Genomic DNA, 53,852 nt, shown 5'->3' with positions numbered 1-53,852 from the left:
GACGACGCCGTTTTCCAGCACGCAGCCCTGTTCGTCGCCGACGCGGTTCAGCGGCGCCAGCACCTCGGAGGACAGCTTGCCCGCGGCATCGAGGATCGCCTCGGTGAATTCGGGATCCAGATCGGAATGGCCGGGCAGGTCGGATTGCGACAGCTTCAGCAGGTCATGCAGCACGAATTGCAAGTCGCGGACGGGCGGTTCATAGATCGGCATGGCGTTACCCCGTGGGATGTTCATCTGTGTCGGCGACCAGCCGGCGTTCGGCATCCGCGATCTGCCTGCGCAGATCGTCGATGGCGATGCTCAGCTCGGCGTATTGACGCTCCATGTCCGCCAGGCGGTCGCGTCCCACCTCGATCGTCGCGGCGATCTGGGTGCGGTTCACGCCACCGGGTTCATAAAGCTCGAGAAGCTGCCGTATCTGTTCGAGGCTGAAGCCGAACCGCTTCCCGCGCAGGATCAGCGTCAGGCGCGCCCTGTCGCGGCGGTCATAGAGACGGTGCTGCCCCCGCCGCTGCGGGAAGATCAGCTCGCGCGCCTCGTAGAAGCGAAGCGTGCGGGGCGTCACCTCGAAGGCGTCGCACATCTCTCGGATGGTCATCAGCGTGTCGGACATCTGGCGGCTTCTCCTCCTTCACCGGCTTGTCGTCCTTGGGCTGAACATATGAGCAGGTTGACGCGAACGTAAGCGAGACGCCGCGTCACGATCCGCCTGCCGCCGCGTCAGCCCATGCGGCTCAGTTCCTCGGCGGTGGCGCGACGCAGCTCCTCCAACTCGTCGCGGGCGCCCTGAAGGTCCCTGATCTGTTCGTCGAGCACCCCCAGCTGCCGTTCGGCCATCTCGACCCAGGTCTGGTACTGCTCGCGCGATCCCTGCTTGTCATAGATCAGCAGCCATTGGCGGATATCCTCCAGGCTGAAGCCGAAGCGGCGGCCGCGCAGGATCAGCGTCATCCGCGCCACCTCGCGCGGGCCATAGTAGCGGGCACGCCCTTCCTTGCGGGGCTGCAGCAGCTCGATATATTCGTAATACCGCAGCGTGCGCGGCGTGACGTCGAATCGTGCGCACATTTCCTTGAAACTGAGTTCGTCCCCGGTCATCCGCGCCTCCTGTGGAATTTCCCTTGGCGTCAACTTAGGCAATCGGCGAACGCATCTCAACCGAATCGACGGGGTTGAGCCTTGTGCACGGGCAGGGATATTCATTCCAAAACGACAGGAGCACCCATGTCCGAGGACCGTCCGGCCCCCGATGCCGCCCAGAGGGCCGAGCTTGCCCAGGCCTTCATCGAGCAATTGCCACATGCAAAGGCGCTGCAGATGCGCGTGGACGAGATCGGCGCGGGCCGTGCCGTCATCTCGATGCCCTGGGCCGAGCATCTGGTCGGCGATCCGCACACGGGCGTGATCCACGGCGGCGTCATCTCGGCGCTGATGGATACCTGTTCGGGTGCGGCGGTCATGTGCCATCCCAGCCAGCCGCGATCCACCGCGACGCTGGACCTGCGCATCGACTACATGCGGTCGGCCACCCCGCGCCAGCGCATCACCGCGCGTGCCGAATGCTATCACATGACCCGCAGCGTGGCCTTCCTGCGCGCCGTCGCGCTGGACGAGGACGGCGGAAACCCCGTGGCGACCGCGACCGGCGCCTTCACGATCGAGAGGTAAGCCATGGGCGATCGCAACGAACCGCTTCACCAGATCAAGTCCCGCCGCGATTCGGCGCTGAAGGCGCTTGTCGCGGGCGTGCCCTACATGCAGTGGCTGGGCGTGCAGTTCGACCGCCGCGGCGACGAGCTGACGGCCATCCTGCCCTTCGACGAGAAGCTGATCGGCAATCCGCGCCTGCCTGCGATCCATGGCGGCGTGACGGCGGCCTTCCTTGAAATGACCGCCATCATGGAACTGGCCTGGACCGCCATGTGGGAGGACATGGAGGCAGGCCGCATCGCCCCCACCGCCGAGGTGCCGGGCAGCGTGCCGCGCCTGCCCAAGACCATCGACTTCACTGTCGACTACCTCCGGTCGGGGCTGCCGCGCGACGCCTATGCGCGGGCGCGGATCATCCGGTCGGGCCGCCGCTATGCCAGCGTCCATGTCGAGACCTGGCAGGACAACCGCTCGCGGCTGATGGCGCAGGCGACGGGGCATTTCCTGATGCCCCAGCAATGAGCGGGGCCGAGCTGACCCGAAACCGGGTCCTGCACATCGCCGTGCCCATCGTGCTGTCGAACCTGACGGTGCCGATCCTGGGGCTGGTCGATACGGGCGTGGTCGGTCAGCTGGGCGCGCCCGAACCCATCGGGGCGGTGGGGATCGGCGCGGTGATCCTGGCCTCGATCTACTGGATCTTCGGGTTCCTGCGGATGGGCACGTCGGGGCTGGTGGCGCAGGCGCATGGCGCGGGCGATACCCCCGAGGTCGGCGCGCATCTGCTGCGCGCGCTGGTCATCGCCTTCGCGGCGGGTCTGGCCTTTGTCGCGTTGCAGGCACCGATCTTCTGGGCGGCGTTCCGGCTGGCGCCCGCCAGCCCCGAGGTCGAGAGCCTAGCGCGCGACTATCTTGCCATCCGCATCTGGGGCGCACCCGCGACGATCGGGCTCTATGCGCTGACCGGCTGGCTGATCGCGGTCGAACGCACCCGCGCGGTGCTGGGGCTGCAACTGCTGCAGAACGGGCTGAACGTGGCGCTGGACCTGTGGTTCGTGCTGGGGCTGGGCCTGGGGGTGGCGGGCGTGGCCTGGGCGACGCTGGTGGCGGAATTCGCGGGGCTGGGCGTCGGGCTGTGGCTGGCGCGTCCGGTCATCGCGCGGGCCATCGCCGCCGCACGCAGCGGGGCCGCGCTGCTGGCGCGGGCCAAGCTGGAACGCTTCGCGCGCGTCAATGGCGACATCATGATCCGCTCGGTGCTGCTGCAGGGCTGCATGACCAGCTTCCTGTTCCTGGGGGCGGGGCAGGGCGACGTGACGCTGGCCGCGAACCAGGTCCTGCTGCAATTCGTGACGCTGACGGCCTTCGCGCTGGACGGCTTCGCCTTCGCCGCCGAAAGCCTGGTCGGGCAGGCCGTGGGCGCGGGGCGTCCCGACAGGGTGCGCCGGGCATCGGTGCTGACATCGAAATGGGGAATGGGCGGCGCGGTCGTGCTGGGCCTGTTCTTCATGGCGGCGGGCGGGCCGATCATCGACCTGCTGACCACGGCACCGGGCGTCCGGGCCGAGGCGCGCCACTACCTGCCCTGGATCGGCATCGCGCCGCTGCTGGGGGCGGGGGCGTGGATGCTGGACGGCATCTTCATCGGCGCGACCCTGACACGAGAGATGCGCGTGGCGATGATCCAGTCGGTCGCGGTCTTCGTGCTGCTGCTGCTGCTGCTGCCGCCGGTGATGGGCAATCACGGGCTGTGGGCGGCGCTCATGGCGCTGAACGCCGCGCGGGCGGTCACGATGATCCGCCTCTATCCAAGGGCCGAGGCGGCAGCCGCCCCGGCCTGAACGCTCAGGCCTCGTCGGCGACCTGCCGGCGGGCCTCCGCGGTCAGCTCGGTCATCTTGGCGCGGATCGTGTCGGCATCGGCCTTGCCGTCCAGGTCGGCCGCGACCTTGCGGTAGACGTCCTCCTCGCCCGGTTCCTCGAAGTCCGATGTCACCACGCTCATGGCATAGGCGCGGGCATCGTCGCCGGTCTTGCCCAGCAGTTCCGCCGCCCATTCGCCCAGCAGGCGGTTGCGGCGGGCCTCGGCCTTGAAGCGCAGCTCGGCGTCATGGGCGAACTTGGATTCATAAGCGCGTTCGCGATCGTCGAATGTGGTCATCGGACCCTCCTGCTGTCTTATCACACAGATATGGGCATGCGGACCCCGTGCAGGCAAGCCTCGTATTGCGTGTGGGGGGTGTTTCGCGATAAGGCGCGGCATCGGGGACATGCGAAAGGACGGTCGGGCCATGGCACCGCGGCGCAAGAAGATATACGAAGGCAAAGCGAAGATCCTGTACGAAGGCACTGAGCCGGGCACGCTGGTCCAGTACTTCAAGGACGATGCGACCGCCTTCAACGCGCAGAAGAAGGCCACCATCGAAGGCAAGGGCGTGCTGAACAACCGCCTGTCCGAGTTCTTCATGCAGGGCCTGACGAATATCGGCGTGCCGAACCACTTCATCCGCCGCATCAACATGCGCGAGCAGCTGATCCGCCAGGTCGAGATCGTGCCGCTGGAAGTGATCGTGCGCAATTTCGCGGCAGGCTCGCTGGCCAAGCGGCTGGGCCTGGAAGAGGGCACGATGCTGCCCCGTCCCATCGTGGAATACAGCTTCAAGAACGACGAGCTGGGCGATCCGATGGTGTCCGAGGAATATATCATCGCCTTCGGCTGGGCCACGCAGCAGGATCTGGACGACATCGTCAGCCTGGCGCTGCGCGTGAACGACTTCCTGTCGGGCGTGTTCTACGGCGCGGGCATCAAGCTGATCGACTTCAAGATCGAGATCGGGCGCGTCTGGGACAACGACTTCATGCGCCTGATCGTCGCCGACGAGATCAGCCCCGACAGCTGCCGGCTGTGGGACGTCAAGACTGGCCAGAAGCTGGACAAGGACGTGTTCCGCCGCGACCTGGGCGATCTGACGGACGCCTATACCGAGGTCGCCCGCCGGCTGGGCCTGATGCCCGCCAACACGACCAGCCTGAAACCGACCGCGATCAACTGAGAGGCCGCCATGAAAGCTCTTGTCACCATCATGCTGAAGGACGGCGTTCTGGACCCGCAGGGCGAGGCGATCCGCCACGCCCTGGGCGGCCTGGGCCACAAGGGGGTCGGCGGCGTCCGCCAGGGCAAGCTGATCGAGCTTGACCTGGAAGCGACCGATCCCGAGGCTGCGAAGGCCGAGGTCGCGCGCATGTGCGAAGGTCTGCTGGCCAATACCGTGATCGAGAAGTACAGCATCGAGATCGCGCAGTAAGACCGGCTGACGCTGCGGCAATCTGCCAATATCGGCAGGTTGCCCGACATGCCCGGTTGCAAAACCGGCGCAATTCCCGCCCTATTCGCGGATGAACGACAGGAACGACATGACAGCAGACGCCGCCGCCCCGGTCATCGAGATCCGGGGGCTTCGCAAATCCTATGGCGACCTTCAGGTTCTGAAGGGCGTCTCGATGCGCGCACCGCGCGGCCATGTCATCAGCCTGATCGGATCGTCCGGGTCCGGCAAGTCCACGCTTCTGCGCTGCTGCAACCTGCTGGAGCAGAGCGAGGAGGGCGAGATCCTGTTCGAGGGGCAGCCCGTCCGCTGGAAGGGGCAGGGCCACGGTCGCCATCCGGCCGACCGCACTCAGGTGCGCAGCCTGCGCACCAACCTGTCGATGGTCTTCCAGCAGTTCAACCTTTGGTCCCACATGACGATCCTGCAGAACGTCATGGAGGCCCCCGTCACCGTCCTGGGCGAGGATCGCGCCGAGGTCGAGACCCGCGCCCGCGCCCTGCTGGCCAAGGTCGGCATCGGCGACAAGTGCGACGCCTGGCCCGCCCAGCTGTCGGGCGGCCAGCAGCAGCGCGCCGCCATCGCGCGTGCGCTGTGCATGCAGCCCAAGGCGCTGCTGTTCGATGAACCGACCAGCGCGCTGGACCCCGAATTGCAGCAGGAGGTCGTCAAGGTCATCAAGGATCTTGCGGCCGAGCATCGCACCATGATCCTTGTGACGCATGACATGCGCCTTGCGGCGGATGTCAGCGACCATGTCGTGTTCCTGCACCAGGGCGTCATCTGCGAGGAAGGCCCGCCCGAACAGCTGTTCGGGGCCCCCAAGACCGACCGCCTGCGGCAGTTCCTGTCCGCGACGATGGCCGGCTGAACGAATAAAACCAACGGGAGAAAGACGAATGAAGAAGATCGTACTGACCGCCGCGATCCTTGCGATGGGTGCTGGCGCGGCCTCGGCCGAGACGCTGCGCATGGGCACCGAGGGCGCCTATCCTCCGTACAACTTCATCAACGATTCCGGCGAGGTCGACGGCTTCGAGCGCGAGCTGGGCGATATCGTCTGCGAGCGCGCCGAGCTGGACTGCACCTGGGTCACCAACGACTGGGATTCGATCATCCCGAACCTGGTGTCGGGCAACTACGACACCATCATGGCCGGCATGAGCATCACCGAAGAGCGCGAGGAGGTGATCTCGTTCACGCAGAACTACATCCCGCCGATCGCCTCGGCCTATGTGGCGCTGTCGGACGACATCGACCCCGCGACCGCCATCGTCGCCGCGCAGGCGGGCACCATCCAGGCGGGCCACGTGTCCGAAAGCGGCGCGACGCTGCTTGAATACGCCACGCTCGACGACACGCTGGCCGCCGTCCGCAACGGCGAGGCCGACGCGGTGCTGGCCGACAAGGACGTCCTGACCCCGCATGTCGAGGAATCCTCGGGCGCGCTGGTCTTCGTGGGCGAGGACGTGGCGCTGGGCAACGGCATCGGCATCGGCCTGCGCCAGTCCGACGCCGAGCTGCGCGAGAAGCTGGACGCCGTCATCACCGAGCTGAAGGAAGATGGCACCATCAACGAACTGATCAAGAAGTGGCTTGGCGAAGACGCCACCGTCTACGAATGATCCAAGCGATGGCCGCCCCTTCGCGGGCGGCCTGAAGGAAGACCCAGGATGCTTGCCCGATGCGCCGATCCCGCCCTGCTCGAGGGGCTGCCTTGGCTGATGTGTTACCTCACATCGGGCAAGCACATGATGTTCTATGCCAGCTTCGGCACCGTGCTGCTGCTGCTGGCGATCACCGCGCCGCTGGCGCTGGCCTTCGGCTTCGGGGGCGCGCTGGCCTCGCGGTCGCGGATCGCGCCGCTGCGCTGGTTCGGCTGGCTCTATACCTCGATGGTGCGGGGTGTGCCCGACATCCTGTTCTTCCTGTTCGTGCCCATCGCGGTCGATCAGGGGCTGGAATGGCTGCGCCACAAGGCGCTGTGCGACAGCGACGCGCCGATCCGGCAGGGCAACGATTTCGTCGTCTGCGCCGCGGCCAAGCTGCCGCTCTCGACCGATCCGCAATGGGTCCACGAGGTCTATGGCTTCGCGCTGGCGGTGATGGCCTTCGCGGTGGTGTTCGGTGCCTTCGCGGCGAACGTGCTGGCGGGCGCGATGCGTGCCGTCCCCCGCGCGCAGCTTGAAACCGCCGAGGCCTACGGCCTGACGCAGCGCCAGGTCAGCCGCCGCATCCTGATTCCGCAGATGTGGACCTATGCCATTCCCGGCCTGTCGAACCTGTGGATGATCCTGATCAAGGCCACGCCGCTGCTGTTCCTGCTGGGGGTCGAGGACATCGTCTACTGGGCGCGCGAACTGGGCGGGGCCAAGACCAGCGCCTTCACCTATCCGCATCCCGACTGGCGGCTGTACTATTTCTTCGCGATCCTGGTCTTCTATCTTCTGATGACCTGGGGGTCCGAGCGTATCATCGGGCGGCTGACGCGCCGCCTGTCGGCGGGTCAGGCGACGCTTGCGGGCGAAGCCCTGCGCAAGGGGGCCGCATGACCTGCGCCGAAACCTTCTCGAACTATGCCCTGCGATCCATCGGCATGGGCGAACGCCTGCTGCCGCGATCGGATTTCGACCTGTGCCAGCAGGTCGTGCTGATCGGCTCGGGCCTGATCTGGAACCTGTATTTCGCGGTGCTGGCGCTGTTCGTCGGCTTCTTCATCGCGACGGGGCTGGCGGTCGCGCGGGCCGGTCGCAACACCCTGCTGCGCAAGCTGGCCGACGGGTTCATCTTCGTGTTCCGCGGCAGCCCGCTGTTCATCCAGTTCTTTCTGGCTTACGAGGCGCTGGTCATGCTGCCCCGCGCGGGGATCGAGATCTTCGGGTTCACCGTCGCGACCAGCTGGCTGACCAAGGCCTGGGCAGGGGCGCTGATCGTGCTGATCCTGAACACCTCGGCCTATTCCGCACAGATCTTCCACGGCGCGCTGATGTCGGTCCCCAAGGGCGATATCGAGGCCGCCGACGCCTATGGCCTTGCGGGCTGGTCGCGGTTCCGCCGCATCACCTGGCCCACCATGCTGCGCCTGGCCTGGCCCGCCTACACCAACGAGGCGATCTTCCTGTTCCACGCCACGACGCTGGTCTACTTCTCGGGCTTCCCGGCATTCCAGCAGCGGGGCGACGCGCTGTACTATGCGAACTATTTCGCGGACCGCACCTTCAACCCCTTCGTGGCCTATCCGGTGGCGGCCGGGTATTTCATCGTCGCCACCTTGCTGCTGATCTGGCTTTTCGGCAGTGTGAACAAGCGCCTGAACCGACATCTTCCGGGGCAGGGCGGGCGCGTCAGGTACAGGCCCCAGCTGGTGAGATGATCCATGGAATGGTTGCGTGAACACCCCGAAGTCAAGACGATCCGCGTCGCGGCTGCAGATCTGAACGGGGTGGCGCGCGGCAAGCGCCTCGCCGCGCGTTATGCCGGCAAGCTGATGGAGGAGGGGACCAAGTTTCCCTTCTCGGTGCTGAACCTGGACATCTGGGGCGAGGATGTCGAGGACAGCCCGCTGGTCTTCGAATCCGGCGATCCCGACGGGCTGCTGATGCCGACGGAACGCGGCTTCCTGCCGATGCCCTGGCTGGACGCGCCGACCGCGCTGCTGCCCTTGTGGATGTTCCATCCCGATGGGCGCGCCTACGAGGGCGATCCCCGCCAGGCGCTGGCCCGCGTGGTCGAACGCTACGAGGCTGCGGGCCTTGTGCCCGTCGTCGCGACCGAGCTTGAATTCTTCCTGATCGACGACAGCGGCCGCCAGCTGCGCGTGCCCCCCAGCCCCCGTTCCGGCAAGCGCCGCACGGGGGGCGAGGTCCTGAGCCTGCGCGCGCTGGATGCCTTCGATCAGTTCTTCACGCAGCTTTACGAAGCCTGCGAATCGATGGACATCCCCGCCGATACCGCCATCTCCGAGGCCGGGCTGGGCCAGTTCGAGATCAACCTGATGCACCAGGCCGATCCGCTGAAGGCCGCCGACGACACCTGGCTGTTCAAGATGCTGGTCAAGGGGATCGCCCGCAGCTACGGCTTTGCCGCCAGCTTCATGGCCAAGCCCTACGAGGCGTTCACCGGCAACGGGATGCACATGCATTTCTCGGTCCTGGACAAGGACGGTCGCAACATCTTCGACGACGGGACCGAGCGCGGCACCGACCAGCTGCGCCACGCCGTCGCGGGCTGCCTGCGCGCCATGCCCGGATCGACGCTGCTGTTCGCCCCGCACGAGAACAGCTACGACCGCCTGGTGCCGAACGCCCATGCGCCCACCGGCATCGGCTGGGCCTACGAGAACCGGACCGCGGCGATCCGCATCCCGTCCTCGGGGCCGAAGGCCCGCCGGATCGAGCATCGCGTGGCCGGGGGCGACGTGAACCCCTATCTGACCATCGCGGCGATCCTGGGGGCCGCTCTGAACGGCTTGGAAGACCGGCTCGAGGCGCCCGCGCCCTTCACCGGCAACGCCTATGACAAGAACCTCGAGCAGCTTCCCACCGATTGGGGTTCCGCGATCGAGGCCTTTGCCGAATGCCCCGAGATGCGGCGCATCTTCCCGCAGCACCTGATCGACAACTATCTCATGACCAAGCGGCAGGAACTGTTCTACATGTCCGAGCTGTCGGACGAGGAGACGGTCGAGCTGTATCTGGACACGGTCTGATCCAGCAGCGCGGCGGTGTCGCGGATGATCCCTTCCGCCACTGCCAGCCGGCTGGGCCGCTGACGCCCCGCCAGCCCGATCAGCCATAGCGGCTGGTGCACGGGGACCGGCAGGGGGCAGATCGCCAGCCGGTCGCGGCTGGAACTGCCGTCGATGCCGCTGCGGGGCAGGATGGTCCAGCCGATCCCCTGCGCCACCGGCAGGGGGATCTGGCCGATCTGGTTCACATGCATCCGCTGGCGCAGCCTGTCGCCGCCCGGATGATCGACGAAGTTCGGCCCCAGCAGCAGGTCCGCCAGCATCGCGGCATCCGGATGCCCGACGAGCCCGCGTTCCTGCAGATCGTCGATGCCCCCCGGGATCGACGCGTCGCGCGGCAGGATCAGGCACAGCTCCTCCTGGCCGATGGGCTGCGCCTCGATCCGGGAATGGGCCGGATCGGCATGCAGCACCCCCAGGTCGAAGCGTCCGGATAGCACGCCCTCGACGATGCTGCGCTGCGGGGCGGCCTCGAGCGTGACGGACAGGTCGGGGCGGGGGGCCGCATGGGCGATCAGGCGCGGTCCCAGCATCAGCGCGAAGCTGCCCGAGCAGGCGATCGCCATGCCGCCCCGGTCGGGGTCGTCGCCGCGCAGCCTGTCGCGCAGGGCGCGTTCCTCGTCGTGGCGGGCCTCGGCAAGGTCGCGCAGGGCGCGGCCCGCCTCGGTCGGAACGAACCCCTTGCCCTGCCGCAGGACCAGCTCGGCCCCGACCTGACCTTCCAGCTTGCGCAGATGCTGCGAGACGCCGGGCTGCGTCATGTTCAGCGCCCGCGCGGCGCGGGTCGCGCTGCCGGTGCGGCACAGGATGCGAAAGGTCTCGAGCCAGGTCGCGTTCAGCATGGCAAACGTATCGTTATGAATAATGCGACGAATGCTAATTTGATGTTCGCGCAGTTCAAGTCCATTTCCATCCCAGAACGCATCAGGCGCCGTGTCGCATCGCGATCCGGACCAATCACACGAAAGGAGCGATCATGTATCCTCGCAGCTTCAGCCATATCGGCCTCTCGGTTCCCGACCTCGACAAGGCCGTCGAATTCTATCGCGACGTGCTGGGTCTCTATGTCATCATGGGCCCGACCGAGGTGGTCGAGGATGACAGCGACATCGGCATCATGTGCACCGACGTGCTGGGCGCGGGCTGGAACCGCCTGCGCATCGCGCATCTGGCGACCTCGGACCGGATCGGCCTGGAACTGTTCGAGTTCGACGGCAACCGCCCCCCCGAGGAGAACCTGGACTTCCGCCGCCACGGCACGTTCCACTTCGCCATCCAGGACCCCGACGTCGAGGGACTGACCGCGAAGATCGTCGCGGCGGGCGGCCGTCAGCGCATGCCCATCCGCGAATACTTCCCCGGCGAGAAGCCCTATCGCATGGTCTATGTCGAGGATCCGTTCGGCATCGTCTTCGAGCTCTACAGCCACAGCTACGAGCTGACCTACTCGGCCGGCGCCTACGACTGACGGCTGCGTCTTGCAAGGACGCGGGCAGGGCCGATAGAAGGCGGCAGAACCGATGCAGGGGGATGCCGCATGAGCCGCAGGATGGAACAGTTTCACGATGTCCAGGGCATCGCCTTCGGGATCGTGATGACAAGCCTCGGCGTGCTGTTCCTCGAATCCTGCGGACTGGTCACGGGCCAGCTTGCGGGGCTGTCGGTGCTGGCGTCATTCGCCACGCCGCTGTCCTTCGGGCTGGCCTTCTTCGCGCTGAACCTGCCCTTCTACGTGCTGGCCTGGCGCAAGCGCGGCCCGGCCTTCACGATCCGCACGCTGATCGCGGTCGCGGGCATATCCACGCTGTCGCCGCTGCTGGGGCGGCTGATCACCTTCCAGACGCTGCCGGTGCCGTTGGGCGCGATCCTTGCGGGCTGCTGCATCGCCATCGGCCTGATCGCGCTGTTCCGCCACAAGGCCAGCGCAGGCGGGATCGGCATCCTGGCGCTGTGGCTGCAGGAGACGCGCGGCATCAAGGCGGGCTGGGTGCAGATGGGCTTCGATGCCGTGATCTTCGGGATGGCGGCCTTCGTGCTGCCGCTGGACCAGTTCCTGTGGTCGCTGGTCGGCGCGGTGATCCTGAACCTTCTGATCGCCTGGAACTTCCGCCTGCCGACGCCTGCGCAGCCCTAGGCGATCACCGCGCCCAGCAGCGCGCTGGCGGCGACGACCGTCCAGGGCGGCATCCGCCACGAGACCAGCGCGACGAAGCCCGCAAGGGCCAGCGCGAAATCGCCCATCCCGCCGATGGCCCCCGTAAAGACCGGATCATAGAGCGCGGCCCCCAGGATGCCGACGACCGCGGCATTCGCGCCCTGCATCGCCGATTGCGCGCGGGGTGCCCGACGCAGCCGGTCCCAATGCGGCAGCGCGGCCACCAGGATCAGGAAGCCCGGCAGGAAGATCGCGCCTAGCGCGATGGCCGCGCCGGGGATCCCGTCGATCGCCGCGCCCAGATAGGCCGCGAAGGTGAACAGCGGCCCCGGCACCGCCTGCGCCGCGCCATAGCCCGCAAGGAAGCTGTCCCGCCCCAGCCAGCCATTGCCGACGGTCGCCTGTTCCAGCAGTGGCAGCACGACATGCCCGCCGCCGAAGACCAGCGCGCCTGCGCGGAAGAAGCCCGTGAACAGCCCCGATCCGATCAGCAGCGGCAGCGCAAGCAGCAGTGCGAAGCCGATGGCCGCCGCCCTTGCCTGGCCACGCGTGACCGGCATGGCGGGCGAATGTCCCCCCGGGCTCGGTTCGCCGCGGTTCAGCGCAAGCCCGGCAAGCGCGCCCATGAGGATCGCCGCGATCATGCCCACCGCCGTCGGCAGCAGCGCCAGCATCGCGACGGCCCCCACCGCGATTGCCGCCCGTTCGCGATCCGGGCACAGACTGCGCGACATGCCCAGCACCGCCTGCGCGACGATGGCGACGGCGACGATCTTCAGCCCCGTCAGTGCGCCACCCCCCGCGCCCCAGCCCATGGCGAAGATCGCAAGGATCAGGGCCGAGGGCAGGGTGAAGGCCAGGAACGCCGCCGCCGCGCCCCTCCACCCCGCGCGCATCAGACCAAGCGCGAAGCCGACCTGGCTCGAGGCCGGACCCGGCAGGAACTGGCACAGGGCGACCAGGTCGGCATAGGCGCGGTCGTCCAGCCATTGCCTGCGGGTCACCAGCTCGTCCCGGAAATTGCCCAGATGCGCGATGGGCCCCCCGAACGAGGTCAGACCCAGCCGCAGGAACACGCGAAAGACTTCCGATGGGGTGCCGGGTCGGGACATGGGCTTCCTTTCGTGCCGAACGGGGCGACCATGCGTCGGGGACGAGCCTTGCGCAACGGGCGTTTGCGACGTGGCAGAACGGTGACAGGCTCAGCCCAGGTCCGCCGCCTGAAGGATGCGGGGGATGTTCTTCTTCAGCTTGAAATAGCCCGCCGTCGCATGGGGCCAGACAAGGTCGTCCCAGTCGCGCCGCATCTGCCGCAGCACGATGCCCGCACGGTCCAGCGTCGGGGCAGCGTCGTCCAGCCAGTCGCGCATGGGGCCTGCGGGCACGTAAGGCGTCACGATCTGGCGCACGCCGATATCCGCCGCCCAATCGACCAGCACCTGCGGATCGCCCGCGTGCAGTGCCGTCACTTGGCCGCCGTGGCGACGGGCGGCATCGGCAAGGGCGGCCTCCTCGAACGCGCGGACCATCGGCGCGACGGGTTCGCTGGACCGCAGATGGCTGCCGGCAAGCGTCGCCGCGCCGCTGATGGGGCAGGGCCATGCGTGATCCTCGGGGCGGCAATCCTCGGCCGTGATCAGCAGGCCCGCGGGCATTTCGGGCAGGGGCGGCGCGGGGCGGGGCAGGGGGATGCGCGGCGGGGGCGCACCCTCGGACAGGGGCGGAGCCTCGGACGCAAGGCCCGTCGGGCGGAAGCGGCCATCGGTGAAGCGCGCGATGTTGTCGGGATCCGCGCGATAGGACTTGCCCTGGCTGTGCAGGCCCGCGACCCATCGCCAGGACAGCGTGTTCGATGCCGCGTCCCCGTCCAGCAGGTGGCGCAGGAAGAAATCCGCGCCCAGCCGCCAGTCCAGCCGCAGCGTGAAGATCCAGATCGAGGCGAACCACATCCGCGCATGGTTGTGCAGATATCCCGTCGCGACCAGTTCGCGTACCCATGCGTCGAAGCAGTCGATGCCGGTCCGCCCCCGCATCGCATCCAGCGTCCGGTCGTCGGGCAGGGTGGTCGGACGGGCATCGGTCCAGACCTGCGGGCGCTGTTCCAGCCAGCCCTTGAAGTAGCTGCGCCAGAAGACCTCGTCGACGAACTTGGCGGCCTGTTGCCCGTGGGCGTCCAGCGCGGCGGCGATGCATTCGCGTTCCGTGACCAGCCGGTGCCGCAGCGCTGGCGACAGGCGCGACACGTGCCGATGCGATCCCGGCCCCAGGTCCATGCCGCGATTCCGGGCATATTCGGCGCCCGCATGCGGGATGAAGGCATCCAGCATGTCGCGCGCGCGCCGTCGCGTATCGGGCCAGTCGGTCATGGTGACATTCTCCATCGCGCGATGCTGAAACCGGCTTTGGGTGATCGCAAGCGCGCAGAATGTCGCGGACGATAAACCTTTTCGTAAAAAGCGATTCTTTCGAATTCTATCCAGCACGGGACGCGGCGCCCATGCTTGGCCTATGCAGTTCCTACAACCTATGCGAAAGAAGTGCAGGATGAGGATTGTATCTGGCGGCAGCCCCATGCCCGATTGGTTTCCGGCGCTTTGCCTTGGTTTCGTGCTTCTGGCCGTTCTGGTGACGGTGCAGGTGACACGACCTGGGGTTGATGGCCAGTTCCTGATCGTCACCGATCCCCGCGCGGGCGATCTGGGGCTGATGGATATCGCCTGGCGTGCGGGCGGCGGGCTGCTGCGCAGCGGGACCATTCCGGGCACGGGAATCGCGCTGTCGGACGATCCGGGCTTTGCCGCGCGCCTGCGGGCCGAAGGTGCATGGCTGGTGCTGCCCAATGCCGCGGATCTGGGCTGCGCATCGGGCGGGAACACGGCATGAGATCCGAGCTCGACAAGCTGCGCACGCGCTTCGGGGCGATGCTGGTCCTGCTGTTCTGGGCGCATGTCCCGGTGATGGCGCTGGCTGCCACGATGACGGACCGGATGCCGGTCTGGATGGCGGGTGGCGTGTCCGTGGCGCTTGCCCTGACCTATCATCAGGTCTGGCGGGCCTGGGGCATCGCCCCCCGCACGCGATACCTTGCCGCCGTTGCGTTGGTCGCGCAGCCCGCGATGCTGCTGCTGATCCTTCGCGGGCATCCCTGGCAGATGGACATGCACATGTATTTCTTCGCGCTGCTGGCGTTGAACCTGGGATGGTTCGACCGCGGCGCGCTGCTTGCGGCGGCCATCGCGACGACGCTGCACCATCTTGTCCTGTCCTATGTCCTGCCAAGCGCCGTCTTCTCGAACGGAGGAGAGTTCGGCCGCGTCATGCTGCATGGGGGCATCGTGGCCTTCCAGACCGTGGTTCTGCTGTGGGTGCGGGACCGGACGGTCGATTCCTTCGTCGACCTGTCTCGGGTGCGTGATGAACTGGCCGCCAAGGGTCGCGCCCTGCAGGAACGCACCACCGAGGCCGAGGCCGCGACCCGCACGAAGAGCATGTTCCTTGCAAATATGAGCCACGAGATCCGCACCCCCATCAACGCCGTGCTGGGCTTCTGCCACCTGTTGCAGCGCAGCCCCCTGGATGATCGGCAGCGCGACCAGCTGGGCAAGATCGCATCCGCGGGCACGGCCCTGCTGCGGCTGGTGAACGACCTGCTGGACTTCTCGAAGAACGAGGCCGGCAAGCTGCTGCTCGAACGTCACGAATTCGACCTGCGAGCCGCCATTTCCGGCCAGGCCCAGCTGATGGCCGAGGATATGCGCAATCGCGGGCTGGACCTGAGCATCGCCATCGACGACGACGTTCCCGCCCTGATGCTGGGCGACGAGCTGCGCCTGAACCAGGTGATGCTGAACCTGCTGAGCAACGCGATCAAGTTCAGCGAGGACGGGACGATCACCATCCATGCAAGGCTGGCAGAGCGCGACGGCGCCCTGCTGCGGCTGGAGGTTTCGGTCCGCGATTGCGGCATCGGCATGACCGAGGATCAGATCGGGCGCCTGTTCGCGCCCTTCACCCAGGCCGACGCGACCACCACGCGCCGCTTCGGCGGCACGGGGCTGGGGCTGACCATCTGCCGCCAGATCGTGACGCAGATGCAGGGCTGGATCCGCGCCGACAGCAGGCCCGGACAGGGCAGCACCTTCACCTTCTCGGTCATGCTCGAGGCTGCGCCGCCGCGTGTCGCGCAGCCCCGCCCCGAAGGCGGGCTGGAGGGTCGCCGCGTGCTGCTGGTCGAGGACAATCCCATCAACCGCGAGATCGCGCTGGCCCTTCTGACCGAGGCCGGGCTGGAGGTGGACTGCGCCGAGGACGGGCAGGAGGCCATCGAGAAGGTCTGGGCCCAAAGCTATGCCGCGGTGTTGATGGACCTGCAGATGCCGCGCCTGGACGGGCTGACGGCCACGCGGCGCATCCGGCTGCGGCACGACCGCACGGAACTGCCGATCATCGCCATGACCTCGCATACCTTCGACGAGGAGGGGCAGCGCTGTCTCGAGGCGGGGATGAACGATCACGTCTCGAAGCCCGTGGATCCGGATCGCCTGATCCGCGTGCTGATGCGCCATGTCGGGGGCGATGCGCCTGCCGCCGTGGCCGTTGCGCAGGCACCTGCGGGATTGCCCCCCGCGCTGCCGCCCTTCGACCTGGATGACGCATTGCGACGGCTGGGCGGCAGGCAGGCGCTGCTGCGCAAGCTGATCGGCGATTTCGCCCGCGACCATGCCGATACCGCCCGGCGGCTGATCCTGGAGCTGGAGGCCGACCGCGAATCGGCCCACCGGCTGGCCCACAGCCTGAAGGGGGTTTCGGCCTCGCTGGGCCTGCCGGACCTGGCAATCGCCGCCGGCCGGATCGAGACCGCCATCGCCAGGGGCGAGCCGGTCGATCCGCTGATGCCCGAACTGGTCACCAATCTGGAAGCGGCCCTGGCCGCCGCCAACTCGCTCGCCCCCGTCGCGGCAGAAGCCGCCAGCGCGGGCGATCCCGCCCAGGCCGAGGCGCTGAGGCAGAAGCTGAGCGATCTCATCCGCCGCCGTAGCCTTACCGCGCGGCATTGCTTCGACGAACTGGCCGACGCGCTCCAGGTGGCCGGACCGGTCCGCGCGTCGCATCCCCTCTCCCTCGCCCTCCAACGTCTCGATTATGCCGCTGCCGCCGCACTGGTCGGGCCCTTCCCCTCGGAACCCGGAAACTGACATGACCGATCGCCCCGTGATCCTGATCATCGACGATGATCCCGCCAATATCGAGATATGCTGCGCCGCGCTGGACGACGAATACGAGGTCTGCTTTGCGCTGTCGGCATCGCAGGCCGTCGATCTTGCCCACGAGGTTCGCCCGGACCTGATCCTTCTTGACGTGGTCATGCCCGAGATGGACGGATACGAGCTGTGCCGCCGCATGAAGGCGGATGCCGTTCTGGCCGACATTCCGGTGATCTTCGCGACGGGCCTCGGCGATGACGAGGCCGAGCTGCGCGGCCTTGCGGCGGGGGCCATCGATTTCGTGATGAAGCCTATCCGCCCTGCATCCCTGCGCCAGCGGGTCGCGAACCATGTCCGCATGAAGCGGATGCGCGACAGTCTGGCCGATCAGGCGCTGACCGATGCGCTGACGGGCCTGGGGAACCGCCGGATGCTGGAACGGCGCCTGCAATCCGAATTGCGGCGGCTTGCCCGGGAAGAGGGCACGCTGGCGGTGATCCTGATCGACATCGACCACTTCAAGCGCTTCAACGACACGCATGGCCATCCCGAAGGCGATCGCTGCCTGCGCGAGGTCGGCCAGGCCATCGGGTCCTGCATGAAGCGCGGCGCGGATTTCGCCGCCCGCCACGGAGGAGAAGAGTTCGCCTGCATCCTGCCCGATGCCGACCAGGCCGGCGCGACGCATATGGCCGAACAGATCCGCAAGCGGGTCGAGGGGTTGGGCATCGCGCATGGCGCATCCGACGTGGCAGGCCATGTGACGATCAGCGTGGGCGTCGCCTGGGGCATCTCCGAGCCGGGGCTGGACGCGGAATACTGGCTGACCGCGGCGGACCGGATGCTCTATCGCAGCAAGAGTGCGGGGCGGAACCGCGTCACGTTCGAGGAGGTGCTGTCATCCGCGCGCGCGGCGACCGGATCGCAGGCCGACCAGCGCCGTGCGGCGCATTGATGCGATGATGGAATTTGGCGACCCCGGTAGGACTTGAACCCACAACCCCAGACTTAGAAGGTCCGTGCTCTATCCAGTTGAGCTACGGGGCCACGCGCTTCTCTTAGCCGCATGGCGCGGCGCAATCAAAGCGATTTTGCCTCAGATCGCGATGGTCATGAAGACCGAGTTCGGATCGGGGGCATAGCTGCCGAAGGGCGGGCATTCGGCGAAGCCCGCCTTGGCATAGAGACCGCGCGCCGCCGCGAAGCTGGCCTGCGCTCCGGTTTCCAGCGACAGCCGTGTCAGGCCGCGGGCCCGCGCCTCGTCCACCAGATGCGCCAGCATCAGCCGCGACAGGCCCGCGCCGCGATGCTCGGACAGGACGTGCATGGATTTCAGTTCGCCCTCGGACCCGCCGATCTGCTTCAGCGCGCCCATCGCGCAGGCTGCCCCGTCGATGCGCAGCACGAAGAAGCCGATGCTGTCCGACACCAGCGTCGTGCGCGGCATCATGTGGATCGATTCGGGCGGCGTATCGGCATGCATGGCCTGCGTGTGGCGTTCGAACAGCAGGTCCAGATCGGGGCTGCGCGGATCCTCGGGTGCGATGGCGATGTTCATTCGGCTTCCTTTGACCCTTGCGGCTGACCCTCTCGGATGGCTACCTTTCCGATGTCAGCAACATCAAGGTTTTTCATGCGTATCGGCATACTTCAATGCGGCCAGTCGCCTGCCCAGTTGAAGGACGGCTTGGGCGATTATCCCGACATGTTCCTGCGCCTTCTTGACGGGCGCGGCTTCGAGTTCCGCATCTGGCATGTCGAGGCGATGGAGTTTCCCGCCGACATCCACGACGCGGACGGCTGGCTGCTGACCGGATCGCGCCACGGCGCCTACGAGGATCACGCCTTCATCCCCCCGCTCGAGGATTTCATTCGCCGCGCCTATGACGGTGCGGTGCCGATGGTGGGGATCTGCTTCGGCCACCAGATCATCGCGCAGGCCCTTGGCGGCAAGGTCGAGAAATTCGCGGGCGGCTGGGCCGTCGGCGCGCAGGATTACGATTTCGACGGCCGGAACGTCCGGCTGAACGCGTGGCACCAGGATCAGGTCGTGACCCGGCCCGAAGGTGCCGTGCCCGCAGGTCGCAACGCCTTCTGCGAGAATGCGGCCCTGATCTATGACGACCGTGCCTTTACCGTGCAGGCGCATCCCGAATTCGAGGATGCCTTCGTCCAGGGGTTGATGGATACGCGCGCCAAGGGCGTCGTGCCGCAGGACCTGCTTGACCGCGCCGCGGCCCGCATGGGCGAGGCGAAGGATACCGGCCTTCTGGCCGACCGGATCGAGGCGTTCTTCAAGGCCCCGAGGGCCGCACAGACGGGAAGGGGTGCCGCATGACCCATTGGACCGACAAGGTGCCCCAGGCGGCGCGGGACTACATGGCCGGCCGTCGCCTGGACGAGGTCGAGTGCATCGTGGCCGACATCGCGGGCGTCGCGCGCGGCAAGGCGATGCCCGCGTCGAAATTCGCCCGGCAAGAGAAGTTCTATCTTCCGAACTCGATCTTCCTGCAATCGATCACGGGCGAATGGGCGGACAATCCCGCGGGGGCCTTCACGGAACCCGACATGGTGATGACCCCCGATTTCAGCACCGCGACCGCCGCGCCCTGGACGGCGGACTGGACGCTGCAGGTGATCCACGACGCCGTGGACCAGCAGGGCAACCCGGTCCCGACCGCGCCGCGCAACGTGCTGAAACGCGTGGTCCAGCTCTATCGCGACAAGGGGTGGAACCCGGTCGTCGCCCCCGAGATGGAGTTCTTCCTGGTCGCGCGCAACATCGACCCGAACCAGCCGATCATCCCGCCCATGGGTAGGACCGGCAGGCGGGCTGCGGCGAAGCAGGCCTATTCCATGTCGGCGGTGGACGAATACGGCAAGGTCATCGACGACATCTACGACTTCGCCGAGGCGCAGGGCTTCGAGATCGACGGCATCCTGCAGGAAGGCGGCGCGGGCCAGGTCGAGATCAACCTCAACCACGGCGATCCGGTGGCGCTGGCCGACGAGATCTTCTACTTCAAGCGCCTCATCCGCGAGGCGGCGCTGCGTCACGACTGCTTCGCGACCTTCATGGCCAAGCCCATCGAGGGAGAGCCGGGCAGCGCCATGCACATTCACCATTCCGTCACCGACATGGCGACGGGGCGCAACATCTTCTCGGACGATCGGGGGCAGGAAACCGCGGCCTTCCTGCATTTCATCGGCGGCATGCAGCGGCACCTGCCGGCGGCGGTCGCGCTGCTGGCGCCCTATGTGAACAGCTATCGCCGCTATGTCCCGGACTTCGCGGCGCCGATCAACCTGGAATGGGGTCGCGACAATCGCACGACGGGGCTTCGGGTGCCGATCTCGGGGCCGGATGCGCGGCGGATCGAGAACCGGCTGGCCGGGATGGACTGCAACCCCTATCTGGGGATCGCGGCCAGCCTTGCCTGCGGTTACCTGGGCCTGATCGAGGCCGAGAACCCGCGCGCCGAATGCCTGGGCGACGCCTACATGTCGCGGGACGAGCTGCCCTACAACCTGGGCGACGCGCTGGACATCATGGCCGACAGCGCCCCCATGCGCAGCGTCCTGGGCGAGGATTTCTGCGCCGTCTACGAGGCCGTGAAGCGGAACGAATACAAGGAGTTCCTGCAGGTCATCAGCCCGTGGGAACGCGAACACCTGCTGCTGAACGTATGAACCTGCTGCATCTGAACGACGCGCCGGGGGCCTATCCGCCCAGCCTCTATGCGGCGCAGGCGGGGCCGCAGCCCGACCTGCCGCCGCTGCAGGGGGATCAGCGCACGGATGTCGCGGTGATCGGGGCGGGGTATACCGGCCTGTCGGCGGCGCTGCACCTGGCGCGGCAGGGCCTGTCGGTCACCGTGCTCGAGGCGCAGCGCGTGGGCTTCGGCGCATCGGGGCGCAATGGCGGCCAGATCGGGTCGGGCCAGCGCCAAGAGGTCGACTGGCTCGAGGCGCAGCTGGGCCGCGACATGGCGCGCAGGCTGTGGGACCTGGCCGAGGAGGCGAAGTCCCTGACCCGCGCGCTGGCCGCCGAGTCTGGCGTCCCCGTGCGCTTCGGCATCGCCCATGCCTGCCGGACGGACCCCGAGATCGCCCATGCCCGCCACATGGCCGATCACCTTGCGCGCAACTACGGTTACGACAAGGTGCGCCCGCTGGACCGCGAGGGGTTGGCGCAGGCCATCGGCAGCAGCGCCTATGCCGGGGGCGATGTGGACATGGGCGCGGGGCATGTGCAGCCGCTGGAACTGGGCTTGGGCATGTCGCGGCTGGCGCGTGACGCGGGCGCGGTGATCCATGAACGCTCCGAGGTGACGGGCATCGACCATGCGCCCCATGCCGGGCAGGACAGCACGGTCCGCACCGCGCAGGGCAGCCTGCGCGCGCGGCACGTGATCCTTGCGGCCAACGGGTATCTGGGCGGGCTGGACGGGCATGTCGCGGCGCGGGTCATGCCGATCAACAACTATATCGTGGCGACCCGCCCGCTTGGCGACGATTTCCCCGAGATCCTGCCCGACCGTTTCGCGGTGGCCGACACCAAGTTCGTCGTGAACTACTGGCGGCTGGACCATGAACGCCGCCTCGTCTTCGGCGGGGGAGAGACGGTGACCTACCGTTTCCCCAAGGACATCTTCGCGACCGTGCGTCCGCATCTGCTGTCGGTCTATCCGCAGCTGGAGGGGGTCGAGCTGACCCATGCTTGGGGCGGCACGCTGGCGATCACCATGAACCGGATGCCCTGCTTCGCGCGACCGGCGGCGAACTGCCTGTCGGCCAGCGGGTTCTCGGGGCACGGGGTGGCGATGGCGACGCTGGCGGGGCGGCTGATGGCCGAGGCTGTCGCGGGGCAGGCGGGGCGCTTCGACGCGATGGCGGCGGTGCCCACGCGCGCCTTTCCCGGCGGTGCGCTGCTGCGGGGGCCGCTGCTGGTGGCGGGCATGGCCTGGTACGGGCTGCGCGACCGGCTGGGGTTCTAGCTGCGCGGCAGGCCCATGCGGTCCAGCACGCGCTGGCGGATCTGGCCGCTTTCGCGGTCGGGGATGCCCAGCAGCCCCGCGACCAGCCGGATCAGCGATTCCTCGTCGGCGGCGCGGTCCTCGTCGGCATAGGCCACCTCCCACATCGCCTCGATCACGCCCGCGCGGTCGTCCAGCGCGATCATGTCCTTGATCTGGCGGGTAAAGCGGACGGTGTCGCTGGCCTCGGCCTCCATCGCCTCGGCCTCATGCCGCAGATGCGCGGCCTCGTCGTGGGACAGGCCGCGGCGGCGGGCCAGCACGCGGTCGATGCGCTGGCGCTCGGTCTCGTCATAGCTGTCGTCGGACCGGGCGACCCGGACCAGCAGCGCGGCGATCGCCAGCTCGGCCTCGGACGAGGCCAGCGGCTGGGGATGCGGCTCTTCGCCCAGAAGGCGGTTGAGGATATCCTTGAACATGGGCGCAGGATGCCCCGCCCGCGCGATGCGGGCAAGGCGGTTGCGCGTCACATCGACGGGATCGCGATCCGGCCCGAGGCGACCGGTGCGCTGCGTCCCGACACGCGCACGCGGGTCAGCGCGCCATCCGCCACGTCAATGCGCAAGCCCAGATCGGACGGGCGGCCCATCTCGACACCCTGGCGCAGGGCGAAGGCGTTCTCGCCCTCGTGCAGGGCGCCTGCGGCCAGCAGGGGCGCAGCCAGTGTGACGGTCGCGGAACCGGTGGCGGGATCCTCGGGGATGCCCATCTCCGGGGCGAACATGCGGGCGCGGAAACCGCCGCCATCGGGCGCGAATGCATAGAGCTTGCCCAGACCCGCCGTAAGCGCCGCGAACGCGTCGCCCGAAGGCCGCGCGCGTTCCAGGGCCGCGATGTCGCGCAGCGGCACGAAGACGAAGCCCGGCCCGGCCTCGGCCCGGCAGGGGGCGTGGCCGCCGAATCCGATATCGGATGCGCCAAGCCCGAGCGCTGCCGCGGCATCGCCCGTCGTCACATCGCCCGCAACCATGCGCGGCAAGACGGGGGCGGTCAGTTCGGCGGTGCCGTCAACGATCCGCACCTCGACGAGGCCCGCCTGGCATTCCAGCGCGATCAGCCCGTCGCGCCCGCCCGACAGGTGCAGCGCGCAGCCGATCACGGGGTGTCCCGCAAAGGGGATCTCGGCGCGCGGCAGGAAGATGCGCACGGCGGCGTCGTGATCGGGGTTCGCCGGGGCCATGACGAAGATCGTCTCGGACAGGTTGAACTCGGCCGCGATGGTCTGCATCTGCGCGTCCGTCAGCCCGTCGGCATCCAGCACGATGGCCAGCGGGTTTCCGGCAAAGGCGCGGTCGGTGAAGACGTCGCGGACGTGATAGCTCAGCATGCGGACCGCCTTCAGTATCTTTGCGGGACGTACAGGTCGCGGGGCAGGACCTCGCGTTCGTAATCGGGGTTGAAGACCCGCTCGGGCAGGCGGACCTCCTCGTGGGGGACGTCCTCGTAGGGGATCATGCTGAGAAGGTGGCTCATGCAGTTCAGGCGCGCGCGTTTCTTGTCGTTGCCGGGAACGATGTACCAGGGCGCTTCGGGGATGTTCGTGCGCTCGAACATGTCCTCCTTGGCCTTGGTATATGCCTCCCACCGGATGCGCGACTGCAAGTCCATGGGCGACAGCTTCCACTGCTTCAGCGGGTCGTGGATGCGGATGAGGAAGCGCATCTGCTGTTCCTCGTCCGTGATCGAGAACCAGTACTTGATGACCCGGATGCCCGAACGGACCAGCATGCGTTCGAATTCCGGAACGTCCTGGAAGAACTGTTCGACCTGGTCCTCGTCGGCAAAGCCCATGACGCGTTCGACGCCGGCGCGGTTGTACCAGCTGCGGTCGAACAGCACGATCTCTCCTCCGGCGGGCAGGTGGGGGACGAAGCGCTGGAAGTACCACTGCGTCTTCTCGCGGTCGGACGGCGCGGGCAGGGCCACGACGCGGGCCACGCGCGGGTTCAGGCGCTGCGTGATGCGCTTGATCGCGCCGCCCTTGCCCGCGCTGTCGCGCCCCTCGAAGATGACGACGACGCGTTCCTTGTGATAGCTGACCCAATCCTGCAGCCGGATCAGTTCGGATTGCAGGCGCAGCAGCTCCTTGAAATACAGCTTGCGGTCCATCTGGTCGGGATGGTGGCTGCGATAGATGCGGCGGATCTCCTCCGAAAGGATCGCGTCCTCCAGCTCGATTTCCATGTCCTCGTCCAGCGTTTCCTGAAGTTCGGCTTCCAGCCAGTCGCGGGCGGTCTCGTCCATGGGTCTTCTCCGAAGGTGTTTCCTCGCGCGGTCTAGGCGCTTTCGATGACAGTTCCGCGTCAGCGCCCGAAGCGGCGCGCACATTCGGGCGTCACGGCCAGCACCATCCCCCCGCCGCGCGGGCTGTCGACCGTGCCGCACCATTCCCCCGCGACCGAGAAGATGCTGCGCGTCCCCCGCGCCGGGCGATAGGCCAGCCTGCGCCCGCGCGTGTCGAAGATGTTCAGCACGCCGCCCGCGTTCTGCGCGTAATATCCCAGCACGCTGCCGTCCTGGGTGAAGATCAGGCGCTTCTCGTTTTCGGGGTTCGCGGGGCGGTTCTGCCACGCCGATGCCGAATTCGCCGTGTTCCCGGCCGAGTTCCAGGGCGCGTTCGGCGAATTGGCCGGGTTCGAGGGGCGGTTCGCCGGGTGCCCCGGGCCCAGATCGAAGGGCAGTTGCGTGCGGTCCAGCACGATCAGCGGCGCATCGGCCAGCGCGGGCGCGGCCATCAGGCAGGTCAGGGCAAGGATCAGGCGCATGGGCGCTCCTTCGTGGCACGGCCCATCATGGGGCGGGGGGCGCTGCGGCTGCAAGGGCCGCGCCGACACGGTCCCATTCCGCGCGATTGCCCGGAATGCCCAGCCGCAGCCAGCGATCGGAATAGGGAAAGCGCCGCGACCAGATCCGGTGCCGCGCCAGATGCGCCTGCGCGGCGCCCGCATCGGGCGTGTCGAACAGCCGGAACAGATGCGTGCCCCCCGCGACCTCCCAGCCCGCGCGCAGGGCCAGCATGTCAAGCCGCATGGCCCCTTCGGCGTGATAGGTGATGGTATCCTCGGCCCAGTGGCGGTCGGCCATGGCCTCGGACGCGATCTCCAGCGCGGGTCCGCTGACCGACCACGGCCCCGAGAAGTCGCGCAGCCGCGCCAGCATCCGGGGCTGCGCGACCGCGAAGCCCAGCCGCAGGCCCGCAAGGCCCCAGAACTTGCCGAAGCTGCGCAGCACGACCGCGTTCGCCGGAAGATCCGGCGCGATCGACAGGTCGGGGCGCGGGTCGGCAAAGCTTTCGTCCACGACCAGCAGCCCCACGCGCGCGGCCAGCTGCCGCAGATCGGCGGGGGCGAATTCGCGCCCGTCGGGGTTGTTGGGGTTCACGACCACGGCCAGGTCGGCCCCCGCCATGGCCGACAGGTCCGGGGCGTCCGCGACCTGCCAGCCCGCGGCCCGCAGGCTGGCCGCATGTTCGTTGTAGCTGGGCGTCAGCACTGCCGCGCGACCGGGGGGCAGAATGCGCGGCAGGGCCTGGATCGGGGCGGTCGCGCCCGCCATCGGCAGCACGGATTCGGGGGGGCATCCGAAGTGCCGCGCGGCCACCGCGATCAGGCGCGATTCGGCTGATTTCTGGGGCAATGCGCGCAGGGCCTCTGTGGATAAGGGGCCGGGAACCCATGGATGACGGTTGATCCCCGTGGACAGGTCGATCCAGTCATCCCCGCCCCAATGCGCCCGCGCCCAGTCCAGATTCCCCCCGTGATCGCGCTGCATTCCGCACCTGTCCCCAACTTGTCCCGCATCATGTCCTAGGGCGGGCGGACGGGCTGCGCAATCCATCCACAGCTTTCAGCTTTACACGGGGTCGCCCGAGGAACACGATATCTGGTATGAACGAAGGGGCGGCTACGCCCTTTCTTGTGTTTCATCCCAGTCACAGGGGGCCGCCCTCCACCCGCAAGGAACCACGCCATGGCGCAGACCGAGCTTTACATCGACAGCGACGGAATCCACCCGATCGACATCGCCGAAGAGGTGGCCCATCTGCGCGACTGGGATTTCGACCGCCTGGCCGAGGACCAGATGGTCATGGCGATCGAGGGGCAGTGGCGCAGCTACTCGCTGACGCTGGCGTGGTCGGCCCGCGACGAGGTGCTGCGCCTTGTCTGCAGCTTCGATCTGGAGCCGCCGCGCGACCGCAGGCCCGCCCTGTTCGAGGTGCTGAACCTGGTCAACGATGCGGTCTGGGAAGGCAGCTTCAGCTATTGGGCCGGGCAGCGGCAGATGGTCTGGCGCTATGGCCTGGTGCTGGGGCCGGACCAGATGCCCATGCCCGACCAGGTGGACCAGATGGTCGCCAATGCCGTGAAGGCGTGCGAACGGTTCTATCCCAGCTTCCAGCTGGTGGGCTGGGCCAATGCCGATCCGCGCCAGGCGCTGGACATTGCGCTTGGGGAAACCTACGGACGAGCCTGAGGGGGCACCGACCCCCGACCGCCACGGAGGGGAACGGATGAGCGATTTCGACGACATCAACGAACGCGGGCTGGTTCTGGTCGGCTGCGGCCGCATGGGCGGTGCCATGCTGAAGGGGTGGCTGGCGCGCGGCCTGGAACCGGGCGCCGTGACCGTCATCGACCCCAAGCTGGCGCCGGAATGGCAGGATCGCGGCCTGCGCGTCAACGAGACCCTGCCCGAGGATCCCGCCGTCATGGTGCTGGCCGTCAAGCCGCAGATGATGGCCGAGGCGCTTGGCCATGTCCCGCATCTGCCCCGCACGCTGGTCATCTCGGTCGCGGCGGGCACCACCATCGCCACCTTCGAGGAAACCTTTGCCGATGCGCCCATCGTGCGCGTCATGCCGAACACGCCCGCCGCCATCGGGCAGGGGATCTCGGCGCTGGTCGGCAATGCCCGCGCGACCGAAGCGGACCTGGCCTTGGCAGAGACGCTGATGCGCGCCGTGGGCCGCGTCGTGCGCCTGACGGACGAGGATCAGATGGACGCCGTCACGGCGCTGTCGGGCAGCGGCCCCGCCTATGTCTTCCACATGATCGAGACGATGGCCGCCGCGGGCCGCGCACAGGGCCTGCCCGACGATCTGGCGATGGAGCTGGCCCGCATGACCGTTGCGGGCGCGGGCGCCCTTGCCATCGACGCCGACGAGGATCCGGCCGTGCTGCGCCAGAACGTCACCTCGCCTGGGGGGACGACTGCCGCCGGTCTGGGCGTGCTGATGGATGCCGATCACGGCCTGCCGCCCCTGATGGTGCGCACCGTCGCCGCCGCCGCGGATCGCGGTCGGGAACTGGGAAAGGGCGCCAAGTGACCGCCAGTTTCGAGGATTTCCAGAAGATCGACATCCGCGTCGGGACGATCATCCGCGCCGAACCCTTTCCCGAGGCCCGCAAGCCCGCGATCAAGCTGTGGCTGGACCTGGGCGATCTGGGCGAGCGCAAGTCCTCGGCGCAGATCACGCGGCATTACGACCCCGAGACGCTGGTCGGACGGCAGGCGCTGTGCGTCGTGAACTTCGCGCCCCGCCAGATCGGTCCCTTCCGGTCCGAGGTGCTGGTGCTGGGCCTGCCCGATGACGATGGCGAGGTCGTGCTGATCCGCCCCGACCTGCCGGTCCCGAACGGAGGGAGACTGTTTTGAAGCTGCTTGTCACACGCCCCATGACCGACCGCGCCACCGCATCGCTGAAGGCGCGCTTCGATGTCGATTTCCGCGACGACACGCCGATGGACCTGGCCGAGGCCCGCAGCGCGCTTCAACGCTATGACGCGATCCTGCCGACGCTGGGGGACGATCTGGGCACGGATGCGTTCCAGGGCGACCTGCGCTGCCGGGTCATCGCGAATTTCGGCGCGGGCACGAACCATATCGACCTTCAGGCCGCGCGCGCGGCCGGGATCGTGGTCACCAACACCCCCGACGTGGTGACCGATGCCACCGCCGACATCGCGCTGATGCTGATGTTGATGACGCTGCGCCGCGCCTCCGAAGGCGAACGCATCCTGCGCGAAGGCGAATGGGTCGGCTGGCGTCCGACCCAGCTGCTGGGCCACGAGATGTCGGGCCGCCGCGTCGGCATCGTCGGCATGGGCCGCATCGGCAAGGCCATCGCCCGCCGCTGCCACCTGGGCTTCGGGATGCAGGTGCAGTTCTTCAATCGCTCGACCGTGTCGTCGCTGGACATCCCCGCGCGCCAGGTTCCCGACCTGCACGAGATGCTGCGCATGTGCGACATCGTCGTGCTGGCCGTGCCAGGCGGTGCGGCCACGCGCCACCTGATCGGCCCGGACGAGCTGGCCGCAATCGGCCCCGAGGGCTTCCTGGTCAACATCGCCCGCGGCGACGTGGTGGACGAGGACGCGTTGATCGAGGCGCTGCATGGCGGCACCATCGCGGGTGCGGGGCTGGACGTCTATGCCCGCGAACCGCATGTCCCGCAGCGCCTGCTGGATGCACCGAACGCGACCCTGCTGCCGCATCTGGGCACCGCGACCGAGGATACGCGCAGCCGCATGGGGCTGCGCGCGCTCGACAACCTTCTGGCCGTGGCCGAGGGGCAGACACCGCCGGATCGCGTCGCCTGAAATTTGCGGAACCTGCAACGGGGGTGAGGTGTTTCACCCCTGAACGCAGCGATGGAAAGGTTCGACAGATGAACTGGGATATCATCCAAGGCAAGTGGACGCAGCTGAAGGGTTCGATCCAGGAAAAATGGGGCGAACTGACGAATGACGATCTGGACCGTCTCGACGGGAACAAGGATCAGCTTTCGGGCAAGCTGCAGGAGAAGTACGGCTGGACCAAGGCCGAGGCCGATCGCGAGATCGACGACTATTTCCAGGACAAGTGAATCCGTCAGGGGGCGACGGCAAGGGGGCGCTTAAAGCGTCCCCTTTTTCATTGCCCGCAGGGTCCGCATCGGCCAGTTACGGGGCAGGCCGGACAGGAGAGCCGCGATGCACTATGCCTATGTCACCCGCAACGATCGCCTGGCGCGGCTGGATCGCGATGCCGACCTGGCGCAGGCCGACTGGATCGACCTCGTGCAGCCCACCGATGCCGAGATGGCGCTGCTGCGCGACATGGGCGTCGCCGTCCCTACCCTGTCCGAGATGGAGGAGATCGAGCTGTCGAACCGCCTCTATCGCGAGAACGGGATGGATTACATGACCGCCGTGCTGCCCGGCGAACGCGGCAGCGGCGAACACGGCGCGATGCCCGTGACCTTCATCCTGTCGGACCGGCGGCTTGTCACCGTGCGCCACCATTCCCCGCGCCCCTTCCTGACATTTCCGACCCGGGCCGAACGCTCGACCCTTGGCTGCGGCACCCCCGAGAGGCTGTTCTCGGGCCTGCTCGAAGAGATCATCGCCCGGCTTGCCGACATCCTGGAAGGCGCGGGCAGGGTGCTGGACAAGACGACCGCTTCGGTCTTCGAGAGGCGGACGACGGGGGCTGCGTCGGACATGCTGCAGACCGCCCTGCGCGATGTCGGCCGAGAGGCCGAGACCATGGCCCGCGTCCGCCTGAGCCTGCTGACGGTCGAGCGCATCCTGGCCTTCCACACCGCCGTGATCGAGGATCGCCCCGAATCCAAGCGCCTGCGCCCCGTGATCCGGGCCCAGATGCGCGACGTGCAGGCGCTGGAGGTGCATGCCGACTTCCTGGGCAATCGCGTCAGCCTGGCGGTGGACACGACCCTGGGGATGATCAACCTGCAACAGAACAACACCGCGCGCATCCTGTCGGTCATCGCGGCGCTGTTCCTGCCGCCGACGCTGATCGCCAGCATCTACGGGATGAACTTTGCCAACATGCCCGAACTGAACCAGCCCTGGGGTTATGCCTGGGCGCTGCTGCTGATGGCGCTGACGACGGGCGGGACCTATCTGTTCATGCGCTGGAAGAACTGGCTCTAGATCCGGTCGATCAGGTCCAGAAGCTCGGGGGGGATCTGCGATTCCGGCATCTCGAAGCAGCGCTGCGCGCCGCCCGCGACGATGGTGATGCGATAGCGCAGCCCGTCGGGGCAGTCGCGGCAGGGCGCATCCGCGATCCGCGCCAACGCGTCGGGGTCGAAGGCATGGGCCAGCTTCGACCCCTCGGGGGTCTCGACCTGCCTGGGGCGGGCGGCGGCGATGCCCGCGAAACCGCCCGAGGTTTCGATCCGGATGATCATCAGACCTGTATCCCCACCAGCTTCCACGCGCGGCGCAACATCTGCCCCTGATAGGATCCCGTGCCCGTCAGCTCGTCCGCGCTGCGCAGGGTGCGTTCGGCCCATTGCGCGAAGCTGGCCATCGGATTGTTGAGGTTCTGCAGCGCGTGATACCAGATCCGACCCGGCAGCTCCCATGCCGCGCCGCCCATATAGGATGCGAACAGGTAGAAGGCGTGGTTGGGGATGCCGGAATTCACATGCACGCCGCCATTGTCGTCGGTGGTGCTGATGAAGCCGTCCATGTGCCAGGGCTGCGGATCCTGTCCCAGCAGATCGTCGGCATAGGCCGTGCCGGGCGCCTTCATGCTGCGCAGCGCCGCGCCTGCGATATCGGGGCCGAGGATGCCCCGCCCGATCAGCCAGTCGGCATCATGGGCCATCTGCCCGCGCGCACGCTGCAGGGCAAGGGTGCCGAACACGTCCGCGATGCTTTCGTTCAGCGCGCCGGACTGGTTCTCATAGATCAGGCCGCCGGAATGCTGGATCACGCCATGCGTCATCTCGTGGGCGACGACAGACAGTTCCAGGAAGGTCTGGAAAATCTTTCCATCGCCCGTCCCATAGGCCATCTGCTCGCCGTTCCAGAAGGCGTTGTTGTAGTCGCGGCGGTGCCGGACCGTGGCGATCAGCGGCATCCCCCGCCCGTCCAGCGAATTGCGGCCATATTCCTCGGCAAAGAGAGAGAAGACCTGTCCCGCCGCGTCATAGGCGAAATCGGCATCGGTCACCCCCGAGGGGGCGTCGCCCTCGGCGCGGATCAGCGTGCCGGGAAGGGCCGCGCGGAATTCGCCGTCATGGATGCGGCGGTCGGGGCAGCACAGGTCGGGATCGGGGATGGGCAGCAGCCCCTCGTGCGGCAGGGGCGGGCTGGATTGCGCGGCGCGGATGTCGCGCAGCGCCTGGTCGTGGTCCAGAAGGCTGCGCGCCATCCGGGCGGTTTCGGCATCCCCCCGCATCGCCAGCACGCGCAGCATGTAGGGTGGCACGATGCAATGAAGGGGATGCCGATCCCCGTGGTCGCAGGACAGCGAGAGGCACATGAAACTTGACCCTAGGTAATGTTACCGGTCCAGCCTATGCCCCCGCCCGCCATCCGGCAAGATCAGTCCATGCGCGCGCCGGTCTGGCGGTCGAACAGGTGCAGCGCCCCGGGGCGGGGCGTCAGGCGCAGGACGTCCGACAGCGCCGCGTCCGAGGGCAGGGTGATGGTCATGCGCTCGCCCGCCGTGTGGCCGTGGACCAGCCGCTGCGCGCCCAGTTCCTCGACCGCGGTGACCTGCAGTTCGATCGGGCCGTCGGCGGTGACGTCCAGGTCCTCGGGGCGGATGCCGACCTGACCCGCATGGGCGCTGCCCGGCAGGAAGGGCACCGCGCCCGCGTCGAGCAGGTTCATCGCGGGGCTGCCGATGAAGCCCGCCACGAAGGCCGAGGCCGGACGGCGATACACCTCGAGCGGGGTGCCGATCTGTTCGACGCGCCCGCCGTTCAGCACGACCAGCCGGTCGGCCAGGGTCATCGCCTCGAGCTGGTCATGCGTGACATAGAGCGAGGTCGTCCGCAGGCGCTTCTGCAGCTCCTTGATCTCCAGCCGCATGGCGACGCGCAGCTTGGCGTCCAGGTTCGACAGCGGTTCGTCGAACAGGAAGGCCGCGGGCTCGCGCACGATCGCACGGCCCATCGCCACGCGCTGGCGCTGGCCGCCCGACAGGGCCTTGGGCTTGCGGTCGAGGAACTTGCCGATCTGCAGGATCTCGGCGGCCTCGTCGACGCGGCGGTCGATCTCGGCCTTGGGGGTGCGGCGGTTCTTCAGGCCATAGGCCAGGTTCTCGCGCACGGACATGTGCGGATAGAGCGCGTAGTTCTGGAAGACCATCGCGATGTCGCGATCCGCGGGCTCGACCTCGTTGACGACGCGGTCGCCGATGCGGACTTCGCCCTCGGAGATGGATTCGAGGCCCGCGACCATGCGCAGCAGGGTGGATTTGCCGCAGCCCGAAGGGCCGACCAGCACGATGAATTCGCCATCCGCGATGTCGATATTCACGTCGCCCACGGCGCGGGTGCCACCGGCATAGATCTTGCCGAGGTTGTCCAGGGTGATGGATGCCATCTTATTTCTCCGTCTCGACAAGGCCCTTCACGAACAGCCGCTGCATGCCGATCACCACCGCGACGGGGGGGATCATGGCCAGCATCGCCGTCGCCATGACAAGGTGCCATTGGGGAAGTCCATCGACCGCGTCGGCCATCCGCTTGATGCCGGCGACGATGGTGTAATAATCGCTGCTGGTCGTGACCAGCAAAGGCCAGAGATACTGGTTCCAGCCATAGATGAAGAGGATCACGAACAGCGCCGCGATATTGCTCCGCGACAAGGGCAGCAGGATGTCGCGGAAGAACTTCATGGGGCCTGCGCCGTCGATGCGCGCGGCCTCGGTCAGCTCGTCCGGGATGGTCAGGAAGACCTGCCGGAACAGGAAGGTCGCCGTGGCCGAGGCGATCAGCGGGATCGACAGACCCGCATAGCTGTTCAGCAGGCCCAGATCCGCGACGACTTGGAAGGTCGGCACGATCCGCACCTCGACCGGCAGCATCAGCGTGATGAAGATGCACCAGAAGGCCAGCCCGCGCAGCGGGAAGCGGAAATAGACGATGGCGAAGGCCGACAGGATCGAGATGGCGATCTTGCCGATGGCGATGGCCAGCGCCATGATCAGGCTGTTCAGCATCATCGTGGCGACGGGGGGCGTGCCGCTGGTGGACACGCCCGCGCCCAGCATCTGGCTGTAATTCTCGACCAGGTGGGGACCGGGCCACATCGGGATGGTGCCCGACATGAAGTCGGTCGCGCCATGGGTCGATGCGACGAAGGCCACCCAGACGGGCAGGGCCACGACGCAGACGCCGAAGATCAGTGTCAGATGCGCCAGCAGGTTCAGGCCGGGACGGTTCTCGATCATCAGTATTCGACCTTCTTCTCGACGTAACGGAACTGGACGACGGTCAGCACCAGCACCAGCATCATCAGCACCACCGACTGCGCGGCCGAGCTGCCCATGTTCTGTCCCACGAAGCCGTCGAAATAGACCTTGTAGACCATGATGTTGGTGGCCTGCGCGGGGCCGCCCTCGGTCGTGGCGTCGATGACGCCGAAGGTGTCGAACATCGCATAGACGATGTTCACGACAAGCAGGAAGAAGGTCGTGGGCGACAGCAGCGGGAAGGTGATGTCGAAGAAGCGGCGCACCGGGCCAGCCCCGTCGATGGCCGCGGCCTCGCGCAGGGATGCGGGGATCGCCTGCAGGCCCGCCACGAAGAACAGGAAGTTGTAGCTGATCTGCTTCCATGCGCTGGCGATCACCACCAGCGTCATCGCGTCGGATTTGGAACTGATGTGGTTCCAGTCATAGCCGACCTGCGCCAGCACATAGGGCATGATCCCGATGGTGGGGTTGAAGATGAACCACCACAGGATGCCCGCGACGGCGGGTGCCACGGCATAGGGCCAGACCAGCAGCGTGGTATAGACGCGCGAGGACCGGATCATCCGGTCGACGGCCACCGCCAGGATCAGCGACAGGCCCATCGACAGGATCGTCACCGAGATGGCGAAGACCGCCGTCACCTGCAGCGAGTTCAGGTATTCCGCGTTGCCCCACAGCTTCTCGAAATTGGCAAGGCCCACGAAGCTGGTGCGCGTGCCGAAGGCATCCTCGCGCAGGAAGCTCTGCTTGACGGCCTGTGCCGCGGGCCACAGGAAGAAGACGAATGTGATGACAAGCTGCGGCGCCAGAAGAAGCCATGGCAGCAGCTGGTTGCGGAAGATGGTGCGCTTCATTGCGGTCCCCGTCTGGAAACGGTCAGGGGCCGCGCGTCATCCGCGCGGCCCCGATCGGTCATGTGACCGGATTACTGGTTCTGTTCGCGGAATTCCTGCAGCAGGGCATTACCACGCTCGACCACGCCGTCCAGCGCGCCCTGTGCGTCCTTGTCGCCCGACAGGAGTTGCTCGAATTCCTCGTCGATGACGCCGCGGATCTGGACATAGTTGCCGAAGCGCAGACCCTTCGAGTTCTCGGTCGGCTCGTTCAGCGTGATCTGCTGCAGGCCGGTCTCGGCGCCCGGGTTCTCGTCATAATACCCCTGCTCGCGCGTCAGGTCGTAGGCGGCCTGCGTGATCGGCAGATAGCCCGAGAACTGGTGCCAGTCGGCCTGGACCTCGGCCGAGGAGAGGTAGCTGTAGAAGGCGGCGGCGGCGGCGTATTCGTCGTCCGACTTGCCCGACAGCGTCCAAAGCGTGGCGCCCCCGATGATCGAGTTCTGCGGCGCGCCGTCCACGTCGTCATAGTAGGGCAGCATGCCGTAGCCGACCTCGAAATCGGTGGCATTGGCGATCACGCCCGCACGGCTGGCCGAGCTGTTCATGATCATGGCGCATTCCTGGCCATAGAACATCGGCGGTGCGTTGTCGCCGCCGACCGGGCCGCCATACTTGAACACGCCCTCGTCCGCGAGACGCTTGAGGTTGCCCCAGTGCTTGACCTGCGCGGGACCGTTCACGGTCAGCTCGGCGTCCAGGCCGCCGAAGCCGTTCTCCATCGAGCCGATGGGCTGGTTGTGCCAGGCGCTGAAGTTCTCGGTCTGGATCCAGCTGATCCAGCCGGTTGTGAAGCCGCAGGTGGCCGCGCCGCTGTCGATGATCTTCTTCGAGAACTCTTCCATCTCGGCCCAGGTCTTGGGCGGGGTGTTCGGGTCGAGGCCGGCCGCCTCGAACACGTTCTTGTTGTAATACAGGATCGGGGTCGAGCTGTTGAACGGCATCGACAGCATGTTGCCGTCGGTATCGGTATAGTAGCCCACGACCTGCGGCAGGAAGGCCGCCGGATCGAAGTCCTGGCCGTGCTCTTCCATCAGCTGGTACACGGGGACGATGGCGCCTTCGGCTGCCATCATGGTGCCGGTGCCGACCTCGAAGACCTGCACGATGGTCGGCTGTTCGCCCGCACGGAAGGCGGCGATGGCAGCGGTCATCGTTTCCGGATAGGTGCCCTTGTAGGACGGAACCACGGTGTAGTCGTCCTGGCTGTCGTTGAAGCCCTGGACGATTTCCTCGAGCTTGGCGCCAAGTTCGCCACCCATGGCGTGCCACCAGTTGATGGTGGTCTCGGCCGAAGCGGCGCAAGCGGACGCGGCCAGCGCGACCGCGGATACGGTGCTGTAACGGATCATCTGTCTACCCTCCCATTGGGGTTGCCTTGGACTGCGCTCCGCCTAGCGGGCGTGTGCGACAGGCAGGCAAACCTTGGGTGACAGTAATGTGACGATGTGACCTTTCGGTCAATAAATTTCGTTTCAGTTCGTATCGGGGCGGAACTTTGCGATCGCCGGTTTGACGACGTTCGAAATCACGGGATTGACCACGTGGTGCACCACCGGCAGCAGGATCAACCCCAGGATGAGGCCCAGAACGCCATCGCAGAAGGCGGTGACGAACCACGCGGCCAGGCCCGGCGCCTGGGGCAGGGCATGGGCCGCGCCTTCGGCCAGATGGTGGACCGTGTCATAGGGCGCGTGCCAGCCCATCTCGTGCAGGCCATGGACGATGATCTGCCCGCCGACCCAGATCATGGCGGCGGTGCCCACGACCGTCAGCGTGGTCATGAAGCCCGGCATCACCTTGACGATCCCGCGCCCGATGGCCGCCAGCACGCCGCCGCGCTCGGTCGCCAGATGCACGCCCACGTCGTCGGCCTTCACGATGATCGCCACGAAGCCATAGACCGCGACGGTGATGCCGATGGCGACGATGGCCAGGATCAGCGCCTTGGTCAGCACGCTGTCGGCGGCGGGGATCGTGGACAGCGCGATGGTCATGATCTCGGCCGAGAGGATGAAGTCGGTCTTGATCGCGCCCGCGACGCGCTGCTCCTCCAGCGCGGCGCCTTCGGTTTCGGGGTGGGTATGGGTCTTGCTGTCATGTGCGTCGCTGGCGTGGAACAGGCTGGCGACCTTGTGCGCGCCCTCGTAGCACAGATAGGCGCCGCCCAGCATCAGCAGGGGCGGAATGGCCCAAGGGGCGAAGACCGACAGCAGCAGCGCGACGGGCAGCAGGATCACCAGCTTGTTGAAGATCGAGCCCTTGGCGATCTTCCAGACGATGGGCAGTTCGCGATCCGCCTTGAAGCCGTGGACGTATTTCGGCGTCACCGCCGCATCGTCGATCACCGCACCCGCGGCCTTGGCACCCGCCTTGGCCGCCTGTCCCGCCACGTCGTCGATGGAGGCCGCGGCCACCTTGGAAATCGACGCGACATCGTCCAGCAACGCGATCAGACCGCTCATGTTCTTACCATCCTTCGTAAACCAGTGGCGACATCGGGTCGCAGTTCAGCAAAGCGTGGCAACGCGCGCAAGGCAAGGCGGGTTCGCGACAAACCGCCATCCGCGCATGAAAAAACGCCCGCGCAGATCCTGCGCGGGCGTCCGCCTTGCGACGTGAATGGGGGATCACATCGCGGGCAGCATCACGGTGTCGATCACGTGCACGACGCCGTTCGACTGGTCGACGTCGGGAATGTTCACCGTCGCGACCGAACCGTTCTCGTCGGTCAGCTGCAGCGCGTTGTCGCTGTCGCGGATCGTTGCGGTCAGCATGCAGCCGCCAAGCGTCTCGACGGGGTGCGCGCCACCGTCATCGGCGATCATCTTGCCGATCGCGGGCGACATCGCGTCGGCGGACACGACATGGCAGCTGAGGATCTGGACCAGCTTGTCCTTGTTCTCGGGCTTCAGCAGGTCCTCGACGGTGCCGGCGGGCAGCTTCTCGAAGGCGGCGTCGGTCGGGGCGAAGACGGTGAAGGGTCCGGGGCCGGACAGCGTCTCGACCAGGCCCGCCGCCTGCACGGCCGCGACCAGCGTGGTGTGGTCAGCCGAGGCGGATGCGTTCTCGACGATGGTCTTGCTGGGCAGCATCTCGGCGCCGCCGACCATGGTGTTCTGCGCAAGGGCGGGTGCGCCCATCGCGATGGTGGCTGCCAGGACAGGTGCGCCGAACTTGGTGATGCCGTTCATGATGGTTCCTCCGGGTTGGTTGCGGCGCGGTGCCCCGCGCCATCACCACCAAACACGGAAGGGGCGCGGAAAAGTTGCGCCCGAGCCTTCGAATTGTCTGATCACATATCCGTGAGGTTCGCGACCGCGATGACGGGTCCCGTCGCCTGCCCGGTCGGGGACCCGCCTTCGGGTTCGTCCGACAGCGCGATGCGCGCGCCTTGCGAAGGCTCCAGCCCCTCGGGCAGCATCATCGTCATGTCCCCCTCGCGCGGGAGCACGCCAAGCGACACGGGATCGCTGCCCTCGGCCAGCCACCAGACCTCCCAGTCGCGGCCCTCGGCGGGGCTGCCGGACTGCATGGCGATGCGCATCTCGCGGCCGCGCAGGATGGCCTCGACCGCCATGTCGCCCGCATCCGACGCAAGCTCGGCGCGATAGCCCTGCTGCGGGAGCGGAGCGTCCGGGCTGAACAGAACGAAGGCAATGGCCGCGGCTGCGAAGAAGCCCGCGATGACGCCAATCGGGCCGCGCCACCAGGACGCGCCTTCGGTCGGGTCCGTCGCCAAGGGCGCGTCGGCATGGCCCAGGCGTTCGCGGATGTATTGCCGCGCGCGGGCAGGGGCCATCACCGGGGTCAGCCCCTCGGCCAGGCCTGCCAGGCGTTCCTGCCATTCGCGGACCGCGGCGGCGAATTCGGGATCGGTGGACAGGCGCGCGACGGCGGCCTCTGCCTCGGGGCCGTCCAGCAGCCCGAGCGCAAGCTCGGCCGCCAGTGCCTCGTCTTCCTGCTGGGCGGTCAGGGGGGTGTCGTCGGTCATTGGCTGACGCAATCCTTCAGCCGCAGAAGACTGCGGCGCAGCCAGCTGCGGACGGTATTGATCGGCTTGCCCTCCTGCTGGGCAAGATCGGCATAGCTGGCCCCCTCCAGGTAGACGGCCCGCACCGCGCCGGCCTGCGTGTCGGCCAGCTGCGCCAGGCATTCGTCCAGCAGGCGGCGTTCCTGCGCGTGGATGGTCGCGGCCTCGGGTGTAGGGGCGGTCGCGGCGATGGTCGACGCGGCCTCGGCCGGGGCGGTGGCGGGGCGCGATGCCCGCGCGCGCAGCCGGTCGATGGCGCGGTTGCGCGCGATCGTGATCAGCCAGGTCATCGGCGACAGGCCGTTCGAGGCATAGCGCGACGCGCCCTTCCAGATGCGGACATAGACGTCCTGCAGCGCCTCCTCGGCCTCGGGGCGGTCCTTCAGGATCGACAGGACGACCGCGTGCAGCTTGGCCGATGTCGCCGCATAGAGCGCATCGAAAGCCTCGCGATCCCCAAGCGCGGTGCGGGAAATCAGCTGTTCCAGTTCGGTCCGGCGTGTGTCAGTCAATGCGTCGAATTCCCGTGCCTGCACGTTGGGGCGACCTTATGGATGGCGCAAACCCGCGTCAACGAGGCCCCGCTTGCGCATGGCGGAACTTTGCGCGATCAATGCGCGGACCGATGGAAAGGGCTGACGATGCTGGACATGAACGCGAAACCCACCGAAGAGATCGACCTGCGCGAGACGTTCGGTCTGGACAGCGACATGAAGGTCAAGGGCTTTGCCGAGCGCAGCGACCGCGTCCCCGAGATCGACAGCACCTACAAGTTCGATCCCGACACCACGATGGCGATCCTCGCGGGCTTCGCCTATAACCGCCGCGTGATGATCCAGGGGTATCACGGGACGGGCAAGTCGACCCATATCGAACAGGTCGCCGCGCGCCTGAACTGGCCCTGCGTGCGCGTGAACCTCGACAGCCATGTCAGCCGGATCGACCTGATCGGCAAGGACGCGATCAAGCTGGTGGACGGCAAGCAGGTGACCGTGTTCCACGAAGGCATCCTGCCCTGGGCGCTGCGCAACCCGACCGCCATCGTCTTCGACGAATACGATGCGGGCCGCGCGGACGTGATGTTCGTCATCCAGCGCGTGCTGGAAGCCGAGGGCAAGCTGACGCTGCTGGACCAGAACGAGGTCATCTCGCCCAACCCGTATTTCCGCCTGTTCGCGACCTCGAACACGGTGGGGCTGGGCGATACGACCGGCCTCTATCACGGGACGCAGCAGATCAACCAGGGCCAGATGGACCGCTGGTCGCTGGTCTCGACGCTGAACTACCTGTCCCACGACGCGGAAACGGCCATCGTGCTGTCCAAGAACCCGACCTGGAACACCGAGAAGGGCCGCAAGACCATCGGCCAGATGGTCAGCCTGGCCGACCTGACGCGCACGGCCTTCATGCAGGGCGACCTGTCGACCGTCATGTCTCCGCGCACCGTGATCGCTTGGGCGCAGAACGCGCGGATCTTCGACAATATCGGCTATGCCTTCCGGTTGACCTTCCTGAACAAGTGCGACGAGCTGGAGCGCCAGACCGTGGCCGAGTTCTATCAGCGCCTGTTCGACGAGGAACTGCCCGAGAGTGTCGCCTCGAAGGCGGTCTGAGGACTGCGTCACGACGCGTCGGGGCACTGCCCGCGACGCGTCGTCACACCGAAAGTTATCGCGCCATCTATTGCCGTGCCGGGCATCATTTGTTTGATTAGGGCAAGTGTGCCCCCGGCGATTGTCGGGTCTTTCAACGATTGCCCGAGGTTTCGATGCCCTTTCTGACGATCTATGCGCCCGAGGATTTCGTCACCACCCTGCCGGCCGAAAGCGGCGGCGCTGCGGCGGGGTCCGCTCCGTTCAGCATCACGCTGAAAGCGGGTGCCGTCGGGTACACGATCGAGATCGACGATGACGATGATCTGGTGGACGAGGTCGGGACCACGCAGACCTTGGTCGGTGACACGACCATCGGCACGACCACCTATCCGTCGGGAACCACGTTCCATTCGGCGTATGACCTGATCAACACGTCATCGGGTCATCAGGTGACCTCGGTGCATTTCGGCAGTGACGGGTACCAGCAGGGCGCGGTCCAGGGCCTGATCTCGACGATCCCGCTGGAACCCGGCGTCACCTATACGTTCGATTTCGAGCGGACGTCGCATCTTCAGCCCACGAACGATTATTTCGCATATACCGCCTGCCTGACGCGCGGCACCATGCTGCGCACCCCTGCGGGCGAGGTTGCCGTCGAGACGCTGCGCCCGGGCGATCTGGTCGAGACGCTGGATGACGGCCCGCAGCCCCTGCGCCTGATGCTGTCGCGCCGGATCGGGCCGGTCGAGCTTGCGCGCCACGACGATCTGCGCCCCGTGCGCATCGCCGCCGATGCGATGGCGCCGGGGCAGCCCGCCGCCGATCTGCACGTCTCGCCCCAGCACAGGATGCTCGTGCGCTCGCGCGTCGCCGCGCGGATGTTCGGCGGGCCCGAGGTGCTGGTCGCCGCACGCAAGCTGACCGAACTGCCGGGCATCGACAGTGACGAGCGGGCGACCGAGGTCGAGTATTTCCACCTCGTCTTCGACGATCACCAGGTGGTCTTCGCGAACGGCGCCCCGACCGAGAGTTTCTACCCCGGCCCGATGGGCCTTGCGGCATTGTCGCCCGAAGCCCGGGCCGAGTTCGAGGCCGTCTTTCCCGATTTCGGCGGCATGCGTCCCGCGCGCCCGATCCCTCCGGGGGGCAGGCAGCGCGGGCTGGTCAGGCGGCATGCAAGGAACGGCAGGCCGCTGAACGAGGGCTGATCAGGAAGCCCGTGCCGTCTTGGTGGCCTTCGCCCACCACGTCAGATCCTCCAGCAGCGCATCCAGCGACCCCTGCAGGTGATCCTCGATCGCGCTCATCGGGGCGTCGTCGCCCATGGGCGACACCTTCATGAAGTCGCCGCCGCCGATATGGACGGCGCTGTTCAGCGGCACCATCTGCAGCTCGACCGCGATCTGGCGCAGATGCTCGACCGCGCGCGCGGCGCCCACGCCGCCATATCCGACGGCGGCCATCGGCTTGCGGTTCCATTCGACATAGGCCTGGTCCAGCGCGTTCTTCAGCGCCCCGGTGATCGAGTGGTTGTATTCCGCGACCAGGAACACGAACCCGTCGAAGCCTTCCAGCTTCTGCTGCCATGCGACGACCCTCGGATCCTCGGACGGGGCGAAGCGGTTCGATGCCTTCTCGTTGAAGAAGGGCAGGTCCTGATCACGCAGGTCCACCAGTTCGAAGTCCAGATCGGCATGGCCCTTCACCTTGTCCATCAGCCATGCGGCGGGCTTGTCGGCAAAGCGGGTGTCGCGGGTCGAGCCGATGATGACGGCGATGCGTGGTTTCTGCATGGTCTCCTCCTGGGGTGTTGTCCATTCCGGGACCAATGCGCGGGGAATGTCGGGGGTTGCAGGGCAGGGGGTCGCATCCTTGCGCAGACCTCTTGCGACCCGCGCGCGGCGGTGGTCTATTCCCAGCCATGAAAAAGTCCGACAACCCCGCCGATCCGTTCAAGAAGGCCCTGTCCGAGGCGACCCGGACGCTGGCCGACGACCGAGAGCTGAACATCACCTTCAGCGCCGATCCCTCGGGGGTGGCGGGCGACACGATGCGCCTGCCGCAGATCAGCCGCCGCCTCAGCCGAGAGGAGATCCTGATCGCCCGTGGCACGGCCGACGCGCTGGCCATGCGGATGCGCCATCACGACGCGGCGACCCATGCCAGGTTCGCCCCCGACGGCCCCATGGCCCGCGAATTGTACGAGGCGCTGGAAACCGCCCGCTGCGAGGCGTTGGGCGCGCGCGACATGCCGGGCGCGCTGTCGAATATCGACGTCAAGATCGGCGCCGAGGCCGACAAGAAGGGCTATTCCCAGATCTCGCAGCCTGCCGATGCGCCGCTGTCGGTCGCGGCCGGGTACCTGCTGCGCCAGGCCGCCACGCGCCGCCCCCTGCCGCCCGGTGCGCAGAACGTGGCCGACCTGTGGCGCCCCTTCATCGAGAGCCAGGCGGGCGCGGCCCTTGCCGATGTGGACGAGGCCCTGTCGGACCAGGCCGAGTTCGCGCGGCTGGCGCGCCGGATCATCCACGATCTGGGTTATGGCGACCAGCTGGGCGAAGATCCCGACCAGCCCGAGGACGACGAATCCGAGGAGAACGCCGAGCAGGACGAGGAGGCCGGCGACAACCAGTCCCGCGACGAGGACGACAGCGACGAGGCCGATGCCAGCCCCGAGCGCAGCCAGGAACAGCAGCAGGACGAACGCCAGGCGCAGGTCAGCATGGACGAATCCTCGGAGGACGAGATGTCCGACGAGGCCGAGATGCCCGATGCCGACACCCCGCCCGACCAGCCGCCCCCCGTCAGCGACGCCGATCCCGGCTACAAGGTCTTTGCCCAGAACTGGGACGAGGAGATCCGCGCCGAGGATCTGGCCGATCCCGCCGAACTGGAACGGCTGCGCGCCTATCTGGACAAGCAGCTGGACCCGCTGCGCGGTGCCGTCAGCCGCCTTGCCAACAAGCTGCAGCGCAGGCTTCAGGCCCAGCAGAACCGCAGCTGGGAATTCGACCGCGAGGAGGGCGTGCTGGATGCGGGCCGCCTTGCGCGCGTCGTCGCGAACCCGACCATGCCGCTGTCCTTCAAGATCGAGAAGGACACCGAGTTCCGCGACACGGTCGTCACGCTGCTGATCGACAATTCGGGGTCGATGCGGGGACGCCCCATCAGCATCGCGGCCATCTGCGCCGACGTGCTGGCGCGGACGCTGGAACGTTGCAACGTCAAGGTCGAGATCCTGGGCTTCACCACCCGCGCCTGGAAGGGCGGCCAATCGCGCGAGGCGTGGCTGGCCTCGGGGCGGCCTGCCACGCCGGGTCGCCTGAACGACCTGCGCCACATCATCTACAAGTCCGCCGACGCGCCCTGGCGTCGCGTGCGGCCCAATCTGGGCCTGATGATGAAGGAGGGCCTGCTGAAGGAGAATATCGACGGCGAGGCGCTGGAATGGGCGCATCGCCGCATGGCCAAGCGGTCCGAGGCACGCAAGATCCTGATGGTCATTTCCGACGGGGCGCCGGTCGATGACAGCACGCTGTCGGTGAACGCGGCCAATTACCTCGAACGCCACCTGCGCGACGTGATCGCCATGATCGAACGTCGCCGCGCGGTCGAGCTGCTGGCCATCGGCATCGGCCATGACGTGACGCGCTATTACGAACGCGCGGTCACGATCACCGATGCCGAGCAGCTGGCGGGCGCGATCACGGAACAGCTGGCCTCGCTGTTCGACGCCGATCCGCGCAAGCGGGCGCGGGTGATGGGCATGGCCTCGCAGCGGCGCTGAGGGGTCAGCCGTGTTCCTCGGCGGCGGTGTCGCACAGGGCCTGGTTGAAGGCCCGCAGCGCATCGACGTGATGGACGACGCCCACGATCCGCAGCGGGCCGTCCTCATCCCCCGGCGCGGGGTCCGCGACGACCGGCAGGAAGGCCGAACCCTCGCGCTCGAACCGGGCCAGCGCCACGTCCAGGCGGCTGCCTTCGGGCAAAGACAGGCCCTGTTCGGCAAGATTGCGCAGCAGGTCGGGCGAAGGTGCGCCCGCGCCGTCCGGGGCCCGCATCACGGGGGTGATCCGCAGCTGGCGGGGCAGCCAGTCCTGCGGCCCCTCGGCCAGGCGGATGCCGCGCCGTTCCAGCTGCGTCAGGAAGAACGACCGCTTGACCAGCCGCGATGCCAGCGCCGAGCTGAGCGAGACCGAGGTCATCACCGCCAGCCCCGTCTGCCAGTCGCCCGTCAGTTCGAACACGATCAGCGCGGTCGATATGGGGGCGCCCAGCACGGCGGCGCCCACCGCGCCCATGCCCGCGAAGGCATAGATGTTCACCTCGCCCGAATACTCGGGCGCGATCGAGGTGGCGATGATCCCGAAGGCCAGCCCCGTCAGCGACCCCATCACCAGCGCGGGCGAGAAGACGCCCCCGCCCATGCGCCCGCCAAGCGTGATCGCGACGGCGACGGCCTTGACGACCGCGAAGACCAGCGCCTCGGTCAGGCCGATGCGGCCCGACAGGGCGGCGGCGGTGGTCTCGTATCCGACGCCGATGATATGCGGAAAGGGGATCGCGATCAGCCCGAGCGCCAGCCCCGCCAAGGCCGGGCGTGCCCAACGCGGCCAGCCCAGCCGCGCCATCGCCCGCGCGGCCAGCCGGTCCGCCCCGAAGATCCCGCGCATCATCGCCGCCGCGACCAGCCCCGCGATCAGCCCAAGCGCCATGAAGGCCGGCAGCTCGACATAGAAGGCCAGGTCCACGGCCTCGTTCAGGCGAAACTCGGTCAGGCCGCCGAATTGCAGGCGGTTGATGACGGTGCCCGCCACGGCGGAAATCGCGATGGGCGCGAAGGCGTGGACGGCGAAATGGCGCAGCACGATCTCGTGGGCGAACAGCGCCCCCGCGATGGGCGCGTTGAAGCTGGCGGCGACCGCGCCCGCCACGGCGCAGCCCAGCAGCTCGCGGCCCGTGATCGGGCTGGCCTTGATGCGGTCCGCCACGCTGGTCGAGATGACGCCCGCCAGGTGGACGACCGGCCCCTCGCGGCCAGAACTGCCCCCGGTGCCAAGCGTGATCAGCGATGCCAGCGCCGAGGCCAGCCCCTCGCGCTTCTCGACGCGGCCGCCATCCAGCGCGGCCCCCTCGATCACGTCCGAGACCGACCTGACGCGCCCGTCCGGCGTGAACCGGTTGAGGATCAGCCCGACGGCAAGGCCGCCGAGGCAGGGCACGACCAGCACCCAGTACCAGGGCAGGCTGCCCGCCGTGCTGGCCAGCGTCAGGTCGTCCGCACCATAGATCGCGCGTTGCAGCGCCGAGATGCCCAGCCGGAAGCCCAATGCCGCGACGCCCGCGCCGATCCCGATCAGCAGGGCCAGCACCCAGAACTGCAGCTGGCTGGGGCCGCGATCGCGCATGATGTGCATGGCGCGTCGCATCCTGCGGCGCAGCGGGCGAAGCAGGCGGGCGGGCATGGTCGGTCGTGTCCTGTCTGGCATGGTGGGGCCTTCCGTCGCCCAAGCCGATCACAGATTCGTGGCAGCGTCCAGAAGGCGCGGGATTTCGCGGCGCAACCCGTCCAGTCCGCGTGGCCGCCAGCCCGCATGGCGCAGGAATGCGCAGTCGAGAACCCTCAGCGCCTCCGCATCGGCGGCATCGGGCAGCGGCAGGTCGCGGTCCAGCACCTCGTTCACCATGCCCAGCAGGACGCGGCGGTCCAGCGCGATGTCGCTGGCATTGACGGTGGCGGGCGGGCGGGGGTGATCCAGCAGCAGGATCAGGGCGGCGGCAAGATCCTCGGCGTGAAGCTCGGTTCCGATGCGGGGCGCGACGGGGCGCTGCGCAAGGTGGTCGCGAAACAGCGCGGTCCATTTCATCGCGGGACCCGGCCCGTAGATGCCCGTCGCGCGGATCGCGCAGCCCGTCAGCGGCAGGCCGGTCAGATGCTCCTCGGCGCGGGCCTTCACCTCGCCATAGAGGCTGGTCGGGCGGGCAGGCAGGTCGTCGGGCAGCAGCCCCGCCGGATGGCCGTCATGGACCGCCCGCGACGACAGGAACAGCACGCGCCCGACGCCCGCCCGTGCGGCATCGTCGAACAGACGCCTGCTGCCGTCCAGATTGGCCGCGACGAAGCCCTGCGGATCGTCGCCCTCGCCGCCGCGATATCGGCCGGGCGCATGGGCGAAGGCGCAATGGACCAGCGCGTCCTGCCCCCTCAGCAACGCGGGCAGGCCCAGCCGCCAGCCGCTGTCGCGGTCCAGCACCGTCACCGCGTGACCCGCCGCCAGCAGCGCACGGTGGGCAAAGCTTCCGACGATGCCGCGGGCCCCGGTCAGCGCGACCCGCATCGGGCCCCCGGCGCGGGCATCCCTGACAGGTCGGGCATCGGGCCGCCATCCGCGATCTGGCGCCACAGGTCGATCAGCGGGCGCAGCCGGTCGGCCTTGTCGTGATCCTGCCACGGTTTCTCGTACTGGAAATGCAGGACGCGGATATGGTCCCAGCTCCACAGCTCGGGCATGGCGAACCAGGCGTATTGCAGCATGTTGTGATGCACCGACAGCCCGTGCCAGTCGGGAAAGAAGTCCTGCAGGAAGGTCTGGTCCGTGCGCCGCCAGAAGATGCCGGGCCGGTCCAGATGCGCCATCATTGCGGCGAATGTCGCGGGATCGGGTCGCGCCGTGAAGATGCCCGAGTTCATGCGGTGGAACCCGTCCAGCCCGTCATAGACATTGGGCGCGGCGCAGAATTCCGGCATCCCGAACAGCTTGTCGATATTGCGCAGCACGATCGCGTCCGCATCGACGAAGACGACGCGGCAATAGTCCAGCTGCCACAGCCGCAGCTTGATGAAATTGTCCAGCGGCGTGTGGAAATCGGGCTTGCCGCCCTTGGTGAAGGCCGCGCGGGCATGCAGCGCATCGCGGGCATGCGTCCGGTCGAATTCCTGCGAGGTGGGCAGCAGCTGCGCCCGGACCGTCCTTGCGCCAAGCGCGCGCAGTGATGCCAGCGCGTCCACGGGCAGGTCGCGGTGCAGCACGACCATGTCGGCCTGCGATCCGAGCAGCCGCAGGGATCGCAGCAGCGCCAGCGCCCCCGGCAGATAGGCCTCGTTGCTGACCAGCGTGACATAGGCGCGATCGCTGCGGGCGGGGCCGTCGGGGATCAGTCCATCGGGCAGGGGCGTTGGGGTCATCCGTTGTCCTTGCATCGCTGCGGGCATGGTTCGGGTCGCGCCAAGATGTGACAGCATGCGCGCCCGCGGCCAAGCCCCGATACGTTCCGTCGCAGGCGGGGCGCGGGAACCGCCCGGTTCAGGCGGCGTTGGCTTGCCAAGCAATCGAAGGGTGTTCCCGATGTCCTACAACAACGAAGAACCGCCGCAGGCCGCGCGGCGTCACAAGCCCGCGGTCATCGCCATCGTGGCGATGCTGGCGGTCGTCCTGATCCTGACGCTGATCATGCGTCCCGGCACCGAGGAGTCCGAGGATACCGGCATCGCGACCACCGCGCCCCCCGCCGAGACCCCGGTCGAGGATGCCGAGGGGAACGGCGACGCGCCGACGCCCACCGCCGTCCCCGAGGACGGCGATCCCGATGCGGGCGATGCCGCGCCCGAGCCTTCGAACTGACCATCGGCGGGCCCCCGCGGGCCTGCCTCAACTGACGAGTTCGTGATCCCCGCCCTGCCATGACAAGTCCTCACGCATTTGAGATAACCGACCGAACCGGCGCGTCATGCGCCGGACAAACTCTGGATCGGGAAAGAGGTCGGGGCAGGGATGAAAACCTTCGGAAAACTGTTGATCGCATGTCTGGCGCTGTCGCTGGCGGTGTCATGCGCGCGAACGCCGCCAAGCGGCGGCGGGTATCGCAACGCACCGGGACCGGGCGCGAATTCGCAGCTGGGCGACCGCGCGCCGCACGACTGGGACTATGCCGCACCCTATGGGCACCAAGTCCACGGGATCGACATTTCCCGCTGGCAGGGCGATATCGACTGGAACCGCGTGCGCGGGGCGGGGATCAGCTTCGCCTTCATCAAGGCGACCGAGGGCGGGGACCATCTGGACCCGAACTTCCACCGCTACTGGCGCGAGGCGGGGCAGGCGCGCATCCCGCGCGGGGCCTATCACTTCTACTATTTCTGCCGCTCGGGCGCGGAAAACGCGGCGTGGTTCATCCGCAACGTCCCGCGCGAGGCCGGTTCGCTTCCGCCCGTGCTGGACATGGAATGGTCGCATTCGAAGACCTGCCCGCGCCGTCCCTCGGCATCCGAGATCAAGCGCGAGGCCGAGGTGTTCCTGCAGATCGTGGGACGTCACTACGGGCAACGGCCCATCATCTATACCACGGTGGATTTCTACCGTGACAACCGGATGGGCGACATGCGTGCCGAGTTCTGGCTGCGCTCTGTCGCCAATCACCCCAGCCGGATCTATCCGGGTCAGCGTTGGGGCTTCTGGCAATATACCGGCACCGGGATCGTCCCGGGCATCAAGGGCGATGTCGATCTGAACGCCTTTGCCGGTTCCGCAACGGATTGGGCAAGATGGTTGCAGACACGAATGGTGCGGTAGTCACGCATCGCTGGCTGAGGATGGAGTTCACGGCGCTCTATTTCGGGGCGCCGCTGACCATGGCGGTCTTCCTGCCGCCCGGGCGCCTGTTCCAGGCGCTTGCGCTGTTCAGCCTTGCGGGCATCGCCCTTCTGTACGTGACCGGCGGCTTCCAGTGGCGGACCCTGATCCGCGGCTGGCGCCGCCTTCCCTGGCTGGAGATCGGGGGCATATCGCTGGCGACGCTGCTGGCGGGCTGGGCGATCCTTGCGACGCTGCAGCCCGACGCGCTGTTCTCGCTGATCCGCCAGCGCCCCGAATTCCTGCCCTTCATCTGGGTCTTCTATCCGCTTCTGTCGGCCCTGCCGCAGGAGCTGATCTTCCGCCCCCTGTTCTTCCATCGCTATGGCGCGATCCTGCCCGAGGGGCAGGCCGCGATCGCGCTGAACGCGGCGGTCTTTGCCTTTGCCCACCTGATGTACTGGTCGCTGATCGTGGCCGTGATGACCTTCGTCGGGGGCTGGATCTTCGGGCGCGCCTATCTGCGTCATGGCTTCCCTTCGGCCTGGGTGCTGCATGCGGTGGCGGGGAACGTGCTGTTCGCGGTGGGGATGGGGGCCTATTTCTATACCGGCAACGTGGTGCGGCCCTTCTGAGCGGTTGACTTCCAGCCTTTGGCGCTGTTCATGCGGGGGCTGAACAAACCCGAAGGACCGACCATGCACGCCTATCGCAGCCATACCTGCGGCGATCTGACTGCCGCCAACGCCGGTGAAACCATCCGCCTTTCGGGCTGGGTGCATCGTGTGCGCGACCATGGCGGCGTCCTGTTCGTCGATCTTCGCGACCATTACGGCATGACGCAGGTTCTGGCCGACAGCGACAGCCCCGCCTTCGCCGCGATGGAAAAGCTGCGCGCCGAAACCGTCATCCGCATCGACGGCCGCGTGAAGCTGCGCGACGCCAGCCTCGTGAACCCCAAGCTGCCCACCGGCGAGATCGAGGTCTATGCGACCGATCTGGAGGTGCTGGGCGCCGCGGACGAGCTGCCGCTGCCGGTCTTCGGCGATCAGGATTACCCGGAGGAAACGCGCCTTGCGTACCGCTTCCTCGACCTGCGCCGCGAGAGCCTGCACAACAACATCATGCTGCGCAGCCAGGTGATCCGCTCGATCCGCAACCGCATGTGGGATCAGGGCTTCACCGAATTCCAGACGCCGATCATCACGGCCAGCAGCCCCGAGGGCGCGCGCGACTTCCTGGTGCCCTCGCGTCTGCATCCGGGCAAGTTCTATGCCCTGCCGCAGGCCCCGCAGCAGTTCAAGCAGCTGATCATGGTCGCGGGCTTCGACAAGTATTTCCAGATCGCGCCCTGCTTCCGGGACGAGGATCCGCGCGCCGACCGCAGCCCGACCGACTTCTACCAGCTGGACCTGGAAATGTCCTTCGTGGACCAGGAGGACGTCTTCGCCTCGATCCAGCCGGTCGTGCAGGGCCTGTTCGAGGAATTCGGCAAGGGCCGCAAGGTCGATACCGAATGGCCGCGCATCCCCTATGCCGAGGCCATGCTGAAATACGGCAGCGACAAGCCCGACCTGCGCAACCCGATCGAGATGCAGATCGTCAGCGAGCATTTCCGCGGTTCGGGCTTCGCGATCTTCGCCAAGCTGCTGGAACAGGACGGCACCGAGGTCCGCGCCATTCCCGCGCCGACCGGCGGCAGCCGCAAGTTCGCCGACCGCATGAACGCCTTCGCGCAATCGCAGGGCCTGCCCGGCATGGGCTATATCCTGTGGCGCAAGGACGATAACGGCCAGATCGAGGCCGCAGGCCCCGTCGCCAAGAATATCGGCCCCGAGCGGACCGAGGCGATCCGTCAGCAGCTGGGTCTGGGCATCGGCGACGCCGCGTTCTTCCTTGGCGGCAAGCCCGAGGCGTTCGAGGGTGTCGCGGGCCGCGCCCGCAACGAGATCGGCCGCGAGCTGGGCCTGACCGACGAGAACCAGTTCAAGTTCGCCTGGATCGTCGATTTCCCGATGTACGAGAAGGACGACGAGGGCAAGATCGACTTCAGCCACAACCCGTTCAGCATGCCGCAGGGCGGTCTGGACGCGCTGAACGGCGATCCGCTGGCGGTCAAGGGCTATCAGTACGACTTGGCCTGCAACGGCTACGAGCTGATCTCGGGCGCGATCCGGAACCACAAGCCCGAGATCATGTTCAAGGCGTTCGAACTGGCCGGTTACGGCGCTGACGAGGTCGAGAAGCGCTTTGGCGGCATGGTCAAGGCGTTCCGCTATGGCGCGCCCCCGCACGGCGGCTGCGCGGCCGGTATCGACCGGATCGTGATGCTGCTGGCGGATGAACAGAACATCCGCGAGGTCATCATGTTCCCGATGAACCAGCGCGCCGAGGACCTGATGATGGGTGCCCCGTCCGAACCCACCAACGAGCAGATGCGCGAGCTTCGCCTGCGCGCCCTGCCGAAAGAGTGATCTGACAGGCGGGCCCCCTTCGTGCGATGTTGCCGCAAGGCAGCATTCACGACGGGGCCCGCCGCATGATACCTTTCGACCAGCTTGCCGCCATCCGGCTGGGCTTCGGCCTGTCGCCGCGGCAGGCTCTGCCCGACACGCCACAGGCGCTGATGGCCGAGCTTGCGGCCTCGACCCGCGCGGGCGAACTGACCACCGATCATGTCAGCACGATCATCGCCGAGGGCCGTGATCTGCGCCGCGCGTTCCGCAATGGCGATGCGGCGGCCAAGGAGCCTCTTCGCGTCCATCGCAGGCAGGCGCGGCAGCGTTTCCACGCCGCATTCCGCGAACGCGTCGCGCGCGCCGTCGACGCGCCCTCGGGGCTGGGAGAGCGGCTGGTCTGGTTCTGGGCCGACCATTTCACCGTCGAAGGGGCCGACATCTACCAGGATCTTCTGTGCGAGACCTTCGTGGACGAGGCGATCCGCCCGCATGTGAACGGTCGCTTCGCCCAGATGATGTTCAAGGCCGAGACCCATCCCGCGATGCTGCGATACCTGGACCAGGTGCGCTCGGTCGGGCCGGGCAGCGCGCTGGCCCGTAGGCGTCCGGCCAAGGGCTTCGGCCTGAACGAGAACCTTGCCCGCGAGATGCTGGAGCTGCACAGCCTGGGCGTCGGCGCCGATTACAGCCAGCGCGACATCGAGCAACTGGCCGAGTTGCTGGCGGGCCTGTTCTATGGCCCCAAGCAGGAAAAGCTGTTCCTGCCCGCCCGTTCGGAACCCGGCCCCGAGACGGTCCTGGGCGTCGAATACGGCACCGAGGGTCGCGGTCGCCTGCAGGACATCCGCGCGGTGATCGACGACCTGGCGGTCCATCCCGCGACGGCGGCGCATCTTGCGCGCAAGATGGCGGTGCATTTCGTGTCGGACGATCCGCCCACGGGGCTGACCGACAGGCTGGCCGCAGCCTATCTTGAAAGCGATGGTGCGCTTGCGGCCATGAACCGCGTGCTGGTGCGCGCGCCGGAACTGCGGGACGGTTTCCGCGCGAAGATGCGCCAGCCCTCCGATTATATCGTGGCGGGGCTGCGGGCCCTGGGGCTGACGGGCGACGATATCCGCGCGCTGGACGACCGCCAGACGCGGGTGAACCTGATCGAGCCGCTGAAGCTGATGGGCCAGCCCTGGGGCGTGCCGGGCGGGCCGGACGGCTGGCCCGAGGACGCTGCCGCCTGGGCCACGCCTCAGGGGTTGGCCGCGCGCATCAACTGGTCGATGGCCACGCCCCGCCGCCTGCTGGACCGCTTGCCGGACCCCCGCGACTTCGCGGCGACCGCGCTTGGCGACACCGCGTCCGAGCCGCTGGCATGGGCGGTTCCCAAGGCCGAAAGCCGGGTTGAGGGCGTGGGCATCGTGCTCGCCTCGGCCGATTTCAACCGGAGATGAGACCGATGGATCGCCGCCTTTTCCTCAGGCATGCCGCGCTGATCGGCTGTTCCGCCGCCGCCAGCCCGCTGATCACGCCGATGGCCTTCGCCTCGGCCCCCGGTGACAACCGGCTGGTCGTCATCGTGCTTCGCGGTGCGATGGACGGGCTGGACGCGTTCCAGCCCTATGGCGATCCCGACCTTGCTGGGCTGCGCAGGACGATTTCCTTGGGGCCGGATCACGGGGCCCTGGATCTGGACGGTTTCTTCGCGCTGCACCCGGCGCTGTCGGGGCTGATGCCGCTGTGGCAGGCGGGGCAGCTGGCCTTCGCGCCCGCCGTCTCGACGCCCTATCGTGACAAGCGCAGCCATTTCGACGGACAGGACATGCTCGAGGCGGGGACGGGCACCGATGCCCCGATCCGCAACCAGACCGACGGCTGGCTGAACCGCCTGCTGCAGCAGATGCCCGACCAGTCGTCGCAGACCGCCTATGCCGTCGGAGGAGAGCGGATGCGCATCCTCGACGGGGCCGCCGACAGCATGAGCTGGTCGCCGCGTTCGACGCTGAACCTGTCGCCGCAGGCCGAGCGGCTGCTGGCCCATGTCTATCACGACGATCCGTTGCTGCGACATTCCAGCGAACAGGCCATCGCCATCGCCGAAGGGTTGTCGCCCGACATCCTGTCCGAGGGGCGCATGTCCGAGCATCTGGAGCTGGCCCGGTTCACCGCCGACCGCCTCAACCGCGAGACGCGGATCGCGACCTTCTCGATCTCGGGGTGGGACACGCATGCGGCGCAGGCCAACACGCTGAAACGGGCGCTGACCCAGCTGTCCGAGGCCATCCTGACCCTGCGCGACGAGCTGGGCCGCAACTGGGACACGACGACCGTGATGGCGATGACCGAGTTCGGTCGCACCGCGCGCGAGAACGGGTCCGCCGGCACCGATCACGGCACGGGTGGGGCGATGCTGGTGGCGGGCGGCGCCGTCTGTGGCGGTCGCGTGCTTGGCGAATGGCCGGGCCTCGCCGAGGGGGACCTCTATGCCGGGCGGGACCTGATGCCCGTCCGCGACATCCGCGCGTATGCCGCCTGGGCCATGCACCAGAAGTTCGGCATCGCGAAATCCACGTTGGAGGGCGCGATCTTCCCCGGGCTGGACATGGGCGGCGACCCGCGTCTGCTGGCCTAGAAGCCCGCCACGCGGTCCAGCCGGTCCTGCACCATGCCGCTGATCCGCACGAGGTCGCTTGCCACCGCGTTCCCCGCCATGTGGTCGCGCGCAAGTTCGGACGCGGCCTGTTCCAGCGCACCGTCGCGTGCCGAACGCGCGACGCTGGCAAGGAAGCGCGCGATATAGTCGATCGAGCCGGTGTCCCGCGCCGAGGACAGCACTTCGGCCACGTGGTTCAGGTCGTCGCGCAGGCCCGATTCGTCAGGCTGCACCACCTCGGTCGGCAGGGCGCGGGGGGCCATGCGCGACATTTCCGGCGGCATTGCCCGAAGGATCGTCTGCTGGAAAACCGCAAGG

Annotated in this window: 61 protein-coding genes and 1 tRNA gene (2 of these 62 cut by a window edge); 33 read left to right on the top strand and 29 right to left on the bottom strand. The window is 67.6% G+C overall.

The annotated features are described in order from the left end of the window. The 3 genes from F804_RS0104695 to F804_RS0104685 form a co-directional block, all read right to left on the bottom strand. Positions 1-213: the start of an acyl-CoA dehydrogenase C-terminal domain-containing protein gene (locus F804_RS0104695; RefSeq protein ID WP_022706594.1), read on the bottom strand. It extends 1,563 nt beyond the left edge of the window; 213 of the gene's 1,776 nt are visible here — the first part of the coding sequence; its start codon is at positions 211-213; its stop codon lies beyond the left edge, outside the window. Between the two features lie 4 nt (positions 214-217). After that, a complete protein-coding gene (locus F804_RS0104690; protein WP_022706593.1) occupies positions 218-616 on the bottom strand; it encodes a MerR family transcriptional regulator in 399 nt (132 codons plus the stop codon). A 107-nt stretch (positions 617-723) separates the two neighbouring features. Further along, a complete protein-coding gene (locus tag F804_RS0104685) occupies positions 724-1,101 on the bottom strand; it encodes a MerR family transcriptional regulator (RefSeq protein WP_022706592.1) in 378 nt (125 codons plus the stop codon). A 126-nt stretch (positions 1,102-1,227) separates the two neighbouring features. Between F804_RS0104685 and F804_RS0104680 the strand changes: the two genes are divergently transcribed. Genes F804_RS0104680 through F804_RS0104670 form a run of 3 tightly spaced genes read left to right on the top strand, consistent with a single transcriptional unit; the run spans position 1,228 to position 3,494 of the window. Then, positions 1,228-1,671 carry a PaaI family thioesterase gene (locus F804_RS0104680; protein WP_022706591.1) on the top strand — a complete coding sequence of 148 codons (444 nt, stop codon included), beginning with the start codon at positions 1,228-1,230 and terminating at the stop codon, positions 1,669-1,671. Between the two features lie 3 nt (positions 1,672-1,674). Continuing rightward, positions 1,675-2,175, top strand: coding sequence for a PaaI family thioesterase (locus tag F804_RS0104675; protein ID WP_022706590.1), 501 nt, complete (start codon positions 1,675-1,677; stop codon positions 2,173-2,175). Then, a complete protein-coding gene (locus F804_RS0104670; protein WP_022706589.1) occupies positions 2,172-3,494 on the top strand; it encodes an MATE family efflux transporter in 1,323 nt (440 codons plus the stop codon). The genes F804_RS0104675 and F804_RS0104670 overlap by 4 nt, the downstream gene beginning before the upstream one ends. Positions 3,495-3,498: 4 nt before the next feature. Here the strand turns inward: F804_RS0104670 and F804_RS0104665 are convergent, their stop codons facing one another. Next, a complete protein-coding gene (locus F804_RS0104665; RefSeq protein WP_022706588.1) occupies positions 3,499-3,813 on the bottom strand; it encodes a DUF1476 domain-containing protein in 315 nt (104 codons plus the stop codon). Between the two features lie 130 nt (positions 3,814-3,943). Here F804_RS0104665 and purC point away from each other — a divergent pair, with 130 nt between their 5' ends. The 7 genes from purC (at position 3,944) to F804_RS0104630 (ending at position 9,686) form a co-directional block, all read left to right on the top strand. Next, complete coding sequence (purC, locus tag F804_RS0104660) at positions 3,944-4,705, top strand: phosphoribosylaminoimidazolesuccinocarboxamide synthase (RefSeq protein ID WP_022706587.1); 762 nt, start codon at positions 3,944-3,946, stop codon at positions 4,703-4,705. A gap of 9 nt (positions 4,706-4,714) precedes the next feature. After that, positions 4,715-4,957 (top strand): phosphoribosylformylglycinamidine synthase subunit PurS, encoded by a 243-nt coding sequence (purS, locus tag F804_RS0104655; RefSeq protein WP_022706586.1) that lies wholly within the window; start codon positions 4,715-4,717, stop codon positions 4,955-4,957. A 109-nt stretch (positions 4,958-5,066) separates the two neighbouring features. After that, a complete protein-coding gene (locus tag F804_RS0104650) occupies positions 5,067-5,849 on the top strand; it encodes an ABC transporter ATP-binding protein (protein ID WP_022706585.1) in 783 nt (260 codons plus the stop codon). 28 nt (positions 5,850-5,877) lie between these two features. Further along, positions 5,878-6,603, top strand: a complete 726-nt coding sequence (locus F804_RS0104645; protein ID WP_022706584.1) for a transporter substrate-binding domain-containing protein — start codon at positions 5,878-5,880, stop codon at positions 6,601-6,603. A gap of 48 nt (positions 6,604-6,651) precedes the next feature. Next, positions 6,652-7,530 carry an ABC transporter permease gene (locus F804_RS0104640; protein WP_022706583.1) on the top strand — a complete coding sequence of 293 codons (879 nt, stop codon included), beginning with the start codon at positions 6,652-6,654 and terminating at the stop codon, positions 7,528-7,530. Next, on the top strand, positions 7,527-8,351 hold the full coding sequence (locus F804_RS0104635) for an ABC transporter permease (protein WP_022706582.1): 825 nt from the start codon (positions 7,527-7,529) through the stop codon (positions 8,349-8,351). The genes F804_RS0104640 and F804_RS0104635 overlap by 4 nt, the downstream gene beginning before the upstream one ends. Before the next feature lie 3 nt (positions 8,352-8,354). Further along, positions 8,355-9,686 carry a glutamine synthetase family protein gene (locus F804_RS0104630; RefSeq protein WP_022706581.1) on the top strand — a complete coding sequence of 444 codons (1,332 nt, stop codon included), beginning with the start codon at positions 8,355-8,357 and terminating at the stop codon, positions 9,684-9,686. Here F804_RS0104630 and F804_RS15645 read toward each other — a convergent pair. Continuing rightward, positions 9,629-10,567, bottom strand: coding sequence for a LysR family transcriptional regulator (locus F804_RS15645; protein ID WP_022706580.1), 939 nt, complete (start codon positions 10,565-10,567; stop codon positions 9,629-9,631). The two genes, F804_RS0104630 and F804_RS15645, sit on opposite strands and share 58 nt — an antisense overlap. 134 nt (positions 10,568-10,701) lie before the next feature. Between F804_RS15645 and F804_RS0104620 the strand changes: the two genes are divergently transcribed. Beyond that, positions 10,702-11,193, top strand: coding sequence for a lactoylglutathione lyase family protein (locus F804_RS0104620; protein WP_022706579.1), 492 nt, complete (start codon positions 10,702-10,704; stop codon positions 11,191-11,193). 69 nt (positions 11,194-11,262) lie between these two features. Beyond that, complete coding sequence (locus F804_RS0104615) at positions 11,263-11,859, top strand: YitT family protein (protein WP_028725618.1); 597 nt, start codon at positions 11,263-11,265, stop codon at positions 11,857-11,859. Here the strand turns inward: F804_RS0104615 and chrA are convergent. Continuing rightward, a complete protein-coding gene (chrA, locus tag F804_RS0104610; protein ID WP_022706577.1) occupies positions 11,856-12,992 on the bottom strand; it encodes a chromate efflux transporter in 1,137 nt (378 codons plus the stop codon). The genes F804_RS0104615 and chrA overlap by 4 nt on opposite strands. 90 nt (positions 12,993-13,082) lie before the next feature. Then, a complete protein-coding gene (locus F804_RS0104605) occupies positions 13,083-14,246 on the bottom strand; it encodes an FAD-binding domain-containing protein (RefSeq protein ID WP_028725617.1) in 1,164 nt (387 codons plus the stop codon). Between the two features lie 241 nt (positions 14,247-14,487). Here F804_RS0104605 and F804_RS15640 point away from each other — a divergent pair, with 241 nt between their 5' ends. From F804_RS15640 to F804_RS15630, 3 genes are read left to right on the top strand one after another with little or no spacing between them, the layout of a single operon-like run. After that, positions 14,488-14,763: a hypothetical protein gene (locus F804_RS15640; RefSeq protein ID WP_156845201.1), complete on the top strand. Its 276-nt coding sequence runs from the start codon at positions 14,488-14,490 to the stop codon at positions 14,761-14,763. After that, on the top strand, positions 14,760-17,075 hold the full coding sequence (locus F804_RS15635) for an ATP-binding protein (protein ID WP_022706574.1): 2,316 nt from the start codon (positions 14,760-14,762) through the stop codon (positions 17,073-17,075). Before F804_RS15640 ends, F804_RS15635 begins: the two co-directional genes overlap by 4 nt. 1 nt (position 17,076) lies before the next feature. Beyond that, positions 17,077-18,039 carry a diguanylate cyclase domain-containing protein gene (locus tag F804_RS15630; RefSeq protein ID WP_022706573.1) on the top strand — a complete coding sequence of 321 codons (963 nt, stop codon included), beginning with the start codon at positions 17,077-17,079 and terminating at the stop codon, positions 18,037-18,039. 15 nt (positions 18,040-18,054) lie between these two features. Here the strand turns inward: F804_RS15630 and F804_RS0104585 are convergent. Both F804_RS0104585 and F804_RS0104580 read right to left on the bottom strand, forming a co-directional pair. Further along, positions 18,055-18,131: transfer RNA gene (locus F804_RS0104585), tRNA-Arg, on the bottom strand. A 49-nt stretch (positions 18,132-18,180) separates the two neighbouring features. Then, the gene (locus F804_RS0104580; protein WP_022706572.1) at positions 18,181-18,642 is read right to left on the bottom strand and encodes a GNAT family N-acetyltransferase; all 462 of its coding nucleotides are present in this window, start codon (positions 18,640-18,642) and stop codon (positions 18,181-18,183) included. Between the two features lie 75 nt (positions 18,643-18,717). Between F804_RS0104580 and F804_RS0104575 the strand changes: the two genes are divergently transcribed. Genes F804_RS0104575 through F804_RS0104565 form a run of 3 tightly spaced genes read left to right on the top strand, consistent with a single transcriptional unit; the run spans position 18,718 to position 22,081 of the window. After that, the gene (locus tag F804_RS0104575; RefSeq protein ID WP_022706571.1) at positions 18,718-19,422 is read left to right on the top strand and encodes a type 1 glutamine amidotransferase; all 705 of its coding nucleotides are present in this window, start codon (positions 18,718-18,720) and stop codon (positions 19,420-19,422) included. Beyond that, complete coding sequence (locus F804_RS0104570) at positions 19,419-20,774, top strand: glutamine synthetase family protein (RefSeq protein ID WP_022706570.1); 1,356 nt, start codon at positions 19,419-19,421, stop codon at positions 20,772-20,774. Before F804_RS0104575 ends, F804_RS0104570 begins: the two co-directional genes overlap by 4 nt. Next, the gene (locus F804_RS0104565; protein WP_022706569.1) at positions 20,771-22,081 is read left to right on the top strand and encodes an NAD(P)/FAD-dependent oxidoreductase; all 1,311 of its coding nucleotides are present in this window, start codon (positions 20,771-20,773) and stop codon (positions 22,079-22,081) included. The genes F804_RS0104570 and F804_RS0104565 overlap by 4 nt, the downstream gene beginning before the upstream one ends. On the opposite strand, the gene F804_RS0104560 is transcribed toward F804_RS0104565, so the two are convergent. The 5 genes from F804_RS0104560 to cobD are packed head-to-tail and all read right to left on the bottom strand — an operon-like array spanning position 22,078 to position 25,891. Further along, a complete protein-coding gene (locus tag F804_RS0104560; protein WP_028725616.1) occupies positions 22,078-22,539 on the bottom strand; it encodes a tellurite resistance TerB family protein in 462 nt (153 codons plus the stop codon). The genes F804_RS0104565 and F804_RS0104560 overlap by 4 nt on opposite strands. A gap of 47 nt (positions 22,540-22,586) precedes the next feature. Beyond that, positions 22,587-23,447: a PhzF family phenazine biosynthesis protein gene (locus tag F804_RS0104555; protein WP_022706567.1), complete on the bottom strand. Its 861-nt coding sequence runs from the start codon at positions 23,445-23,447 to the stop codon at positions 22,587-22,589. An 11-nt stretch (positions 23,448-23,458) separates the two neighbouring features. Next, positions 23,459-24,364: a polyphosphate kinase 2 gene (ppk2, locus tag F804_RS0104550; protein WP_022706566.1), complete on the bottom strand. Its 906-nt coding sequence runs from the start codon at positions 24,362-24,364 to the stop codon at positions 23,459-23,461. 59 nt (positions 24,365-24,423) lie between these two features. Continuing rightward, entirely contained in the window at positions 24,424-24,885 is a 462-nt protein-coding gene (locus tag F804_RS0104545) for a hypothetical protein (RefSeq protein ID WP_022706565.1), read from the bottom strand. A 25-nt stretch (positions 24,886-24,910) separates the two neighbouring features. Beyond that, entirely contained in the window at positions 24,911-25,891 is a 981-nt protein-coding gene (gene cobD, locus F804_RS0104540) for a threonine-phosphate decarboxylase CobD (protein ID WP_022706564.1), read from the bottom strand. A 198-nt stretch (positions 25,892-26,089) separates the two neighbouring features. Here cobD and F804_RS0104535 point away from each other — a divergent pair, with 198 nt between their 5' ends. The 6 genes from F804_RS0104535 to F804_RS0104510 all read left to right on the top strand — a co-directional run bounded on the left by F804_RS0104535 (position 26,090) and on the right by F804_RS0104510 (position 30,054). After that, complete coding sequence (locus F804_RS0104535) at positions 26,090-26,593, top strand: type III secretion system chaperone family protein (RefSeq protein WP_022706563.1); 504 nt, start codon at positions 26,090-26,092, stop codon at positions 26,591-26,593. Positions 26,594-26,630: 37 nt separating this feature from the next. Then, a complete protein-coding gene (gene proC / locus F804_RS0104530) occupies positions 26,631-27,446 on the top strand; it encodes a pyrroline-5-carboxylate reductase (RefSeq protein ID WP_022706562.1) in 816 nt (271 codons plus the stop codon). After that, the gene (locus tag F804_RS0104525; protein ID WP_022706561.1) at positions 27,443-27,775 is read left to right on the top strand and encodes a tRNA-binding protein; all 333 of its coding nucleotides are present in this window, start codon (positions 27,443-27,445) and stop codon (positions 27,773-27,775) included. The genes proC and F804_RS0104525 overlap by 4 nt, the downstream gene beginning before the upstream one ends. After that, entirely contained in the window at positions 27,772-28,719 is a 948-nt protein-coding gene (locus tag F804_RS0104520) for a 2-hydroxyacid dehydrogenase (RefSeq protein ID WP_022706560.1), read from the top strand. The genes F804_RS0104525 and F804_RS0104520 overlap by 4 nt, the downstream gene beginning before the upstream one ends. 68 nt (positions 28,720-28,787) lie before the next feature. Next, positions 28,788-28,985, top strand: a complete 198-nt coding sequence (locus tag F804_RS0104515; RefSeq protein ID WP_022706559.1) for a CsbD family protein — start codon at positions 28,788-28,790, stop codon at positions 28,983-28,985. Positions 28,986-29,091: 106 nt separating this feature from the next. Next, complete coding sequence (locus tag F804_RS0104510; RefSeq protein ID WP_022706558.1) at positions 29,092-30,054, top strand: magnesium transporter CorA family protein; 963 nt, start codon at positions 29,092-29,094, stop codon at positions 30,052-30,054. Here the strand turns inward: F804_RS0104510 and F804_RS0104505 are convergent. From F804_RS0104505 to F804_RS0104460, 10 genes are all read right to left on the bottom strand, one after another. Next, positions 30,051-30,314 carry a protealysin inhibitor emfourin gene (locus tag F804_RS0104505; protein WP_022706557.1) on the bottom strand — a complete coding sequence of 88 codons (264 nt, stop codon included), beginning with the start codon at positions 30,312-30,314 and terminating at the stop codon, positions 30,051-30,053. The genes F804_RS0104510 and F804_RS0104505 overlap by 4 nt on opposite strands. Beyond that, positions 30,314-31,342, bottom strand: a complete 1,029-nt coding sequence (locus F804_RS0104500; protein ID WP_211214608.1) for a M4 family metallopeptidase — start codon at positions 31,340-31,342, stop codon at positions 30,314-30,316. The genes F804_RS0104505 and F804_RS0104500 overlap by 1 nt, the downstream gene beginning before the upstream one ends. A gap of 116 nt (positions 31,343-31,458) precedes the next feature. Further along, positions 31,459-32,466, bottom strand: coding sequence for a sn-glycerol-3-phosphate import ATP-binding protein UgpC (locus F804_RS0104495; protein ID WP_022706555.1), 1,008 nt, complete (start codon positions 32,464-32,466; stop codon positions 31,459-31,461). Between the two features lies 1 nt (position 32,467). Beyond that, positions 32,468-33,316, bottom strand: a complete 849-nt coding sequence (ugpE, locus tag F804_RS0104490) for a sn-glycerol-3-phosphate ABC transporter permease UgpE (RefSeq protein WP_022706554.1) — start codon at positions 33,314-33,316, stop codon at positions 32,468-32,470. Continuing rightward, positions 33,316-34,194 (bottom strand): sn-glycerol-3-phosphate ABC transporter permease UgpA, encoded by an 879-nt coding sequence (gene ugpA, locus F804_RS0104485; protein WP_022706553.1) that lies wholly within the window; start codon positions 34,192-34,194, stop codon positions 33,316-33,318. Before ugpA ends, ugpE begins: the two co-directional genes overlap by 1 nt. Before the next feature lie 71 nt (positions 34,195-34,265). Next, positions 34,266-35,585 (bottom strand): sn-glycerol-3-phosphate ABC transporter substrate-binding protein UgpB, encoded by a 1,320-nt coding sequence (gene ugpB, locus F804_RS0104480; RefSeq protein WP_022706552.1) that lies wholly within the window; start codon positions 35,583-35,585, stop codon positions 34,266-34,268. A gap of 123 nt (positions 35,586-35,708) precedes the next feature. Next, complete coding sequence (locus tag F804_RS0104475) at positions 35,709-36,698, bottom strand: DUF808 domain-containing protein (protein ID WP_022706551.1); 990 nt, start codon at positions 36,696-36,698, stop codon at positions 35,709-35,711. Positions 36,699-36,863: 165 nt separating this feature from the next. Next, positions 36,864-37,427 (bottom strand): fasciclin domain-containing protein, encoded by a 564-nt coding sequence (locus tag F804_RS0104470; protein ID WP_022706550.1) that lies wholly within the window; start codon positions 37,425-37,427, stop codon positions 36,864-36,866. Between the two features lie 101 nt (positions 37,428-37,528). Continuing rightward, on the bottom strand, positions 37,529-38,227 hold the full coding sequence (locus F804_RS0104465; protein ID WP_022706549.1) for an anti-sigma factor: 699 nt from the start codon (positions 38,225-38,227) through the stop codon (positions 37,529-37,531). After that, positions 38,224-38,778 (bottom strand): sigma-70 family RNA polymerase sigma factor, encoded by a 555-nt coding sequence (locus F804_RS0104460; protein WP_022706548.1) that lies wholly within the window; start codon positions 38,776-38,778, stop codon positions 38,224-38,226. Before F804_RS0104460 ends, F804_RS0104465 begins: the two co-directional genes overlap by 4 nt. 129 nt (positions 38,779-38,907) lie before the next feature. On the opposite strand from F804_RS0104460, the gene cobS reads away from it, so the two are divergent. Then, positions 38,908-39,879, top strand: coding sequence for a cobaltochelatase subunit CobS (gene cobS / locus F804_RS0104455; protein ID WP_022706547.1), 972 nt, complete (start codon positions 38,908-38,910; stop codon positions 39,877-39,879). A 155-nt stretch (positions 39,880-40,034) separates the two neighbouring features. Then, positions 40,035-41,069 (top strand): Hint domain-containing protein, encoded by a 1,035-nt coding sequence (locus tag F804_RS0104450; protein ID WP_022706546.1) that lies wholly within the window; start codon positions 40,035-40,037, stop codon positions 41,067-41,069. Here F804_RS0104450 and F804_RS0104445 read toward each other — a convergent pair whose 3' ends face one another. After that, positions 41,070-41,654 carry an NADPH-dependent FMN reductase gene (locus F804_RS0104445; protein WP_022706545.1) on the bottom strand — a complete coding sequence of 195 codons (585 nt, stop codon included), beginning with the start codon at positions 41,652-41,654 and terminating at the stop codon, positions 41,070-41,072. Positions 41,655-41,782: 128 nt separating this feature from the next. Here F804_RS0104445 and cobT point away from each other — a divergent pair, with 128 nt between their 5' ends. Further along, entirely contained in the window at positions 41,783-43,648 is a 1,866-nt protein-coding gene (gene cobT / locus F804_RS0104440; protein ID WP_022706544.1) for a cobaltochelatase subunit CobT, read from the top strand. A gap of 4 nt (positions 43,649-43,652) precedes the next feature. On the opposite strand, the gene F804_RS0104435 is transcribed toward cobT, so the two are convergent. The 3 genes from F804_RS0104435 to F804_RS0104425 are packed head-to-tail and all read right to left on the bottom strand — an operon-like array spanning position 43,653 to position 47,047. Next, entirely contained in the window at positions 43,653-45,326 is a 1,674-nt protein-coding gene (locus F804_RS0104435; protein ID WP_022706543.1) for a chloride channel protein, read from the bottom strand. Between the two features lie 51 nt (positions 45,327-45,377). Continuing rightward, positions 45,378-46,199 carry an NAD-dependent epimerase/dehydratase family protein gene (locus tag F804_RS0104430; protein ID WP_022706542.1) on the bottom strand — a complete coding sequence of 274 codons (822 nt, stop codon included), beginning with the start codon at positions 46,197-46,199 and terminating at the stop codon, positions 45,378-45,380. Next, a complete protein-coding gene (locus F804_RS0104425) occupies positions 46,184-47,047 on the bottom strand; it encodes a glycosyltransferase (protein ID WP_022706541.1) in 864 nt (287 codons plus the stop codon). Before F804_RS0104425 ends, F804_RS0104430 begins: the two co-directional genes overlap by 16 nt. Positions 47,048-47,207: 160 nt before the next feature. Here F804_RS0104425 and F804_RS0104420 point away from each other — a divergent pair, with 160 nt between their 5' ends. From F804_RS0104420 to F804_RS0104395, 6 genes are all read left to right on the top strand, one after another. Continuing rightward, the gene (locus F804_RS0104420) at positions 47,208-47,483 is read left to right on the top strand and encodes a hypothetical protein (protein WP_022706540.1); all 276 of its coding nucleotides are present in this window, start codon (positions 47,208-47,210) and stop codon (positions 47,481-47,483) included. 150 nt (positions 47,484-47,633) lie between these two features. Next, on the top strand, positions 47,634-48,431 hold the full coding sequence (locus F804_RS0104415; protein WP_022706539.1) for a glycoside hydrolase family 25 protein: 798 nt from the start codon (positions 47,634-47,636) through the stop codon (positions 48,429-48,431). Next, complete coding sequence (locus F804_RS0104410) at positions 48,404-49,066, top strand: CPBP family intramembrane glutamic endopeptidase (RefSeq protein ID WP_028725611.1); 663 nt, start codon at positions 48,404-48,406, stop codon at positions 49,064-49,066. Before F804_RS0104415 ends, F804_RS0104410 begins: the two co-directional genes overlap by 28 nt. Before the next feature lie 63 nt (positions 49,067-49,129). After that, a complete protein-coding gene (gene aspS, locus F804_RS0104405) occupies positions 49,130-50,905 on the top strand; it encodes an aspartate--tRNA ligase (protein WP_022706537.1) in 1,776 nt (591 codons plus the stop codon). A 65-nt stretch (positions 50,906-50,970) separates the two neighbouring features. Beyond that, on the top strand, positions 50,971-52,335 hold the full coding sequence (locus F804_RS0104400) for a DUF1800 domain-containing protein (RefSeq protein ID WP_040595686.1): 1,365 nt from the start codon (positions 50,971-50,973) through the stop codon (positions 52,333-52,335). Further along, positions 52,332-53,513 carry a DUF1501 domain-containing protein gene (locus F804_RS0104395; RefSeq protein ID WP_028725609.1) on the top strand — a complete coding sequence of 394 codons (1,182 nt, stop codon included), beginning with the start codon at positions 52,332-52,334 and terminating at the stop codon, positions 53,511-53,513. The genes F804_RS0104400 and F804_RS0104395 overlap by 4 nt, the downstream gene beginning before the upstream one ends. On the opposite strand, the gene F804_RS0104390 is transcribed toward F804_RS0104395, so the two are convergent. Continuing rightward, a protein-coding gene (locus tag F804_RS0104390) for a response regulator (RefSeq protein ID WP_022706534.1) crosses the window boundary here: on the bottom strand, positions 53,510-53,852 show its 3' portion. 392 nt of this gene lie beyond the right edge of the window; 343 of the gene's 735 nt are visible here — the last part of the coding sequence; the start codon falls outside the window, past its right edge; the stop codon is at positions 53,510-53,512. The genes F804_RS0104395 and F804_RS0104390 overlap by 4 nt on opposite strands.

Source organism: Paracoccus zeaxanthinifaciens ATCC 21588, from assembly GCF_000420145.1.
Lineage (GTDB): Bacteria > Pseudomonadota > Alphaproteobacteria > Rhodobacterales > Rhodobacteraceae > Paracoccus > Paracoccus zeaxanthinifaciens.
Note: the sequence above shows the minus strand (reverse complement) of the source record. Positions and strands in the feature narration are given on the sequence as shown.

What these genes read in the sequence shown, in the direction of transcription:
- F804_RS0104690 (WP_022706593.1), bottom strand. Translation starts at nt 616, where the DNA reads ATGTCCGACACGCTGATGACCATCCGAGAGATGTGCGACGCCTTCGAG.
- F804_RS0104685 (WP_022706592.1), bottom strand. Translation starts at nt 1,101, where the DNA reads ATGACCGGGGACGAACTCAGTTTCAAGGAAATGTGCGCACGATTCGAC.
- F804_RS0104680 (WP_022706591.1), top strand. Translation starts at nt 1,228, where the DNA reads ATGTCCGAGGACCGTCCGGCCCCCGATGCCGCCCAGAGGGCCGAGCTT.
- F804_RS0104675 (WP_022706590.1), top strand. Translation starts at nt 1,675, where the DNA reads ATGGGCGATCGCAACGAACCGCTTCACCAGATCAAGTCCCGCCGCGAT.
- F804_RS0104670 (WP_022706589.1), top strand. Translation starts at nt 2,172, where the DNA reads ATGAGCGGGGCCGAGCTGACCCGAAACCGGGTCCTGCACATCGCCGTG.
- F804_RS0104665 (WP_022706588.1), bottom strand. Translation starts at nt 3,813, where the DNA reads ATGACCACATTCGACGATCGCGAACGCGCTTATGAATCCAAGTTCGCC.
- purC (WP_022706587.1), top strand. Translation starts at nt 3,944, where the DNA reads ATGGCACCGCGGCGCAAGAAGATATACGAAGGCAAAGCGAAGATCCTG.
- purS (WP_022706586.1), top strand. Translation starts at nt 4,715, where the DNA reads ATGAAAGCTCTTGTCACCATCATGCTGAAGGACGGCGTTCTGGACCCG.
- F804_RS0104650 (WP_022706585.1), top strand. Translation starts at nt 5,067, where the DNA reads ATGACAGCAGACGCCGCCGCCCCGGTCATCGAGATCCGGGGGCTTCGC.
- F804_RS0104645 (WP_022706584.1), top strand. Translation starts at nt 5,878, where the DNA reads ATGAAGAAGATCGTACTGACCGCCGCGATCCTTGCGATGGGTGCTGGC.
- F804_RS0104640 (WP_022706583.1), top strand. Translation starts at nt 6,652, where the DNA reads ATGCTTGCCCGATGCGCCGATCCCGCCCTGCTCGAGGGGCTGCCTTGG.
- F804_RS0104635 (WP_022706582.1), top strand. Translation starts at nt 7,527, where the DNA reads ATGACCTGCGCCGAAACCTTCTCGAACTATGCCCTGCGATCCATCGGC.
- F804_RS0104630 (WP_022706581.1), top strand. Translation starts at nt 8,355, where the DNA reads ATGGAATGGTTGCGTGAACACCCCGAAGTCAAGACGATCCGCGTCGCG.
- F804_RS15645 (WP_022706580.1), bottom strand. Translation starts at nt 10,567, where the DNA reads ATGCTGAACGCGACCTGGCTCGAGACCTTTCGCATCCTGTGCCGCACC.
- F804_RS0104620 (WP_022706579.1), top strand. Translation starts at nt 10,702, where the DNA reads ATGTATCCTCGCAGCTTCAGCCATATCGGCCTCTCGGTTCCCGACCTC.
- F804_RS0104615 (WP_028725618.1), top strand. Translation starts at nt 11,263, where the DNA reads ATGAGCCGCAGGATGGAACAGTTTCACGATGTCCAGGGCATCGCCTTC.
- chrA (WP_022706577.1), bottom strand. Translation starts at nt 12,992, where the DNA reads ATGTCCCGACCCGGCACCCCATCGGAAGTCTTTCGCGTGTTCCTGCGG.
- F804_RS0104605 (WP_028725617.1), bottom strand. Translation starts at nt 14,246, where the DNA reads ATGACCGACTGGCCCGATACGCGACGGCGCGCGCGCGACATGCTGGAT.
- F804_RS15635 (WP_022706574.1), top strand. Translation starts at nt 14,760, where the DNA reads ATGAGATCCGAGCTCGACAAGCTGCGCACGCGCTTCGGGGCGATGCTG.
- F804_RS15630 (WP_022706573.1), top strand. Translation starts at nt 17,077, where the DNA reads ATGACCGATCGCCCCGTGATCCTGATCATCGACGATGATCCCGCCAAT.
- F804_RS0104580 (WP_022706572.1), bottom strand. Translation starts at nt 18,642, where the DNA reads ATGAACATCGCCATCGCACCCGAGGATCCGCGCAGCCCCGATCTGGAC.
- F804_RS0104575 (WP_022706571.1), top strand. Translation starts at nt 18,718, where the DNA reads ATGCGTATCGGCATACTTCAATGCGGCCAGTCGCCTGCCCAGTTGAAG.
- F804_RS0104570 (WP_022706570.1), top strand. Translation starts at nt 19,419, where the DNA reads ATGACCCATTGGACCGACAAGGTGCCCCAGGCGGCGCGGGACTACATG.
- F804_RS0104565 (WP_022706569.1), top strand. Translation starts at nt 20,771, where the DNA reads ATGAACCTGCTGCATCTGAACGACGCGCCGGGGGCCTATCCGCCCAGC.
- F804_RS0104560 (WP_028725616.1), bottom strand. Translation starts at nt 22,539, where the DNA reads ATGTTCAAGGATATCCTCAACCGCCTTCTGGGCGAAGAGCCGCATCCC.
- F804_RS0104555 (WP_022706567.1), bottom strand. Translation starts at nt 23,447, where the DNA reads ATGCTGAGCTATCACGTCCGCGACGTCTTCACCGACCGCGCCTTTGCC.
- ppk2 (WP_022706566.1), bottom strand. Translation starts at nt 24,364, where the DNA reads ATGGACGAGACCGCCCGCGACTGGCTGGAAGCCGAACTTCAGGAAACG.
- F804_RS0104545 (WP_022706565.1), bottom strand. Translation starts at nt 24,885, where the DNA reads ATGCGCCTGATCCTTGCCCTGACCTGCCTGATGGCCGCGCCCGCGCTG.
- cobD (WP_022706564.1), bottom strand. Translation starts at nt 25,891, where the DNA reads ATGCAGCGCGATCACGGGGGGAATCTGGACTGGGCGCGGGCGCATTGG.
- F804_RS0104535 (WP_022706563.1), top strand. Translation starts at nt 26,090, where the DNA reads ATGGCGCAGACCGAGCTTTACATCGACAGCGACGGAATCCACCCGATC.
- proC (WP_022706562.1), top strand. Translation starts at nt 26,631, where the DNA reads ATGAGCGATTTCGACGACATCAACGAACGCGGGCTGGTTCTGGTCGGC.
- F804_RS0104515 (WP_022706559.1), top strand. Translation starts at nt 28,788, where the DNA reads ATGAACTGGGATATCATCCAAGGCAAGTGGACGCAGCTGAAGGGTTCG.
- F804_RS0104510 (WP_022706558.1), top strand. Translation starts at nt 29,092, where the DNA reads ATGCACTATGCCTATGTCACCCGCAACGATCGCCTGGCGCGGCTGGAT.
- F804_RS0104505 (WP_022706557.1), bottom strand. Translation starts at nt 30,314, where the DNA reads ATGATCATCCGGATCGAAACCTCGGGCGGTTTCGCGGGCATCGCCGCC.
- F804_RS0104495 (WP_022706555.1), bottom strand. Translation starts at nt 32,466, where the DNA reads ATGGCATCCATCACCCTGGACAACCTCGGCAAGATCTATGCCGGTGGC.
- ugpE (WP_022706554.1), bottom strand. Translation starts at nt 33,316, where the DNA reads ATGATCGAGAACCGTCCCGGCCTGAACCTGCTGGCGCATCTGACACTG.
- ugpA (WP_022706553.1), bottom strand. Translation starts at nt 34,194, where the DNA reads ATGAAGCGCACCATCTTCCGCAACCAGCTGCTGCCATGGCTTCTTCTG.
- ugpB (WP_022706552.1), bottom strand. Translation starts at nt 35,585, where the DNA reads ATGATCCGTTACAGCACCGTATCCGCGGTCGCGCTGGCCGCGTCCGCT.
- F804_RS0104475 (WP_022706551.1), bottom strand. Translation starts at nt 36,698, where the DNA reads ATGAGCGGTCTGATCGCGTTGCTGGACGATGTCGCGTCGATTTCCAAG.
- F804_RS0104470 (WP_022706550.1), bottom strand. Translation starts at nt 37,427, where the DNA reads ATGAACGGCATCACCAAGTTCGGCGCACCTGTCCTGGCAGCCACCATC.
- F804_RS0104465 (WP_022706549.1), bottom strand. Translation starts at nt 38,227, where the DNA reads ATGACCGACGACACCCCCCTGACCGCCCAGCAGGAAGACGAGGCACTG.
- cobS (WP_022706547.1), top strand. Translation starts at nt 38,908, where the DNA reads ATGCTGGACATGAACGCGAAACCCACCGAAGAGATCGACCTGCGCGAG.
- F804_RS0104450 (WP_022706546.1), top strand. Translation starts at nt 40,035, where the DNA reads ATGCCCTTTCTGACGATCTATGCGCCCGAGGATTTCGTCACCACCCTG.
- F804_RS0104445 (WP_022706545.1), bottom strand. Translation starts at nt 41,654, where the DNA reads ATGCAGAAACCACGCATCGCCGTCATCATCGGCTCGACCCGCGACACC.
- cobT (WP_022706544.1), top strand. Translation starts at nt 41,783, where the DNA reads ATGAAAAAGTCCGACAACCCCGCCGATCCGTTCAAGAAGGCCCTGTCC.
- F804_RS0104435 (WP_022706543.1), bottom strand. Translation starts at nt 45,326, where the DNA reads ATGCCCGCCCGCCTGCTTCGCCCGCTGCGCCGCAGGATGCGACGCGCC.
- F804_RS0104430 (WP_022706542.1), bottom strand. Translation starts at nt 46,199, where the DNA reads ATGCGGGTCGCGCTGACCGGGGCCCGCGGCATCGTCGGAAGCTTTGCC.
- F804_RS0104425 (WP_022706541.1), bottom strand. Translation starts at nt 47,047, where the DNA reads ATGACCCCAACGCCCCTGCCCGATGGACTGATCCCCGACGGCCCCGCC.
- F804_RS0104420 (WP_022706540.1), top strand. Translation starts at nt 47,208, where the DNA reads ATGTCCTACAACAACGAAGAACCGCCGCAGGCCGCGCGGCGTCACAAG.
- F804_RS0104415 (WP_022706539.1), top strand. Translation starts at nt 47,634, where the DNA reads ATGAAAACCTTCGGAAAACTGTTGATCGCATGTCTGGCGCTGTCGCTG.
- F804_RS0104410 (WP_028725611.1), top strand. Translation starts at nt 48,404, where the DNA reads ATGGTTGCAGACACGAATGGTGCGGTAGTCACGCATCGCTGGCTGAGG.
- aspS (WP_022706537.1), top strand. Translation starts at nt 49,130, where the DNA reads ATGCACGCCTATCGCAGCCATACCTGCGGCGATCTGACTGCCGCCAAC.
- F804_RS0104400 (WP_040595686.1), top strand. Translation starts at nt 50,971, where the DNA reads ATGATACCTTTCGACCAGCTTGCCGCCATCCGGCTGGGCTTCGGCCTG.
- F804_RS0104395 (WP_028725609.1), top strand. Translation starts at nt 52,332, where the DNA reads ATGAGACCGATGGATCGCCGCCTTTTCCTCAGGCATGCCGCGCTGATC.